Genomic DNA, 55,919 nt, shown 5'->3' on the forward strand with positions numbered 1-55,919 from the left:
GTGGCGTCCGTGCCGCCAGGCGCGCGGGGTGTCACATATCTGCCTTATCTGAGCGACAGCATATTCTCTGATCGCGTCCGCACCCGCGCGTCGCCCGGCAGCATGCAGGCTTCGCTTGGCTCGCTTATGGCGCGGCCGGTAAGCTGAAGCCGCAGAAAGTCTTTATAGGACAGCACATGCGCGGTGCGTGCCAGAGCGGCGGGCTCGTTGCGCTTGAGCCAGGCCAGAACCGGCAGCGTGCAACCCTGCTGCAGCACCGACCCGGAGGTGGAAAACACTTCGTTGAGAAAACCCGGGCTCTTTGAGATCAGCGCATCGATCAGGCCCTGGCTGCGGCTATCCTCCCAATTGATGCCCGGCCGAACCGCCTGTCCTTGCGCATCGACCAGCCAGGCGCCAACCATGGCGCCGGCAAGTCCGAGGCCGCGGATCGTGCCGGCAGCCGAACTTCGCGCGACGACATCGGACAACACCTCGAACAAGGCCGCCACACAGCGCTCGGGATCGGCCTCGACCCATCCTGGCCCGGGCCGGCTGAGTGGCGTCGGACGGCTGGCAAGCGCGACCTGGGTGCCATCGGCGGCAAAGACAGCGGCCTTGCACACGGACGAACCCGCATCGACACCTACGAACAGGTCAGGCATGGAACACCGGGACAACGGCGGCAAAGGAGGGTGATTGAACGGCAATCACGCCGGTCGCTCAGCAGCGCGGCCAGCTCCCACGGGCCCGGACGTCGCCCGGACAACGAGCTGCGCGGGAATATGCAGCTCCTGCCGGCCAAGATCAAACTCATTGATGCGGTTCAGCAAAAGACGGCCTGCAGATTCGCCGAGAAGCGGCAGGTCAACGCGTACTGTGGTAAGCGGCGGGTAGGTATAGCGCGCTTCTTCGGTGTCATCGAAGCCGACAATGGAGATGTCATGGCCTGGCACCAGACCCCGTTCCCGCAGCGCCGTCATGGCGCCGATCGCCAACTGGTCGCTAAAGCACATGACAGCAGTCACCTCTTGCGCCCGTTGCAGCAGACTGTTCATGGCCGCATGGCCGCCCGCGCGATCGGGCGGACAGAGCATGTGCCAGCTTTCGCGGTCGATAATTCCACGGCACTTGAGCGCCGCCCTGTAGCTGGCGAAACCCATACGTGCGGTCGCGGTATCCGCACCACCGCCAATCCAGCCAATCGCACGGTGCCCCAACTCGGCCAAATGTGCCACGGCCAATTCGACACCACGGCCGTAATCAATGCGGATCCGGTCGATCACATCGGTGTCAATCTCGCGCGCGGCCAATACAATCGGCGCACGGCGGGCGAAGGGTTCCAGATCCTCGGTTCGGGTCCCGGAGGCAGGGCTGACGACCAAACCCGCCACATTGTTCTCGATCGACCGTGCAATGATGGCCGACTGCTTCTCAATGTCGTTCTCGCAATCGCCGAACATGACCATCCAGCCCTGCGTCCAGAAAAACCGCTCGATGGCGGTCAAGACAGACGAGAAGACGGGATTGGTGATCGTATGCAGGCACACGGCCACGGTTCGGGAAGTCTGCTTGCGAAGATCCGCGGCCTGACGGTTATAGAAGTAACCATGCTCGGCGGCTAATGCGACAATACGCTCGCGCGTTTCCCTGGAAATCTTGGGACTGTTGCGCAGCGCGAGCGAGATCGCCGACGGTGAAACATTGGCAAGCCGCGCCAGATCGGCCATCGTCACGTTACGCATCACCGCTCCCGCATGTCCGCAAGAAGAAAACGCGATCGTCCGACATCGTCAGTTTCCATCCTGCCGTATTCAATCGACCCTGCAGGTCAACCCTGATCTTGATTAGCATATACTATTCGGCTATGGAACAGCCAAGGTCAATCCTTTGACTTATGCGATACCGACCTTCACCACTCCGACAGGAGGCAAGCCATGCCAATCGATGCACAGCCGCGCGATGGCCGCAATTTCATTGCCGGCGAATGGTGTCCCGCAAACGAGACTATGGACGCACTGGCGCCGGCGACCGGAAAAATCATCGGCACCGTGCCGCTCAGCGACCGGGCCATCGCCCGGCAAGCGATCACCGCAGCGCGCGCCGCACAACCGGCATGGGGCGAAACACCGCCCTGGGCGCGCGCCGAGATGTGCATGAAAATCGCCGCCAGGATCAACGAGCATGCTGAACGGCTAACCAACATCTTGAGCCTCGAACAGGGAAAGCCCCTTGCAGAAGCGATGGGCGAGGTCGATGCGGCGGCAGCCGGTTTTCGGCTGGCTGCCGAGGAGATCAGACAATTGGGCGGCGAGACCATTCCGACCGAGGACCCTGCCAAGCTGGCCTTGACGATCCGGCAGCCGCGTGGCGTCTTCGCTGTCATCACGCCCTGGAATTTCCCGATCAACATTCCGGTTGAGTATCTCGCTCCGGCGATCGCCACCGGCAATACGGTGGTCTGGAGCCCCGCGCCAACGACGGCGTTATGCGCGGTAGAACTCATGGACGCCATTGCCAATGCGGGCCTTCCCGCGGGCGTCGTCAATCTTGTTGTCGGTGAGGGACCGGTTGTCGGCGACGAAATCGCCTCCAATCCGGATACCGACGGCATCGGCTTCACCGGCAGTTCGGCGACTGGCCAGATAATTGCCGGACGCGGCGCCGGCAAGCCGATGCTGTTGGAGATGGGAGGCAATGGGCCCGTGATCGTGTTCGAGGATGCCGATCTGGACCGCGCCGCACAGGCCGCCGCGGGCGGATCGTTCCTCAACGCCGGTCAGGTCTGTTCCGCGTCCGAACGCATTTTGGTGCACGAGAACGTTGCGGAGGCCTTCGCTGGGAAGGTCGCGGCCATCGCTGCCGATCAGAAACTGGGCGATCCGTTCAATGCCGACACGACCGTGGGGCCGTTGAACAATCCCAAGGTAGCGCAGAAAACGCGCGAGCATGTCGAGGAAGCCCTCGCCGGCGGCGCCACACTGGTATTTGGTGGAAAGACGCGCCCCGATCTCGGCAGCAACCTGTTCTACGAACCGACGGTGCTGGTCGGCGTGAAGCCGGATATGCGCATCAATCTGGAGGAAACATTTGGGCCGGTGGCGCCAATCCTGACCTTTTCAAGCGACAGCGAAGCGCTCGAACTGGCGCTGGGAAATGAATACGGGCTGACCGCCTCGGTCTTTACCCGCGACATCGGCCGGGCACTTGAGTTCGGAAAGAAAATTCGCGCCGGCATCGTCAATGTCAACGAGGGGTCCACCTATTGGGAGTTGCACATCCCCTTTGGCGGCGGCGCCGGCACCAAGAGCGGGCTTGGCCGGCTCGGAGGCCGTCACACGATGGAAGCAATGACCGTCCTCAAGACGATCGTGCTGCAGAGCTAAAGGAGCACGTCACCGCAGCGGCATCACGGCATGCGCCGCATTCAGTCGGTGGTGCGGGCAATCACCTGGCCGGGGTGTGCCCCCGTGTGCGCGCCGTCGCGCCAGACCGTGACACCGTTGACCAGCACCATGGCGATGCCGCGCGCGACGGCAGTCGGCTTGTTCCAATCGGCAACGTCAGCAATCTCTTCTCTGTCGAACAATGTGAGATCCGCTTTGCAGCCCACACGAATCAAACCACGGTCGGTGAGACCGAAAGAGCGCGCCGTCAGACCCGTCATGCGATGCACTGCATCGGTCAGTTCAATCAGGCCCAGATCGCGGCTATAGTGGCCCAGTACACGCGGGAAGGTTCCCCACAGCCGCGGATGCGGATGCTTGTCGTTGGGCAGTCCGTCAGAGCCGATCATTGTGCCTTCATAGGCGAGGATTCGGCGCACATCCTCCTCGGCCATCATGAAGAAAATGCCACCCGCAGGCGACAGATATTCGACCGCCGCCTCGACCGATTTGCCCAGTTCGTTGGCAATATCGTCAAGATCGCGCCCGGCATACTCGGGATGAGGTTCAGACCAACTGACGACAACGCGTTCGGTATTGGCGACCGTCTTGGGGTCAAGCACGGACGAGCCTGCTGTGTAGGGGTAGGCGTCGAGACCCACGGGCTGCTCGATGCGGCGGCCATGGATCAGCGCCAGCGTTTCCGCCGACCGGCCAAAGTTCTGCACGCCGATCAGCTTGTGATGAGAAATAACCACCCTTGCCCCTAGCCGCCGGCCAATATCGAACGCCTCATTGAGTGCCGCGATGATAAAGTCGCTCTCGTCGCGAAGATGCGTCGCATAGACAAAATTCCGGCCCGCCGCACTGGCGGCGACGTCCACCACTTCCTGAGGTGTGGCAGCGGCGGCGTTGGGATAGAACAGGCCACTCGAAAAGCCGACGGCGCCGGCGGCAATGGCTTCGTTGAACAGTTCAGCCATGGCCTTGATCTCAGTGGCCGTCGCAGCACGGTCGAGTACCTCCATCACGCATTGGCGCAGCGTCGTCAGCCCGACCAGCGGAATCGTGTTTACAGCCGGTGGCCGGCTGCGCAACGTGTCCAGATAGTCGGCGAAGGAGCGAAAGCGGAACAGTTCCTCCGTCCCCAGAAGATTCATCGGCGGAACCAGCGGCCGGCCAAAGGCCGGCGCAAGCGAAATACCGCAATTGCCGATCACCACCGAGGTAACGCCCTGGCTGACCTTGGCGGTCATGTCCGGGTCAATCAGCACATAGCCGTCGTCATGGGTGTGGCTGTCGATGAAGCCCGGCGCTACAATCAATCCGCTCGCGTCGATGACAGCGGCCGCACGCTCGGGTTCGATGGTGCCGATGGCAGCGATGCGGTCGCCATCGACGGCGACATCGGCTTTGAATGATGCGCCGCGCGTGCCATCCACCACCGTGCCGCCACAGATCACAAGATCATGAAACCCGGACCCCCGGTCAGCTTCGGTCATGTATGGCTCCGTGTCTTCCGGTATCCGGACATGCATCTGGCGAAATCACGCGCTCCAGGCGCCAAATCGGCCGGGCAGAAGTCACCAGGCTGTGAATCCGTAGTGTTCACAACGCCTTCCCGGTGCGAGTATCGAAAAGGCGGGCATTTTCGAGCGCAAGCGCAAGCGTTATCGCGTCACCGGATCGCGGCAACGCATCGACGACAGCGCGCGCGATCACCTCATGGCCGGCGATGTTGAAATGCAATAAGGTTTCGGTACCCAGCGGCTCTATCAGAGTGACATCGGCCGTTATCGGCACCGAATTGCCTCTTCGAAACTCCCCGGGCGGCGCCAGATGCTCGGGGCGCACGCCGAAGGTGACCTGCTGGCCCTTGTGCGGACCGAAACGGTCCGCCAGCGGATCGGGGACCGGCAAGCGCTGTTTATCGGGAAGCTGAACCGCCAGTCCGCCATCGTCAACGATATGGACATCAAGGAAATTCATGCCAGGGCTACCGATAAAGCCGGCAACGAAGCGCGACGCCGGATTACGGTGGATTTCCTGTGGCGCCGCGACCTGTTCGATACGCCCGTCCTTCATGACCACAACCCGATCGGCAAGCGTCATTGCTTCGACCTGATCGTGGGTGACATATATGGTTGTGGTATTGACGGTCTGATGGATGCGCTTGATCTCGCCTCGCATCTGCATGCGCAGTTCGGCATCAAGGTTCGACAACGGTTCATCGAAAAGATAGGCGCTGGGATGTCGCACGATTGCCCTGCCCATGGCGACGCGCTGGCGTTGCCCGCCTGAAAGCTGCTTCGGCTTCCTCTCCAGATAAGGCTCAAGATCGAGTATGCGCGCCACCTCATGAACGCGCTTTTTGACCTCGTCGCTCGGCGTTTTCCTCAGCCGCAGGCCAAAGGCCATATTCTCGAACACTGTCAGGTGCGGATAAAGCGCGTAGTTTTGAAACACCATGGAAATGTCGCGCTGGCGTGCCTGCAAGTTGTTGACCACCTGATCGCCGATGTCGATCGTTCCCGAGGTCACTTCCTCAAGCCCTGCGATCATGCGCAGTGTTGTCGATTTGCCGCAGCCGGACGGACCGACCAGCACAACGAATTCGCGGTCGGCGATCGAAAGATCGATGCCGCGCACCGCGAGCTGACCCTTGGCATATGATTTGACAACCTGATTGAGCTGCACTTTGGCCATGAATGTATCTCGTAGTGGCTGCTGAAGGCGGGGCTGGTCTTGGCTGTCAGACACACCCCAATGCCCACAAAAAATGGATATAAAAAGGGAATTTATCGGAAAAAAACCTCTAGTCAATCGATAAAGCTTGCATATTTTGCCCGATTGATCTAACCATCATCAGGATACGAGGGGCGGACCGCGGGCAAGGCAAAGCCCGCGGAAATCCGGCGCTGGGAGCAGGAGGAGCCCCAGCACATTGCCGGAACCGTTGCTGAACGCACCGTCGCCGGCCAATCCGCAACACCCCGATACTGAGGAGGAACTTGATGTCTTTACGGGTTATTTCACTTTCGCTTGCAGCGAGCGCTGCCTTTCTTGCCGCCGGTGCCATGGCTGGTGCCGCGGTCGCCCAGGACCGCATCCAGGTCACCGTTTGGCACCAGGAACAAGTTCAGCCGAGGATCGAGCAATTTCAGGCGGTCATAGACGCTTTTAACGCCTCTCAGGACCAATTTGAGGTTATCCAGCAGGTCCAGAGTTGGGGCAGTATCTACCAGAAGCTGCCGCCGGCGGTGGCCGCGGGTATTCAGCCAGACATCCAGTTCACGATTCCCGACTTCACCATCACCATGCGCGACACCGGCGTCGTCCAGCCCGTAACCGATTTCGTCGACGAGCTGAATGCCGCGCATGATTTCATTGATCAGGCCGTTGTTCCCTACACGGACGACGGCGAAGTTTGGGCCGTACCGCTCTACGGCATGATCCAGGTCCTGTGGTATCGCAAGGATATGTTCGAGGCTGCCGGCCTTGACCCCGAAAACCCACCCGCGACCTGGGAAGAACTGATCGAGGCGGCCAAGGCGGTCGGCGGTGACGACGTTCACGGTATCGGCGTACCGGCCTCGCGGAGCCTGGCGACAGACCAGGTGCTCTATTCGTTCATGGCAACCAATAACGGCGCGGAGATTTTCGGCGAGGACGGAAGTGTGACGTTCAACACCCCCGAAAACGTCGAGACGCTTGAGTTCTACAAGCAACTCGCCCAGTTGTCGCCACGCGGCATTGCCTCCTGGACCTGGGCTGAACCGCAAGATGCGCTTAACGCCGGGTCGGTCGCCATGGCAATTGAGAAGGGTCAGTATCTTGCCACCTTCGAAACAGCGTCAGGACGGCCGGCTTCCGATCTGGGCTGTGCGCCGGTGCCTATGTCCTCGGACGGCGGTCGCGCCTCGATCTACTATTCCAACGGCGCCATGATCATGACCGACGATCCGAATCGACGCGCCGGTGCCGAGGCGTTTCTTCGCTTCGTTCTGGAACCTGAGAACTATGCGCCGTTCCTGCTGGCCGAGCCTGGCCTTTTCCTGCCCTTGACGGAGACCGGCTTCACCGATGAATGGCGTAATGACGAGGTTCTGCAGCCCTATTCCGAGTGTGTCGACCTGATGATCGAGCAGTCGGGATACGGCGTGCTGCCCGGCTTCAACACCGGCACGGTTCAGGACGCCATCGGGCCGATCATGGCATCCAACATCATGAGCCAGGTTGTGCAGCAGCTTGTCGTCGGGGACGAGAGCGCTGAAAGAGCCGCCGCCTGGGGCCAGAAGCAGATGGAAAGCGCACTGTCTCAATGACGACAGGCGACCTCGCCGCAACGCAGCCGAATTCGGCAGAGGTAACGGCCGGCTCCCGGGAGCCGGCCGAATTGCCGGTACGCGCCGGTATTGGACGACTGTTCATCGCGCCGCTGCTGATCTGGCTTGGCTTTACCCTGGCGATGCCTCTGGCCTATTGCATCTGGATCAGCCTGACGAACGCCAATACGATCGGCGGCGTGCCGCGCTTCGTGGGCCTTGCCAATTATATCACCGTGCTCCGCGACGGCACCATGTCCGGACCATTTCCGCTGAGCCTGGCGTGGGCGTTCGGCGGCGCTGTCCTGCAGACACTGATGGCCGCGGGTGCAGCGATGCTCCTCCACCAGAAAATCAGGGGCCAACACATCGCCCGCACCTGGATCATGGCCTCCTGGGTGGTGCCAACCATCGTGACCGCATTTCTGTGGCGCTGGATGCTCAACGCCGACTTCGGTGTGGTCAATCACATCCTGCTCTCGATCAATATCATCGCCGAGCCGATCGACTTTCTGGGTGATCCCGATTACGCCTTTGCCACCGTCACCTGGGTGAATGCCTGGCGCTGGTTCCCGCTGATGACGCTTCTTATTCTCGCTGCCCTGACGCGCGTTGCGCCCGAGTATTATGAGGCGGCCAGGGTGGAAGGGGCGAACAACTGGCAGCTTTTCACCAAGGTAACGCTGCCGTTCATCCAACCTGTCCTTTATGTCGTCGGCTTGCTTGGCACACTTTGGTCAATCAACGTTTTTGACATTATCTGGCTGACCACCAAGGGCGGACCGCTGGCCGCCACAAAGACCATGCCGGTGGCGATCTATGAGCGCGCGTTCCAGCAGTTCTCGCTCGGCGAAGCGGCGGCGATGAGCATGCTATTGGCACTGTTCCTGCTTGTCTTTGCGGTCCTGTTCATCAAATTCGTGCCACGGGGCGCGTCAGAGCAGGAGGTGTTGTGAGCATGTCGGCACATCGAGTTGGTTTGACGATACGCTACGGACTGACCATCGTGCTTTTGGCGATTATCGGCGCGCCATTCATCTGGATGGTGATGTCTTCCTTCCAGCCGACATCGGTGCTCATCCAACCGGATATCCTGTTCTCAGCGGAGGCGTTTACGCTCGATAATTATCGCAGACTGCCCACACAGGCCAATTTCCTGCTCTTTCTGAGCAATTCGCTGATTGTCGCGCTGGCGAGTACGCTGATCGCTGTCCCGCTGGCCTTGCTGGCCGCCTACAGCGTCTACCGCACACGCTATCGCGGCCGCCGCACTATCTATATTCTGCTGATCGTCGTCTATGTCTTTCCCGGTATCTTGCTGCTTGCGCCTTTGTTCAGGCTGTTCGCCCTCGCCGGCGTACTCAACACCCTGGCCAGCCTGATCATAATCAACGTCACGTTCGCGGTGCCGTTCAGCGTCTGGCTGATGCGCGGGTTCTTCAATTCGATCCCCGAGGGCATCGAGGAGGCTGCCGCCATTGACGGGGCCAACGATCTGCAGATCCTGTGGAAGATGATCGTACCGCTGACCGCGCCGGGCATCATTGTCACCGGCACTTACACATTTGTCTTCTGTTGGACCGAATTTCTGTTTGCCTCGGTGTTTCTTATCGACGACGACCTGAAAACCCTGACGATCGGGCTCGAGGGGCTGGTCTCGCAATACTCCATAGACTGGGGTCTGTTATCGGCAGCGGCCGTCATGACAGCCGTGCCGGTCGTCGCGCTTTTCGCTTTCGCGGGCCGCTTTTTTGTCGAAGGGGTCACGTCGGGCGCAAGCAAGTAATCCATGCCGGTGCTTGTGCTGAGCACGGCATTTGCGCGATCGCCGTGGCAATGTCATGCGGAGGCGTTTGCGTACGCCTCACCCTTCAACGAGCGCTCATGCCACCGTCAACCGGGATGATCGCACCGGTCAGATAGCTGGCTTCGTCGGACGCAAGGAACACCGCAACATTGGCGACTTCCCGCGCCAACCCTATGCGCCCGAGCGGAATCATGCTTTCAAAATGTGCGCTGAAGCCTTCTTGCCGCATCGCACCGGCAATCATGGGCGTATCGATCGGACCCGGACAAATGCAATTGACCCGGATACCGGATCTCGCCCAATCGACTGCAAGGGCGCGGGTCAGTGCTATCAGCCCACCCTTTGACGCAGTATATGCGTCGGCGCCGCTGACGCCGACAATTCCGTTGATCGATGAATTGTTGATGATCGAGCCGCCGCCGCTTTCGACCATCAGCGGAATGGCATGCCTGCAAACAAGGCCCGGCCCCTTGAGGTTGATGGCTAATATGCCATCCCAGGCCTCTTCGGGCGTATCGACGACACTGGCCATTTTGTACCGGCTGTTCGCGCTGAAACCAATGCCGGCGTTGTTGAATAGAATATCGAGCCGGCCAAACCGGGCCCTGACCTGTTCCATCATCTCGACGACCGAGGCTTCGGAAGAGATATCAACCGTGCATGCGAAGGCGCCGATGGATTGCGCCAGCGCCTCGCCTTTCTCACCGTCGACGTCCGCAATCACAACCTTGGCGCCCTTTTGAGCAAACAGCGTGCAGGCTTCCAGGCCCTGGCCTGACGCGCCGCCGGTCACGAGAGCCACCTTTCCGGAAAACATTGGCATTCACCTCATGAAGTCGAGTGTCAGACAATCGAACGCGGACAGCGCAGGTTTGCGATGGCGTCAAGCGCCGGTTCAAGGTGCCCGCGTCCGCCTTTCAACGCAAAACGCAAATGGCCCGGGAGAAGAAGATCGAATTCGTATTGTGCTAACTTGCGTATCGAGTCGCACACCTGCGATACGTTGCAATCGTAAACGTCCTGAAGCGCAACGCAGCCGTCGCAGAACACCGCGTCTCCGGAGATAAGCGCGTTTTCGCCGCCGATCTCGACCAGGAACGAGAAGTGGTCATGCGAATGTCCGGGCGTTGCGATCGGCGTGATTTGCGCCCATCCCAACGGCAAGACGTGCCGGTCTTGCACAATCCTGTCGACCGGACACTTGTGGAAGCGATAGTCCGCTGGATAGACGCCGGCATTTCGAGCGCGATCAAGACTGATGGCGGCCTCATCCCCAGATCCGACCATCCGCGCCGTCTCCTCGCCGGCGAAAACCTCGACGTCGAATTCGTCGCGAAGCCACGCCGCTCCGCCCGCGTGATCGGCGTGGCCATGGGTCAGAAACAGCCATTTCACGTCGCGCGGAGCGATGCCGCACTTGTCCAGAACGCGCCGGAACGCATCCGGCGCGCGCCCGGCTCCGGAATCAAACAGGGCAAAACCCTCGCCGACATGCATCAAATAGGCATTGCAGTCCAGATCGTCGGTGAGGCCAATACCGGAGGCGCCACTGAAAGCAAGATGAATATGCGGGTGTATTTGCATGGTGTCAGTGCCTGAATGCGTTCGAGACCGTTTCCAGCATCCCTGCCAGGTCCCGGTCCGATGGATCGACGTCAATCGTCAGAGCGCGGTCGTACCCGGTCTCGGTCATGCCGCCGGCATCCTTGAGGATATGCGCGGTCAGGATGAGCACATACGGTCCCGGAGGCAAAAGCGATTTCTTCGATTCGAGTTCACGCAGCGCCGCGACGGTGCTGGCCGAGCCGGGTTCGCAGCCTATTCCTTCAACCCGGCCCAGCTCCTTTATCGCCGACAGGATGGCCTCGTCGCTGACCGCCCAGGCCAGTCCCCCGGTCGCGCGTATTCTCCTGAGGGTTCGGGTCCCGTCCGACGCATAGCCGCGCAGCGGATCGTTGATCGAACCGGCAATCGTCCTGGCGGGTTCGGACCATTCCTCGACCTCCTGCCGGTCTTCGGCAAAGGCTCGGGCGATCGGCGCGCATCCCTCGGCCTGCACGCCCACCATTGCAGGCATCTTGCTGATCTTTCCTTCAGAAAGCATCCCGCTAAAGCCTTCATACACGCCTTCCAGCATCGGCCCGGCGCCGATCGGAACGAAAACACTGCCGGGTGCCTGTCCCATATGATCGACGATCTCCTTGGCGATCCGGTCGTAGGCCGAGGTCATATAGGGATTGATGAAAGTGGAAGTCAGATTGGCCCAGGCCGGGTTGCTCCGGTTGACGCGCACCGCCACCTGCTGTGCATCCGAGAAACTGCCTTCCACCTGAACAAGGAACGCACCGTGGGTCCGCACCTGGAGGAGCTTTCCTGCCGCGGTCCCCAAAGGCAGTACAACGATACAGGGAAGCCCCGCGCGCGCCGCGTAGGCGCTGACCGCGCCGGCGTTGTTGCCGGTCGACGCGCAGACAATGCCCCTGGCGCCGATGGCGCGGGCGATCGAAACCGCGAATGCGGCGCCACGATCCTTGAAGGAACCGGTCGGGTTCAGCCACTCTGCCTTGCCGTGCACGTCCAGGTCCGGGAACAACCGCCTCAACGGCAGCAGCGGCGTATCACCTTCCCCCAGTGTCACCGCATTTTTCCCCAGATCGGGCGCATCCGGACGGTTCAGCTTCAGCGTGCCGCCGCAGTTTGTGCATAATGGCCGCAAGTCCGCCGGCCGAGTAGCGCCACAGAACACACATTCAAGCGACATGTCGGATATTGCGGTCGATCCGTTCATTTGGCTGCCCACATTTCCACCTCGACGCGAAAGCCCTCAAGCAAGCCGCATTGGATAGCGGTACGAACCGGGAGAGGGCTGGGCATGGCATCCCGATACACCGAGTTGAACGCATCCCAGTCCGCAAGGTCGGCCAAGTATACATTCACTTTGAAAACGTCTTCCATACCATAGCCGGCAGTGGCTAGCTGCCGCTTGCAGTTTTCAAGTGTAGCGGCTGTTTGCTCTACGACCGTATCGCCTATGACTTCACCGTGGGGATCCACCGAGACCTGGCCGGAAATGACCGCAATGCGTTGTGCGACGATCTCCATGACAGGAGAGTAGGGGCCAGCGGTGATGTGCTGGCGAGCATTTGCAGGAACACGTTTTGCGATGTTTGATGACATTTCTAACCCCTTTTCCTCGTAAACGGCCGGGACCCTTCAGGTCCCCCAGTGCTTGACCATCGCGATCAGCATCTTTGCGGCCTGGACGATCTGCCCGGCAGCCACATGCTCATCGGAACTGTGCGCCTGCTCGATATGGCCGGGCCCGAATATCAGCGTCGGTACGCCGAAGTGACACATCTTGCTGGAATCCGAGCCGAAGGAGGCCCCTTTCAGCGCTGGATCGACACCGAATTCCCGGCAGACCCGCTGCATGACGCGAGCGACAGGCTCGTTCGGGCTAACGTCCTGGGCGGCCGAATCGATAAATGGCCGGCACATCTCCATTTGCAGCTCTTCAGGACCTTCCGTCTCCAATTCCTTAGCGATGCTCAGAAACCTCTCCCAAGCCCCTTCGCCGGTGTCGGTGGGCAAATAGCGATACTCGAAACGCAGGTCCGCACGCGCCGGAACCGTATTCGGACCTTCGCCCGCATGTAGTGCGGTACAAACAAGTGTCGGGTCGCCAAGTGTTGGATGGGCTGGCGCATCCGCGGCCACAGCCCGGAAGCGCTTTGTCAGTTCCATGGCATAGGTCAACGCATCGACGCCGCTTTGCGGTGTGGAGCTGTGTGCCGCTCGCCCAAGCACGTGAACATTCCAGCGAATGACCCCCTTGCAGGCGGAAAACAACCTCAACCCGGTCGGTTCACCCGCAATGCCGGCATCATATCCGTTAAATTGTTCCAAATGATGCAGGATGCCGCGGAAGTCTGCTTCCTCATCAGCCGCGGCGAGCAGCGTAACGGAGCATTTCGGCGCATCGTCGCGCAACGCCGCCAACGCGAGCATGAAGGCCGCCAGACAGCCCTTGTCGTCAACCGCTCCGCGCCCGAAGATGTTGCCGTTTCGACAGGTCGCCTCGAAGGGTGGAACCGACATGCCCGCGACCTGCACCGTGTCGGTGTGCGCTTCCCACAGCAGGTGCCCGGCGCCACTGCCTTTCAGGGTGGCAACGACATTGGGACGTCCGGGCATCACGCCCTGGATTTTAGCGTCGAACCCGAGTTCTGTGAGCCATTGATGGACAAATTCGGCTATCGCCTGTTCGCCGTACCAGTGCCTGGGCGTTTCCGGCAGTTCGAAAGCCGGATTGATGCTTGGAATGGCGATGAGCGCGCTAAGCAACTCGGTTGCCGCAGCCAAGCTCAGCGGGTTGCGGTAAGCAGCAGGGCCGACAGGCCGTCCGGCGATCATTCGTGATGCTCCGATCTTTTGTAGGCCTGGTTCAGAAGAGAATCGAGGATCAGCGCGGCCGCGATTATCAGCCCCTTGTACAATTGGATGCTGGATGGATCGACGCCGAGGACCCGCAGGGCGTTGGTCAGCAGGCTGACAATCAGTGCACCGACGATCACCCCTGGCACGCTTCCTTTTCCACCATAGATGCTGGTTCCGCCAATGACCGCAGCGGCAATTCCATCCAAAAGAATGCCGGTTCCGCCGACATTGGGCGTGATGACCGGAATCCGCGATACGATGAAGACGGCCGCCAGAAAGTAGAATGCGGCGGCAAAGACATAGGTCACGAACAGCTGCTTTCTCAATTTGAGGCCGGCGAGCACCGCGCTTTCAGCGTTCGAACCGATCGCATAGGTGTACAAACCAAGCCGCGTGCTCCGCATGGCGGTGTTCAGGGCGACAGCGACAACGGCCGTCGCGGCGACCAATATCGGGATCCCCACGATCGTCCCCAAGCCGAACTCCCGCAGCCAGTCGTTGCTGACCAGCAGAACGCCACGCGTCGCGGCTATGAGCGTAAACCCCTGTGCAATGATCATGGTCGCCAGCGTCGCCACAAAGGGCGGAACGCCGATATAGCCGACCAGAACACCGTTGATGGCGCCAAACGCGATTGCCACCGTAAATCCTGCCAGCAATGCGAGCGGAAGCGACGCGTCTTCCAGGAGAACCACACCGGTCACAACGGCACACAACGTCACGACGGCGCCGGCCGACAGATCGATCCCCGCCGTGACAAGAACGAGGAAAGCCCCCAGAGCCAGAACGGCGATGGGGGTTGCCTGCACAATGACAATGAGCAGGTTCGAGAACGCGATGATGCGGCTGTCGATCAGGCTCAGGATCGTCAGCAGGGTGACAAGTATGATCGCGGGCGAATAGCGAAATGCCAAATCTTGCAAGGGACCGCGCTCCATCGCTTCTCTCACTTCCCGGCCAGCCGCTCAGATGGCCCAGTCTTCCACGTCCTCAGGTTCGCCGCTCTTCACGCTGCGCAAGATCGCGTCGTTCACCGCAACGGCGCGAAGCGCGTCCGAAACGGGGATAATGAACTCCCCGTTCGATTGCAGCGCCGTGGTGAAGTGAAGGATCTCTTCGGCCAGGTCGCCGACAAGGCGGCCGTTTACCGTTGGCCAATGCGAGCCGTCGGGCAGGCTCCACGAGCCCTTCGAGAGGACTCTCAAACCATGATCGCGCACATCGAGATCGATGACGCCCTCCGTTCCGACGATCTCCGTCCTTGCCCAGATGCCGGTCGGAGCGCTGTCGGGGAGGCTCCAGCCGAAGTAAAGCTGACCGGCCATGCCGTTTGTCAGTTCGCATGTGCTGAGAATGGCGTCCTCGGACGACACGCCCGCCTTGGGCATGGCCTTGGAAACCGAACGCGAATAGACGCGTTTGATGTCGGAGCCGGAAATCCACTGGAGAGCGTCGACGTCATGAACGCCCAGATAGAAACAGACGCTGGATGTGCCGTTCATTCGCGCGCCTATCATGTTGAGGGAGAAGCGGCCGCTCGAACCGTGGATAGGCTCACCGATCGCGCCATCCCTTACCAGATCGGCGGCTTGCGCATAGCGGGGATCGAACCGCAGGACGTGACCGATCAGCAGTGGTGCGCCGGACTTGCGCGCAGCCGCGGCGATGGTCTTCGCCGCGTCCAGCGTATGCGCCATGGGCTTTTCCAGAAGGACCGGCGCGCCGTTCTCAAGCAACCGGCAGGTGGCGTCCTGGTGAAGGGTGTCGGGAAGCGCGACGACATAGGCATCGAACTGCTTGGCGTCGAGCGCATCTCCGACATCCTTGAACCAGGGAACCTCAAACGCCGTCGCGGCTTCTTCTCCGACTTCTCTGGATGTGTCGACGATTCCGGCGAGCTCGGCCGTCGGGCAGTCGACGATGGCCTGTGCATGAAATCGTCCCATGAAGCCGCCGCCGACAACGCCAACGCGGATTTTTGCATTCGTCATGTCGTAATCTCCTCCTGTTTGTTCGAGCCGGTCTGATCGGCTGTCTGCGCCTTGGACGGCCTTCGCCCGAATGCCAGCGCCATGACTTCTTCTTCGCTCGCCCCGCGGGGCAGTTCACCCATCAGCCTGCCCTCGTGCATGACCAATATGCGATCGGACACGCCCAACACCTCGGGAAGCTCGCTGGACACCAGAAGAACCGCCGCGCCGGCGGTTTTGAACTCTGCGATCAATCGATGGAGCTCGGCCTTGGCGCCCACATCGACGCCGCGGGTCGGCTCGTCCAACAGCAGTATGCTCGGATTCGTGGCGAGCCACTTACCGATGACCACCTTCTGCTGATTGCCGCCCGACAGCTCCCCGGTCGGCTTTGCCTGATTGGGAGGGCGCACATCCAGGCGTTCGATCATCCGTGAGACCAAGGCGCGGCCGCGCCTCTGGCGCAGAACGCCCATGACGCTGTTGCGGCGCATCCAGGCAAGGATCAGATTGTCGCGAACCGACATCTTGGGAACCACGCCCTCCAGATGGCGGTCTTCGGGAACGTAGATGATGCCGGCGTCCACACCTTTCATCATGTCGCCGCGCGGCAGGCGCCGGCCGAACACCTGAATGTCTCCGGAAATGTAGCGGTCCAGGCCGGCGATGCACCGCATCACTTCCGAGCGGCCGCTGCCGAGCAATCCGGCGAGCGCCACCACCTCGCCTTTGCGCAATGAGAAGGATGCGTTCTTGAGAAGATGGCCGTCCGACAGGTGCGATACCGACAGGCAGACTTCGCCGGGGGTCGTTGGCGCATGCGGGAACACGTTGCTCAATGACCGCCCGACGGTCATTTCGATCAGCTTGTTTTCGTCCAGGTCGCTGGTCCTGCCGGTGCCGCTCAGCTTGCCGTCACGCAGAACGACGATACGGTCGGAGAGTTCGAAAATTTCCTCGAGCTTGTGGCTGATATAGAGGACCGCGCATCCCCTTTTCTTGAGGGCGTTTACAATCGCGTAAAGCTTGTCGCGTTCCTTATTGGTCAGTGCCGAGGTCGGCTCGTCCATAATGACAAGCCAGGCGTCCGAGGCGAGGCACTTGGCAATCTCGACCAACTGTCTTTGTCCCACCGTCAGCGTCGAAAGGCGCGCGTTCGGATCGATGTCCAGATCGATCTCCGACAATATGCGCCTGGCCCGTCGGCGCATGGCCCCGCGGTCAATCAGCGGGCCGCGAAGCGGCTCGGCGCCGAGAAAGATATTCTCGGCCACCGTCAGGGCGGATACCAGCGGAAAGTGCTGATGAATGACGGCAACGCCTGCGGCGCGGCCGCGCGAGACATTGGTCAGTTCAACAACGTTGCCGTCGAGAAGTATCTGTCCGCTGTCGGGCGTATGGACACCGGAAAGACACTTCACCAGGGTCGACTTGCCGGCGCCGTTCTCGCCTGCCAGCGCGACGACTTCGCCGGACCGCACGACCATATCGACGTGGCTCAGCGCGTTCACGCCGCCAAACGTCTTGGTGATGTCGCGCAGCTCGATTTTCCGGGTGGAAGTCTTTTCCGCGGCCGCTTCCACCGGACCGCTTTCAGATTGTGCCGCCGGACGAGAGCCGCTCCGGCCGGCCAGCTTGAACAGCCGGCCCTCGACGCGGCTCAATGCAACCGCAAACAGGATCAGCAGCCCGGTTACGAAATAGATGATCTGTTGCGGCACCTGCTGAAAGGCCAGCCCGACATTGATGCAGCCGACAAGCAGGCAGCCGAGCGCGGTTCCGAGGATGCGGCCCTCGCCGCCGGAGAGTTTTGTGCCGCCTATGACGGCTGCGGTGATCGCGGCGAACTCAAGCCCGACTCCGGCCAGCGGCTGCGCCGACCCGAGGCGTCCGATCACGATCACCGAACCGAGCCCGGCCGACGCGCCGGCCAAAACATAGACCATGACCTCAACGAAGCGGACGGGCACCAGGCTGGCCCTCGCCGCGGCACGGTTCCCGCCGACCGCGAATATCCACCGGCCGAACACCGTGCGGGAGAAAATCCAGGCCCAGACCAGGCAAGCCAGGAGCGCGATGAAAAACGGCACCGGCACGCCGAACATCTGTGCCGAGCCGGCCCAGATCAAAACGGGGTCGGTGACCTGGATGCTGCTTGCCGACGATATCGAAAGTGCGCCGCCCCTGGCGGCCGCCATCGTGGCCAGCGTGGCCAGGAAAGGCGAAATGCCGAGAAAACTGATCATCAGGCCATTGACGAGCCCGACCGAGGCACCGACCGCGATGGCGGCGATGATCGCGGCGACCGCCGAACCGCCGGTAAATGCCAGCGCTTGCGCCGCGACAATACCGCTGACGGCCAGAACCGCGCCGACGGAAAGATCGATGCCCCGGGCCACGATGACCGCCGACATCGCAAGCGCGACGAGGGCCACGACGGACGTTTGCTGCAGGATATTCAGCAAGGATTGCAGAGATAAGAATAACGGCGCCATCCCGCCAAAGAACAGGATCGACGCCAGAATCAGAAATATCAGTGCGAACTCTCCAGCGTGTATCTTGTTCGTAAGATGATTCATGACAGCTTAGCCTCGGAGAATCTGCCCGGCCTGGAGGGCTCCGGGCAGATTCTCACCCAGGCCAAACGCCTCGGGAGGTCGTCTAATTGGCGGCCGTTCCGGCCAGGATGGCATCAGGCTGTGACGGCCCCATCTGCTCGGAGTAATTTGTGGCTTCGACGACCGCCGTGTCGGGCGAAATATATTCGAAGCTGAGCCCGCGCGACTTGAGCTTCTCGGCATTGCCGTCGCTGGTGACGAAGTAGGTGGGCATTTTGAGTTCCTTGGTTTCGAACTCGGCACCGCGCGCAAGACGCGCGCCGACAGCGACGTTCCAATAGCCGACGCGATACGCGCCGGTAAGCACGTTGATCACCATGTCGCCGCGCTTGAGCATCGGCAGCAGTTCCGCGTCGGCGTCGTGGCTGGCATAGATGACCTCGCCGCCCGCCGCCGCGACACCCGCCTGCGCCGGCAGGCAGAGCATGTCCGCGATGCAGGCGATGGCCGCCAGATCGGGATTCGCGGTGACCACGGTCTGGGCAATGTCAGTCGCCTTCGAAGAATCCCAGTCGGTCGGCTGAACGCTGACGATCTCGATGTTCGGGAATTCCGACTCGATCACGCTTACAAAGCCTTTTTCCCTTGTGTCGGAAACGAAGTTGCCGCGCTGGCCGACCAGCAGGGCCACTTTTCCTTCCCCGCCAAGCCAATTGCCCAGGGCGCGGGCGACCATGCCCATGTTCTCGATGTCGGGATAAAGCGTCGCATAGTTCCAGCCCGCCTCGACCCTGTTGCCCATGGTTACGACAGGGATGCCAGCTTCCTCGGCCTTCTTGATCACAGGGATCAGCGCGTTCTTGTCCATGGGATCGATGAGGATCACATCCACGCCTTGCGCGATGTAGTTCTCGATGATGGCGATTTGCCGCTCGAGGCTGGCTTCGGCGCTCTGCCAGACCGTTTTCACATCGTAGTCCTGTGCCGCAACGTCACCGGCCTCTTTCATGCGCACGAAGAAAGAATTCTGAAGATCGATAGCCGCGATGCCAAGGACCGGCCGCTCATCAGCGGCAGCCACGCCGCCGATGAACGTGGCGACAACCATGCCTATCACCGTCAGTGCGTGAGCGAGGTATCTCATTGTGCTGTCCTCCCAGTCAGGGTCATAAAGTTTCTATCAGGTATTCCATAATAGGGTAATATATTCTATAATTGCGTTTCCCTAATGTCAACTGATGAAACGGAAGATTCTGGACAGCGGCTGCACGCGGACGCAAAGCGAAGCGATGGCCGGGGAGAGAGATTATATATTTTTTTCAGATTATTATATCTATACCTGTGTCCAGGTTTAGCGCCGAAAGGCATGGCGATTAACACCGGGCCCGGCACCACGCCGACAGCCAAACCTTGACCACGCCGAATGTCGGCACTTGAAGATTTCTGATTTTATTCCCTAATAATGTAATTATGATAGGAGTCTTTTAAGCGATCTGATTCCGTTGGGGATAATCTGGAGGGCAGAGCATGAATTCGGACGCAGCCGACAACCCGGCGTTCAACCCGAAGCGGAAACGCACCGGCGCTCTGGAGCGGTGCAAGCAGATTTGCGAGCATCTGATGGAGGCTAGCGACGGGCAGTCGCCGTATGAGATCGCCAAGTCCGTCAACGCGCCGCTTTCGACTGTCTATTCGGTCTCCGAGACGATGGTCGAGATCGGGTTTCTGGAGCGTGGTCCCGACGGGACACTTTGGCTCGGCTCTCGTCTTTTTCATTACGGGCTGGCATTCAGCGCGCGGATATCTCTGTTATCGATTGCCCGCGAGGAGATGCGATCGCTTTCCAACCTTCTGGGCGAGACAGTTCAACTGTGCGGACGGGATGGCGGATGGATGGTCGTGGTCGACATGTTTGAACCCAATCGTCAGGTGCGCGTCTCCAGCCGCGTTGGATCGAGAATGCCACTGAACTGGACGGCCTCCGGCCGCCTGCTGGTTTCCCATCTGCCATACGCGGAACGTCGCGAGATCTTTGAATCAACGTGCCGGCCTTCCCCGACCCGTCGTGCCGAGTTGGATCTCGACACGCTCTGCAAGCAGGCGCAAAGCGCGGTCGAAAGCCGGCTTTCCGTTCAAATGAGCGAGTCGGACGAGCAGGTGGCCTGCATTGCCGCGCCTATTTTGGACATGGACAGGCGCTGCGACCTGACCATCAGCGTCGTGCTGCCAAGCCAAAGAGCTGAGGAAAGGCTGGAAACATATTCAGCGGCCGTCAAGGAAGCCGCCAGCAGAATCGAAAAAAGTTCAGGAGGTCAACCCTTCTCGCAGCACTCGTCGGCGTGATAGGGTGCCGCGGTCAGCGCCTCGAACCTAAAGATGTTCAGTCCCAGGTGACGCTGCCCGGCGTAGTGAGATGCGTCCCATTGTCCGTGAGGACGGTACGGATCTTATCGAGCACGCCCTCAATCAAGCGGTGTAGGAAGTTGCCGGCAGCATACTTGGTGCCTCGCTCATGCAACTCCGCACATGTACATTTGGATGTGCGATCAACGGCCATGAACATGCGCAGCGACGCAGCATCGGCCGTGGGCCCTCGCGCACGGCAATCGCCTCGCCATACAGTTCGAATGATCCGAACCGCAGAGATGATGCCGTCGGCCGGCTTGTCGGTCTCTTTGTCGTCTATCTGTTTGCCTTGGGCACCCTGGGGTATCACCTGTCAACCCCGCCCATGCTCGTCGCCCTTCTCTGGCTCGGCGGATATCGCAGGCCTGTGCCCGCCTTGATCTATGGGCTCGGCATTTCCTTCGGGGCGGCATTTCTGTTTGAAGTATTCCTGAAAATCGTACTGCCAGGTGGATTTTGGCGTCTGAATATTCCTTGGTGAGATGATGCTGGCAGAGTCTCTTGGTCTCGGGTTTGCCCTTTTCTTCACACCGCTCACGCTCGGATTGACCAGCAAGCCCGATATTCCCATGGTGCGGGCGAGTTTTTCATCCATAGCCCTGACCCTCGGACATTGGGTCAATCTTTTGAGATCGTCCGCCATCGGTGCGTTCTTCGGCTCGCTTCCCGGAGCGGGGGGCGTGATCAGTTCATTTACCGCCTATGCCGCGGCGAAAGCTGCCGCAAGACCGGAGGAAAAATACGGCGAGGGAGCTGAGGGCGGTATCGTGGCAACAGAAAGCGCCAACAACGCCACTGTCGGTGGAACGCTGGTTCCGTCTCTTGCATTGGGCATACCCGGAGACGCAGCGTCGGCCGTTCTCATCGGTGCGCTCCTCATTCTCGGTTTCTTTCCGGGGCCGACATTGTTCGAACAGCAACCGGAGATCGCGGGCGGCGTCTTCCTGGTCTATCTGACTTCAAATGTTTTTCTGCTCTTTGCCGGTATTTTGACAACGCCGGTATTCGTCTACGTGCTGCGGTTAAGAAAATCACATCTCATTCCGATTGTGCTTCTTCTGTGCGCCATCGGTACATTTGCGCTTCAAGCGTCAATATTCGATCTTTGGGTCATGCTCGCTTTTGGATTGATCGGCATATTGTTCAGGGCAGCCGACTATCCATTGGCTCCGGTCGTGATCGGGACAATTCTCGGTCCGCTTCTTGAAAACAACTATCGGCGGTCTTTGCTGATTTCCCAGGACGGACATTGGATTTTCCTGGAGCGTCCCGTCTCCGCCGTACTGATTGCAATCAACATTCTTCTGATCTTGGGCGCAATCTGGTTTGCCCTTCGACAGAGAAACCGCGACGGACACTCACCTCTGGCCTCCAGCATGTAAGCGAGCGGTTTCACCCGACTTGCTCGCCGAGCGTGGCGTGACCGTGGCGGACGGTTTGCCGATCCCGGTGGCCACGCCCGCCCATGTTGGCGCCACTCGGCAAGCCTTTGATCCATTGGTGCGGATGGCCGAGATCCACCGCGCGGAACAGGTGGCAGTGCCACACAAAGGTCTCCCCAACTCACGGAAATCTATGCAGATGCAAGACTTCCGGCCGACCCGTCAGTGTCCCCTTCCTGAGCGATCTCTGTCAGAGTGGCCAGCAATCTGGCCACCTCGCGCTCCGTGTTGTAATGGCAAAAGGAAATCCGAATGCAGTCTGTCATGCCGAGCGGGGACAGTACATTCCCGCTGTAATGATCCGCTTTGCGCGTATGCGTGCGGATGCCTTGGGCATTGAGCGCGCTGACCACCTCTTCCGACGACATCCCATCGACAACAATGGACACCAGGCCTTCACGCGCCGGATTGTCGGCACCGCCCAGAATGGTGACATTTTCCAGATCGCGCAGTCCTCGAAGATTGCCGATGCCGTTGATCATGGCATTGCTCAGGTGGGTTTCATAGGCGTGAATGGCACGGCCTGCCGCTTCGATCCGCCTGCGCGGGTCGGTTTCCTGCGAAACCTCTCCGCCGAGCCAGTCGAAATAGGCCACGACGTCGGACAGAGTGGCGTAAGAACCGGTGTCTCGTGTCCCGAATTCCCAACCTGTCGCCGGTGCGTCGATCAGCATGTCATGCGGAAGCGCGCCCAGCCTGTCGGAAATCCAGGCGATGCCGTAACCGTGGCGCGAGAACATCTTGTAGGGCGAAATCGCATAGCCATCGACATTATAGGCGTCCAGATCCAACTGCCCATGCGCGGCATGCTGGATTCCATCGACGATGATCAGACAGTCCGGTGAAACCGCGCGGATCGCCGCCGAAATCGCGGTAACATCCATGCCCATCCCCGTCACCGGAGAGGCGTGCAGGATCGTGGCCACCGCCACATCGGGCGTCATCAAGGCGCTGTAATCCTCGGCGGTGACAAGACCCGTGGCGTCATCATGGGGCACATTCACATACTCCAGCTCCGCAATTGCGGCCCAGCGGCGGGCGGCGCTGCGAGAAGCAGGATGTTCGATGGATGAGCCAATCACCCTGGCGCCCTTCGGCGCGCTCAGACAAGCCGTGCGGATCATGCGGAAAAGCAGTTCCGTGCCGCTTTCACCGGCAAAAAACTGTCCCGAGGTCGCGTTCATGAAAACGGCCAAGTCCGCCTTGGCCTTGTTGATCACATCCTGTGCGGCCTTGCCTGCCGGGTTGATGCGGCCCGGGTTGTCCGGGATCGCCGCATAAAATCCGGACGTCTCGACAACCGACTTCAGCGTCAGCGCACCTCCTGCGTTTTCAAAGAAGATGCGATCGCCCTGAAACGGACAACTGTCTACATGCGCGAAACGGTCGCGTATCTCGGCCAAAAGGTCTGGATTGTCCTGGATCATGGTCGGGGGTCCTGTCGAGGCCATGGACGCTGTCTAAGAAACCGGGGTTTGCGGGGCCGTGATCGTTTCAAGGAAACGTTCAAGCACTGAAAACCCGAGATCGGCGGTAAAGCACTGCGCAAGATAATCCTCCACATCATGACCGTTGTTTTCAAACCTGAGACGGTTCTGTGAAAACCAGGCACGCAAGTCGGGCTCTGCCATTTCCGGATGCGGTTGAACACCCCAAACCGGACCATCGGACCAGCGCCAGAGGTGATTGCCGCAGCCCGCGCCGTCCGCCAGAACGATGATCTCCTCGCGCTTTGCCACAACTTCATCGCCGTGCCAGTGATAGACATCAAAGCGTTCCGGCAGCTTGTGACACAGCGGATCGTTCCGCGCCGCCGCGCTCAGCACAATCGTGCCACGCCCGCCTTCATGGGTCGCGCGTTTGAACACCGTTTCGCGCCCGACCAGAGCAGAGGCCAATATCTGGCAGCCAAAGCACAGCCCGATCATGGGGGTTTGCCGCGCGGCAAGCTCGGGCAGCAACTTGTGCAAGCGATGGACCCAGGGCAGATCGTCATAGGCCGCATCGAAACTCGGACTGACATAGACGCCGCAATAATCATGATCGGACGGGAATTCGCCCAGATTGGTTCTACAGGTTTCAACCGTTAAACCGCTGGCGGCAATGGCCCGGTCAAACCGGGTCTCGGGCTGCGGCGCGTGCCAATTGTCCAGGTAAAGAAACGGTTTCACCGTCATGCCAACCGATCCGTCTGCATGCGCTGCGCCTGAGTTGCGACCGGATCGACGCGCAGATCCGCCGTCAGCACCACGCCATAGTCGTCACGCGCCGCCTGGACCGTGATCAGATCGTCAAGCACATCTTGCCGCACCAACTCCGCATCACGCGTCATCGGGTCTCCATAGCCGCCGCCGCCGGGCATCTCCAGCACAAGCTTCCGGCCATAGGGCACCGTCTGGCGCCCTTTGCTTTTCAGCGGCGCATTTGTGTCGGTGCGCACAACGCCTGCCGCACCGTCGAGCCCCCCATGACGGCCCTTGGGCGCCTGCCATGTGCGATCAAACATTGCGGCTATGCTGAACGGCGCGCCGCCTTCACAGCCGAATTCCAGAACCTGACCCAGCCCGCCGCGAAATGCTCCGGCTCCGCCGGAGCCTTCGCGAAACTCCTTGCGCCATATGATCAGCGGGTACTGCGCCTCGATTGCCTCTACCGGTGGCGTGCGCACGCCGGAGGGAAAGGCGGTCGTCGACATGCCATCCAGCGTCGGACGCCCGCCCGTGCCGCCGGTGTTGAAGGTGATCACATCGAAATCCTCGGTCAGAACGGGCGCGCTTGCCGCCACCTCCGGATCGACCGCCGTCCTGCCGCCGCGGAACATCGGGTTCCACATGGCCCCGGCCCCCTCGGCCGGGACCTTGTCCGGAGCGGCCTGCGCCAGGCAGCCAAACACCAGATCCGGCAGCATCTGCCCAATAACATGACGGGCCGAAACGGGCATGGGTCGCTCCACATTCAGGATCGAACCCAGCGGCGCATGCACATCCACCACATTGATGGAGCCCGCATTGCAGGGCACTTCCGGACCGACGATGCAGTTCACACCGAAGACCGTATAGGCAATACAGAAATTCATGACGACGTTGATGCCGAACAGGCTTGCCTCCGACGTGCCGTCATAATCAATGCTCAGCTGATCGCCTGAGATGGTCAGCTTCGCCTTCAGGCGGATCGGGTCGGTGAACCCGTCGAGCTCCGTTTCGTTTTCATAGACCCCATCGGGCAGTTGACGGATCGCGTCGCGGATCGACTCCCGGGACTGGGCAATAATGTAGTCGCCCACCTCCTCGATATCGTTGAGTTCGAATTCTTCCAGGATCGACACAAGCCGCCGCGCGCCCTCGTCATTGCAGGTCATCATGGCGTAAAAATCGCCTTCCATGTCCCGCGCGTTGCGCACATTGGTGCGCAAGAGGCCCATCAGGTCTTCGTTCACCACGCCTTCGCGCGCCAGATGCATGATCGGGATATTGATCCCTTCCTCATAAACCTGCCGGCTGTCCGGACCGAAACCGCGTCCGCCCATGTCCACGATATGACAGGTATTGGCCAGCAGCCCAACCATCCGACCTTTGTGAAACGCCGGGGTCACCACGGTCACATCATGATAATGCCCGACCGACAGCCAGGGATCGTTGGTACAAAAGACGTCGCCGGGTTTCATCTCATCCACGGGGAATTTCTCGATGAAGTGTTTGACGCAGATGGCCATGGCGTTCACATGACCCGGCGTTCCGGTCACCGCTTGCGCCACCATATCGCCGCGGCGGTTGAACACCCCCGCCGAGAGGTCACCGCATTCGCGGACCGATTGGCTGAAGGCCGTCCGAATGACGGTCTGGGCTTGTTCTTCAATGGCCGAAATCAACCGGCTCCAGATCAGCTGTTTACGAAGAAGTTCAAGCTCTTTCATGTCGGTCGCAAACCTCCCTGGCCAGAGCGCGCCTTGCGGTACGCAACAATTCAATGTCTCCGCCCTTCAGCGCGCGGGCCTCAAAAACCGAGGAGACCACGATAGAGGTTTCCTTTTCGGTGATGATGGCCGGGCCGGCGATGGGCCCCACCGTCGGCAGGCTGTCCCGCGGCACGACGGCAAATTCGAGCTCGGTCTCGCTTGCGCTGTCGAACGCCTTGCGCGATCCGCCGGCTATGCCATCGGCGGATGCCGAGGCGTTGGCGGTCACGTCCGCGTAAGGATCGGTCGTCACGGTCACTGCGAGGCTGACGATCTCGCCTTTCGCGATGTTGCCGATGTTGCGGCCGAAGACGGCGTTATATTCGGCGTCGAAAAGGTCCTGCAGCGTATCGGCCGCGTCTGGCCCAAGCGTCCCTTGGGGCAGAACGACGGAGATCTCATGTCCTTGCCCGTGATAGCGCATGTAAGCCACGCGGTGGATCGTCAACCTGGCACCGGCCTGCGCTCCCAGTTTCACATTGGCTTCGGCCTGCGCCTCCATCTGGTCCAGCGCGGCGTTGGCGGCCCCGACATCGAATTGATCGAGCTGCTGATAGTGGGTCTGGACGACCTCGTAGGAGACCGGCGCGCGCAGGAATCCCACAGCGGACCCAACCCCGGCGTTGGCAGGAATGATGATCCGGTCAATGCCCAGCTTGTCGGCCATCTGGCAGACATGGAGCGGCGCGGCGCCGCCAAAGGCAATCAACGCGCGATCGTCGGCATTCTTTCCACTTTCGATCGCATGCACCCGCGCCGCACTGGCCATGTTCTCGCAGACCATTTCGGTTATGCCATAGGCCGCCGCTAAAGGCCGCATGCCCAAGGGTCTGGCCACAGATTCCGCCAAAGCGATCCCGGCGGCCTGGCTATCAAGTTCCATCGATCCGCCCGCGAACCCGACGGGATCGATGCGGCCAAGCGCGAGATTGGCATCGGTCACGGTCGGCTCCTCACCACCCGTGCCATAGCAGGCCGGACCGGGCATCGAGCCAGCACTTTCAGGACCGACCGCCAGACGTCCCAAGGCGTCAATATGGGCGATGGACCCGCCGCCGGCTCCAATCTCCACCATGTCGATGACGGGGATGCGCAACGGCAGTCCGCTGTCCTTTCGGAATCGATAAACCCGTGCGACCTCGAAGCGGCGGCTCGATTGCGCCTTGTGGTCATCGATCAGGCAGATCTTGGCGGTGGTGCCGCCCATGTCGAAGGAGATCGCCTTATCAACGTCCAGGCGCCGCGCCACGTCGCAGGCGAAAATCGCCCCTCCCGCCGGACCGGATTCGATCAGCCGCACCGGGACCTCCCGTGCCGTCTGAACGGTGGTCAGGCCGCCACTGGAGAGCATCATCAGCATCTCACAGCCATAGCCCGCAGCCTTCAGCCGTTCCTGGAACTCGGCGAGATATTTCGAAACCTGCGGCTGCACATAGGCATTCGTGCAGGTGGTGGAGAACCGCTCGAACTCGCGAAACTCCGGCGATATGTCGGATGAAATCGAGATCAGCCAAGCGGGCCGTCTGGCCGCGAAGAAATCCCGGGCCGCTTTCTCATGGGCCGGATTCACATAAGCGTGGAGAAAACAGATCGCCAGCGCCTCGGTCCCGGCTTTGTCGAGTTCCGGCAGAAGCGCTTCAAGTTCTGCTTCATTGAGCGGCCGCAGCGCGTCACCGGCGCTGTTCAGGCGTTCCGAGACGGTAAACCGGCGGCGGCGGGGCACCAGCGGTTCGGGCTTCAGGATGTTGACATCATATTGTTCCGGGCGGCCCTCGGTTCCGATTTCGATGACATCGCGGAACCCTTGTGTGGTGACCATCGAGGTCACCGCACCTTTGCGTTCGATCACCGCATTCGTGGCCAGGGTCGTGCCATGAACGATAACGTCGATATCGCCTGGCGTAATCCCGGCCTCCGGGACCACCTGACCCAGACCATCCATACAGGCATCCACCGGATTATCGAGCGTCGTCAGGAGCTTCGCCGTAAACCGGGTGCCTTTGGTTTCCAGTGCAACATCCGTAAAGGTTCCGCCGATATCAATTCCAACGCGAACCTGCGTTCCTGCGCTATGCATGTGTCTCGCTCCCTGAACCGCTTCCGGTGAAATTATCGCGTGCCCTCGGTCATTTGTGATCTTTTTTGCGAGTCGGGGTGACGAAATCGGTCACCACCCGTAACCGTCCGTGGCCATGATGAGATCACTGTACCGGTCGAAGAGCCTCGCGCGCCAATCCGTGACGGGATCATCCGCGCACAGCGGCTGAAACGGCGAGGTTCCCCGGATCCATAAAAAGAGCGCGCCGAGGATGTAGTCGCTGTATCCGGGCACGTCGCCGTTGAGAAACGGCGAGCGGGCGAGAACGGCACGTATCGGCTCCAGATGCGCGCTCAGGTCCCGGGCAAGGTCCGCGCGGTTGAGTGCGGCCTCCTCCAGGCTGCATCCCAGCAGCGCTTCGCGCGTCTTGCGATAATGGGCTTGCTCCTCCGGCAGGACCTTGGTGATAACGTCGACGGCGATCATCGGCAAAATGACCGGGTAGAGAACCCGAGGCACCCAGGCGTTGAGATATGCCGCAAAGGCCATCTGCCCGTCATCTGCAAAAAGTGGAACCTGCGCCGGAAACGTGGCGTGCATATAAAGCGCGATGTCCCAACTGTCGGTCACCACATCCCCGCCCGCGACCAGCACCGGCGCCTGGGCATGTTCAATCACTCCTGCCAGCGCTGATTTGTCCAAGAACGTGATCTCGCTCGTCTCGTGGTCCAGCCCAAGGTGAGCCAATGCCAGCTTGGTGCGCCAGGCATAGGGGCTGAATCGGTGGCGGCCCTTGCCGCCAAAATCCACAAGCCGCATCATTCTTCCCGCCGCTCCTCGGTGAACTGGCGGCTTTTTCGTCTGTCATCGGTGGGCGAACAGGCGAATTCCTTTCGGTAGCTGCGAAAGAAATGCTCGGGCGAGCGAAACCCGCTGGCCAGCGCCACTTGTGTGGCGGGCATATCCGTTTGCTGCATCAGCCGCCGCCCATGCTGTAACCTGAGGCGCCGATAGTATTGCACCGGTGTTACCTGAAAATACTCCTTGAACAGCCGTGTGAGCGATCTGTGCGAGATGTTGGCCCGCGCGGCAAGGTCCACAATGCTGAGCGGATCTTCGATATGGGCCTCCATTTCGTCGGCGACAAAGCGCAACGAGTTCTGGGCCACCCCGACCCGAGCCCGCCGCATGCGGGGCAATTTCGTGTCCGATCGGCCGATTTCTCCGGCGATGAACAGGTCTGCGACCTCCGAGGCGAGATCCCGTCCGAAATGGACAGCGATGGCGTGCAGCATCAGGTTCATGGTCGCAGTCCCGCCCGCGCAGGTGAAGCGGTTGCGGTCAATCTCGAACGTATTGCGTGACAGGCGGATCCTGGGAAAACTCTCCAGAAAGCTGTCGCGATAATTCCAGTGGATCGTCGCGGAATACCCGTCCAGCAAACCAGCCTGGGCCAGAAACAGCGCCCCGGCGCCCGCCGCGCCAAGGTGCGCGCCCTGCACGACCAGTCGGCGCAGCCAGTTGGCGAGTGCGGGGGGCACCTCCATCAACGGATCGAACCCGATGAACATAAAAATGTTGTCAGCGCGCTGAACGTCACCGGTGGCGGCGTCGACCTCGAACCGCATCCCGTTGATCGCGGTGACAGGTTGACCGTCGTCGGAAATGATGCGGGTTTCGAAAAGAGTCTTGCCGCTGGCCAGGTTGGCCATGCGCAGCGGGTCCAGCGCGTTGATGAAAGGCAGGACCGTGAAACGATCGCCAATGTAGAAATCAACCCGTATCGGCTCCTCCTGGGATCTGCGCCGAAACACATGCGCCATGACAGCATCAGCCGTCCATCGTGGAGGGCAGCCACAGGGCGACCTGCGGGAAAACCGTAATGATGGCCGCACCCGCGATCAGCAGGAAGAAAAACGGCAGGGCCGCGCGCGCTACACGGAAAATGCTGTGGCCCGTGAGGCCCTGGATCACAAAGAGGTTGAACCCAAGGGGCGGTGTGATCTGTGCGGCCTCCACCACGACGATCACGAAGATGCCGAACCAAAGCAGGTCAAAGCCCGCTTGCGCCACCAGTGGCAGCACCACAGCCGTGGTCAAGACAATCATGGAGATCCCTTCGATGAAGCAGCCCAGGATCACATACAAGACGCAGAGCGCGATCATCAGCGTGTAGGGATGCAGGTCCATTGCGCCAACCCAACCGGCCACGGCAGCCGGGATGCCCAGATAGGCAAAAGAGGTGGTCAGGAAGGCCGCCCCCGACAGGATCAGGAAGATCATGCAAGACAGCTGCGTCGCGCTCATCAGGCTGGCGGCCAGCATCCTGAGGTTCAGGGTGCGGGACCAGGCTGAGAGGATCAGGGAGCCGAGAACGCCACCCGCCGCGGCCTCGGTCGCGGTGGCGATGCCGCCATAAATCGATGCGATCACGCCCAGGATCAGCAGCATGATCGGGAACAATCCCTTGGAGCGGCGCAGTTTTTCGGAGAGCGAGACGCGTTCCATCACCCCGGGCGCGACATCTTTCGAGAGCCACGCGCGTACCACGATATAGCCCGAGAACAGGGCCATGATCATGAGGCCGGGAAAGACGCCGGCCAGAAACAGCCGCACAATCGAGACATCCGCCGCAACGCCGTAAACGATCATGATGATCGATGGCGGGATCAACAGCCCCAGGGTGGCCGAGCCGGCAAGACTGCCGACCGCCAGAGTCCGGTCATAGCCGAGACGCTGAAGTTCAGGCAGCGACATACGCCCCACGGTCGCACAGGTCGCCGCGGAAGAGCCGCAGACGGCGGCAAAAAAACCGCTGCCCACCACGTTCACATGAAGCAGCCGCCCCGGCAGCCAGCCAAGCCAGGGCGTAAGCCCCCGAAACAAGGTCTCCGAGAGCTTGGCCCGAAACAGGATTTCGCCCATCCAGATAAAGAGCGGCAGAGCCGCCAGCGACCAACTGGCATTGGTTTGCCAGATCGAGGTGGCAAGGGATTTCTCGACCGGAACGGAGGTAAATAACGTCAAACCGACCCATCCGACACCCAAAAGGGACAGTGCAATCCACATCCCCGATCCCAGAAAAAGGAACAGGAAAAAGACTATGGTCAGCGCAATTTGGGCGGTTTCCGGGGACAAGGCTGCTACCTCAGTCTGGATGAACGTCCGAAGGGTCTTCGTTTTCCGCGGCCAGGACGTAGCTTGGGGACTTCCCGAAGGTCAGGCTCAAGAGATCGTCGAGAATGGCGATGGTCAGAACGGTGGCACCGATGGGGATGGAGATTTGCGGAATCCAGAGCGGGATATTGATCAGGCCCTGGGTCAGATCGTTGAAGCGGATCGAGTCCCTTACCATATCCATTGAGGAGTAGGTGAGATAGCCGGTAAAGAACAGGCCGACGACCAGCACGGTGAATTCCATCGCCCTTTTGAAACGGCCCGCCTTTTCGATGATCAGCGTGACCCGGATGTGGCGGCCGTTCCGAAAGGTGTAGGCAAGTGGCAGAAAGCCTGCGGCGACCACACTCCAGGCGGTCAGATCATCCGCGCCTTTGACGTGTACGCCCAGCTGGCGCCCGGCCACCTGGATGCAGATCAGAAGTCCAATGGCGACGATGAACAGGGCTCCCAGCAGAGCTGCGCCAAAATAGAGAACATCCAGAATTCTGCGCATGGGACTCGAACACCGCCGCTAGAGCTCATTCAAGCGCCTGATAGGCCTCATAGAATTCGACCCCTTTATCGCCGGCTTTGGCCAGCCATTCCTGAACCATCTTGGCGCCGATGTCCTCCAATTCCGCCATCAGGGCATCATTGGGGGTATCGACGATCATGCCATTGGCGATGAGGTTCGCGGTGAGTTCCGTTTGCACGTCGTTCGACAGGATCCAGCCCCGGGTCTCCGCCTTGGCCGCCGCGGCCAAGATCGCGTCTTGATGCGCTTCCGGCAATCCGTTGAACGCATCGACATTCATGATGACCATGTTTTTGTTGTTCATCGCGTTGACGTCATAGTAGTGCGTTGTGAAATCCCAGGCCTTTGTGTAGTTGCCCGTCGCAGCCGATGTGATCATCGCACTGACGACTCCTGTCGCAAAGGCTTGCGGGACTTCCGCCGATTGCACGGTGGTCGGCACAGCTCCCATCAGTTCGGCAAACCGCGCGGTCAGCGCGTTGTAAGCGCGGAATTTGATGCCTTCGTAGTCCGATGTGGAGTTGATTTCCTTCTGCGCATAGAGCCCTTGCCCAGGCCACGGCACGGAGAACAGCGGCATCAGGCCCTTCTCTTCAAGGCGCGCGGAAATATGCGGCAGCGTGAGTTCATAGACCTGCCAGGCCGTTTTCTGGCCCTGTGACAGGAACGGAATGCCATCAACCTCGAAAAACGGGCTTTCCTGGCCATAGGCCGAAAGCAGGATTTCGCCCGCTTGGACCTGGCCGGTCTGAACGCCGCGCATGATCTCGGGCATCTTCAAAAGCGACGCGCCCGTATGCAGCGTGAAGGTCACTTCTCCATTGGTCATTTCCTCGACATCGGCTGCAAACAGCGCGATGTTCTGAGTATGGAAATTGCTGTCCTGATAGGCCGTGGCAATCGTGATATTCGTCTGCGCCAGACCTGCCGTCGCGACCAGAGAAAACCCGATGGCGGCGGCAATACGCGTCAGTTTTGTCATGGTGTAGTTCCCGTCCAAGTGACCTTATTTTTGTGTGACTTTGCGGCGGTGCAGCGATCTATTGGCTCCCTCGCGGCACCCTATGCCGCCAGTTGGAAGTGAATCCAAAATCAATTTATGATCATTTTGGCCAATTTGATGACATATTTCGCACTCATGCCACGCGTCAATCGCGCTGCCCTGGTCTGAAAACCAGGCGAATCCAACGCTGCGTTCCAGTCCGGGAAAACGCTTGATCGGTAACCGGAGCGACACGCCTGTCGGACCCCTTCGCCTCTTTTTAACAACGGTGGTGCAAATTCGACCACGGCAGCGAGGGACAGCCCCGCCGCGAGCGGAGTAACCTCTGCTCACCTATGTGGAACTTCATCGAAGGCGCGACTGGCAGTATCAGAAGGGATGAGCCGGTTGGCGGCGGGCGAAACCATTTCGACCAGCTTTGGCGGCGACAAGATCATCGGTTCGACGAACAAAGCAGGATTGCAGCAGGCTGATTTTCCGCCTCAATTTGCGGCGCCAGCCATTCCCGGACTCTCGGGCTGTTCATGCTGCGTTCCAGAAGTTTGCCGCCTTCCTGCTTATCCACAGAAAGACATTGGAAACGGGGCGCTGACGGGCTGAGTTATGCCATAATCGCACGTTCAGGACTCGCCGTGCCCGATACCAGTCTGAAGGACATTCAACCATGCGGTTTCACGCCGACGTCCAGATACACTCCAAATACTCGCGCGCCACATCAAGGAACGCCGATCTGGAGAACCTGGCACTGTGGGGCCGCAAGAAGGGCGTGACGGTGGTCGGCACCGGCGACTTCACCCACCCCGCCTGGCTTGCCGATATCAAGGAAAAGCTCGTGCCGGCCGAACCGGGCCTCTTTCGCCTTCGGCCCGATCTCGAACGGGAAGTCGAGAGGCAAACCCCCGGCGCTTGCGCCGCACTCCAGCGCTTCATGCTCGAGGTGGAGATTTCCACCATCTACAAGAAATCTGGCAAAGTGCGGAAAGTCCATCATCTGATCTTCGTGCCCGATATCGACACGGCCGATCGCCTGGTGGCGCGCCTCTCGCGTATCGGCAATCTCGCCTCCGACGGCCGTCCGATCCTGGGCCTCGATTCGCGCGACCTGCTCGAAATCACCCTCGAAACCGGGCCTCATTCCTATCTCGTTCCCGCGCATATCTGGACACCTTGGTTCGCCGCCCTCGGCTCCAAGTCGGGCTTTGATTCGATCGACGACTGTTATGGCGATCTCGCCGGGCATATCTTCGCCGTCGAGACGGGGCTTTCCTCCGATCCGGCGATGAACTGGCGCATCGCCTCACTCGACCGCTTCCGGCTGGTGTCCAATTCGGACGCGCACTCGCCGCCCAAGATCGGCCGCGAGGCGACCACATACGACACCGATCTCGACTATTTCGCCATGCTCGAGGCGCTGAAGACGGGCGAGGGATTTATCGGCACGACCGAGTTCTTTCCAGAGGAGGGCAAGTACCATATGGACGGGCACCGCAAGTGCGGAGTCCGCTTTACGCCCGAGGAGACCAGGGCCCACGACGGTATTTGTCCCGTTTGCGGCGAGGGGCTGACCGTGGGCGTCTCCCATCGCATCGACTCACTTGCCGACAGAACCGAGGCGGAGGCCCGCGCCGCGCCGCCGCCCAAGGCCGCCGACGTCCTGAGCCTGGTGCCGCTTGCCGAAATTCTATCGGAGATCAAGGGCGTAGGCCCCACAAGCAAGGCCGTCGTCCAAGGCTATGAACGGCTGCTCGCCACGCTGGGCTCCGAGTTCGCCATCCTCGAAACGATCCCGATCGAGGACATCGCGCGGGCCGGGGACCCTTTGCTCGGCGAGGCCATCGATCGCTTGCGCCGTGGCGAGGTGATTCGCCAGGCCGGCTATGACGGCGAATATGGCGTGATCCGGCTGTTTACGGACGACGAACTGCGCGAGGCGACCTCCGGCGGCCTGTTGTTCGACCTGCCCGCGCAGGCCAAACCGGCCGCGGCGCAGGCTGGCGGGCCGAGGCGTGAAAGCACACGCGCCGATCCACCTGAACCGGCGTCACCGCCGGTCAGCGGGCCGGTGCGGAATGGGACCGGGTTACTCGCCGGCCTCGATCCGAACCAGAGGGCGGCTGCCGAGATTGTCAGTGGCCCGATTTTGATTGAAGCCGGGCCCGGCTCCGGCAAGACGCGCACGCTGACTCACCGCATCGCTCACCTGGTCGCCGAGCACCGGGCGCCGATCGAGGCCAGTCTGGCCATCACCTTCACCCGCCGCGCGGCGCAGGAGATGCAGGAGCGGCTCGCCCGGTTGCTTCCCGACGATTGGCAAAGGATGCCTATTCATACCCTGCATTCCCTCGGGCTTGCGCTTTTGAGGGAGAATCCGGGCGCTGCCGGCCTTGAGCAAGGGTTTCATATCGTCGATGACGCGGAACGGCTTGCCATCATTGGCGAAAGCCTCGACCTGTCAAAGCGCCAGGCGCGTGGGGTTGTGAACGCCATTTCGCGGGCGAAACGCACCGGTACCCCAGACAGCGACGAGACGGCAACAGCGCTGGGCCGCTATGAGGCGGCGCTTTCCAGACGCAACCGGGTCGACTTCGACGACCTCGTCGCACGGACGCTGCGCCTGTTGGAGACACATCCCGATATCGCCGAGCGGACCCGTGACCGCTTCCGCTGGATATCGGTCGACGAGTTTCAGGACGTGGACAAACAGCAGTATTCGCTCCTGAAGCTGCTTGCCGGCGCCGACGGCAATCTGTGCGTGATCGGCGATGCCAACCAGGCGATCTACGGCTTTCGCGGCGCCGATGCCGCCTCGATGGCCCGGTTCCGTGAAGATTATCCAGACGCGCCCGTTGTCCGGCTCCGCCGCAACTACCGGTCGACCGGCGCGATCGTCAAAGCCTCCGCCCAGGTGATCTCGCCGTCCGCCACGCCGGACGGCATCGCCGAAGCCGTGCGCGACACGGCGGCACCGGTCGAGGTCCACAGCGCCAGGAGCGCACGCACGGAAGCCGAGTTCGTGGTGCACACGATCGAGCAGCTTCTTGGCGGCCACAGCTTCTTCTCCATCGACAGCGGGCGGACCAGGCCCGGAAAAGAGGCGCAGCTGTCGTTTTCCGACATTGCCGTGCTCTACCGCGTGGAGGCGCAGGCCGAGGCTGTCGGGGAAGCGCTCAACCGGTCCGGCATGCCGTTTCAGAAGCAGGCCAATCGTCCGCTGAGCGATCATGCCGGTGTCGCGGCGTTTCTCCGCGAGCTCAGCAGTCAGGCACAGGACGGAATGCCGCTGCGGGAGCGTCTCGAGGCCGTGGCCGATGCGCTTGCAGGCAGCGGACAGGACTGGACCGGTGACCTCGAGACGGCGCGGCATCACCTCCATCATCTGGCGGCGGCGTGTGACGGCGATGCCGCCCGCTTCGCGGAGGCGGTCGCGCTCGCAGACGAGACGGATCTGTGGGACCCGCGCGCCGATCGGATTTCGCTCATGACCCTGCATGCGGCCAAGGGGCTCGAGTTCCCGATCGTCTTCATCATCGGCGCCGAGGAGGGCATTCTGCCGCTCTATTGGGGCACGCCGGACAAGGCTTCGCTCGAAGAGGAGCGGCGCCTGTTCTATGTCGGCATGACGCGGGCCGAGGACCGGCTCTTTCTCAGCCACGCGCAAAAGCGCATGTGGCGCGGCAAGGTGCGGGAAATGGCCCCCTCCCGCTATCTGGCTGACATCGAGCCAGTGCTCACCGAAAAGAGCGAGACGAGCGTGCGCAGGTCAAAGCCGGCCGACCGCCAGCACGACCTTTTCCTGTGACCGCGGCGGCGTGTGCGGCGTCTCATGCCGTGGATGCCTGAAGGCGCCAGCGACGATTGCGTGCCCCCCGCAACCATGTCTTCAAAATTCATGGAAGTGACCTGTGGATGCGACCGGGCGATCCTGTCAAACTCGCCTTGATGATCTTGTGATTCGTGAGAGGGAAAAGGGCTATGGCACGCGGGCAGTGGGTTCATAATCGGTATACGGAGCAGGAGTTTTCCTCGCCCTTTGCACGGCTTGAATATGTCGGTCGTGACCGATTTGATCTGGCTTTTTTTCGTCATACCGAAAAATGGTGGCCGGTCGATCTCGGCGTCACGCTCGATGAAGCGCTTGAACTGCTCGAGAAGAATGGAATCTATCATCCTCATGTTTGACAGACAGGAGGCCGTCCGGTGGGCGAATACCAGTACTATGAATTCCAGGCCATCGATCGGCCACTTGACGCGGAAGATCAGGCGGCGCTTCGGGCACTGTCGACACGCGCGCGGATCACGGCGGCCAGTTTCACCAACCATTACGAATGGGGCGACTTCAAGGGCGATCCGCGACGGATGGTGGAGCGCTGGTTCGATCTGCATCTTTATCTGACGAATTGGGGCACGCGGCGGCTGATGATACGCTTGCCGAAACGGCGGATCGAGCGGTCATCGTTGAATGCCTTCCTCACCGATGTGGATTGGGTCCAGGTCTGGGAAAAGCGCGACCATCTGATCGTCGACATATGGCGTGACGAGGTCGAACAAGGCTATGACGATTGGGATGACGGTTCAGGCTGGCTCGGCGCGCTGGCGCCGCTGCGCGGCGATGTGCTTTCCGGCGACATGCGGCTTTTCTATCTGCTTTGGCTCACGGCGCTGGACGACGGTCTTTTGGAGGCGGACGAGACCGAGCCGCTCGCCGGCATCGCTCCGTTGACGGGCACGCTCGAGGCGGCGGCTGAATTCTTCGGTATCGACCGGGATCTCGTCGTCGCGGCGGCGGAACGGACCGACGGCGCGGAGCGGGCGGTCTCCGACGATCGCCTGCGCGATGCGGCCGCCAGGCCGCGTACGGTTGCGGAACTCGAGCGCTGCGCCGCGAACATCCGTCGGGATCGTGAGCGCGCCCAGGCCAGGCGACTGGCTGAAGAAAAACAGCGCCGGGAAGAGGAAGCCGAACGGGCGCGCCGCAGGCGGCTCGATGCCTTGCGGCAGTGGGGCGAAGCGGCCTGGAGTGAGGTCGAGACCGAAATTGCCCGCCGCAATGCGGCCGGCTATGACCGCGCCGCCGCGCTGCTCTTCGACCTTGAAGCGCTCGCGGCGGAGGATGGGACCGAGATCCTTTTCGCGCGCCGCCTTGACACGATCCGGGACCGCCATCAGCGCAAGGAAAGGTTCCTGGAACGCCTGAAAGGTTTGAAGACGGCTTGACCGGCGAGCGATTCCGGCAGCAATCTCGCTAGCTTCCATGTCCGGGCACGCCCTGGCGCCAGTACGCGGTACTCAATTGTGAAGTCTTGTCGAGATGCAGCCGGGTCTTGAACATTCTGCGCAAATCCTGGGCGTTCTGAAATTCCCCGGCAAAGAATGCGTAACGCGTCTCGCCAGGTGTCGTAAGGCGCGTCGCTTTGGCGACAATCTCGTGTGCGAAGCGCGCAGGGTCGATCGCGTGAATGTCAAACTGTGTTTTCGGGAAGTATTCCTTTACATCGTAGTCAGAAGGCACAGCCACCACTGCATATCCGGTTGCGCCTTCCGATGCGGTTTCCAGGAGGCGGGCGACAGCAGCCAACCCCGTTCCGTCGGCTGCAAGAAACAGATTTTCCGAGTGCTTTAAAACAGCCATAATCACTTGAGCAAGGAAGCCGGCAGGACGTGCTCAAAGCACCGTTCGAAAGGACGAACCGATGATGCAGTATGAAGACACAACCGCAGTCGTGCGCGAGACCAAGAGCGCCCGCAAGGAGTTGCGGATGAAGCCGGCGGTGGCATCCAAGATCAAGGATGTCGCTGCCATGGTCGGTATGGACGAAAGCACGTTCATCACATCGGCGGCCTACCAGAAGGCCCAGGAGATCGAGCAGGCACAGTTCGTCACAGTGCTTGATGCGGCTCAGTTCGAGGCGTTTGCCGCTGCGGTCGCAGGGGACGGCGAACGCAATGACGCGCTAAGCGATGTGATCCGGCACAGTCACGACCTTCTGGTCGATGGCAGACGCCAGATATGATATCCGACATTTTGACAAGGCGCTGCATGATCGCAGCGCCTTTTCTTGCGGCGTCGATCAGATCGACACCTGGCTGAAAAACTCCATCAGTGACCAGATCAGATACAATCGCCTCGTTGTGTGGTGCGTAAACGACGGGGAGGGGCGGCTTTGCGGATTTTACGCCTTGAACACCCATTCGGTCCGACCGGACGATGTACCTGCACTGCTGGAAGCCCTTGATTGAGCAAACCGGACCTGCATTATCCGCCTCCAGATTCTAGTCGGGGGCTTTGTCCTTCAGCCTGATATAGTTGGCCTCGCCGGCCACGACGAAATTCAGCATCGCGTCATGCACCCTGATCGCTTCACGGGTGACGAATGCGTCCAGCAGCTCTTTGAGGCCGGACACGATGACCTCGTGTGACACCCTGTCCGTCATGGTCACCATCCGGACCGCCTGGACCTGGCCCTGGTAGCGATTGATCGCGCTGCGCAGATGCCCGTTCGGGACGGATGCCAGCCATCCGTTGCGAAACACTTCACTGGCGCGATAAAAGGCCGGCGTGTCGCTGGTCTCCAGCGTGTGCCCTGCATCGGTTACCGCGGCTTTCATTCGCTCCAGGGCGGCATTGTCCAGATGATGAGTTGCCGTCGCCGCTGCCCTGGGGTCGAGCATCCGCCGGATCTCGAACACCTCCAGCACATCCTTGCGGTCCCAAACCGGGATGACGAAGCCACGGGTGCTCGTGGCGAGATAGCCTTCATGGACCAGACGCATCAGCGCATCGCGCACGGGCATCCGCGAGACGCCCTCGGTTTCGGCGATGGTGACATCGACAAGCCGGTCGGCGGTGGTGATCTCGCCGCGCTGGATGCGGGCCAGGTACGTTTCGTATATCCGGTCCCGGTGGCTTTGACGTGACGTTTTCGGATGTGCGGTCATGATGCATCTCTTGAAACTGTATACTGTTATTGGGCAATTTTGGCCAATTTATCGCCTAAATACCCAAAAAAGGCTTGATTTGGATGAAAACCGTATTCTATTGTTGCCGTACAGCATCGTGCGGTCATGTGAGTCAACACCCATGAAATTATGTCACACCGTTTCTGCGCATGTCGATGTGCCGGTTGATTTTGCATTTGGACGGTGCTGCGATCCGAAAGCGTTGGGGATGTGGACGCTGGGCAGCATGGGCTTTGCCGAGACCGGTGTAAAAGGGGTCTACCGCGGCAAGTCACTGTTCGACAATTCCGAAACCTATATGGAAATGGACATCCATCCCGACCTGTGGCTGGTGGATTTTGCTGTCGGCACCCAGGAGCAGCGCGAGCCGCGCGTGTCGATACGCCTGACCCCGGGGCAGCTTTGGGGTTTTGACAGCGCCTCGTGCCTTTTCGCCATGTCCACATGGCGTGCGGCCTGGATGGACGAGGACCGCTGGCAGCGCACCTGCCGGACCCACGAGACCGAGGCGCAGCTGTTCAAGTCGCAGACCGAGATTGCCTGGGCCGGGAGCGGAACATGACGCCCAAAGCGTTGCGACAGGCCTTCCGCCGAGGACATGAAGCGACGCTGACCGCCGGGCTGGCGCCACACAGTATGCAGGCAAACATTGCGATCGTTCACAAAGATCATGCGGACACCTTTGAGGGCTTCCTGCACGCCAACCCGCGCGCCTGCCCCTTGCTGGCGCGCGGCGAGCCGGGCGATCCCGGCCTGCCGTCGCTGGGCGATGATATCGATGTCAGAACCGATCTGCCGCTTTACCGGGTGCTGCGCCACGGCAAGCCGGCGGGGAATGTGACCGATATTGCCGATCTGTGGTGTGACGATCTTGTTGCCTTTGCCGTCGGCTGCTCGCTCAGCTTCGAGGCGGATCTGGTCGCGGGCGGCGTAACGCTGCGCTGTTACAGCCCGCATCGTTCCTGTTCGGCCTTCGACACTGCCCTGCCCAACGTGCAGGTGGGGCCTTTCGGCGGCACGATGGCGGTCAGCATGCGTGCGGTTCGTGCCGATCAGGTCGCGCTTGCAACGGCGCTGACCCGCGATCATCCCGACGCACACGGGGCGCCGGTCCATGTCGGCGATCCGGCCGAAATCGGTGTTGATCTGGATGCCCCGATCGACGGAATCGGAATGACCGACATCGGCGCCGGCGAGGTGGCGATGTTCTGGGCCTGCGGCGTGACCATGGAGCGTGCTCTCGCAGCAGCGGCGCTGCCGTTGGCGATTACCCATGCGCCGGGTCACATGCTGATCACCGACCGGGTGGCGGACGGTGCATTTGCTTCATACCGGATCAATCGGATGAGCGGGGCCTCATAACAAACCTTCACCTTGAAACAGAAACAGGGATACTGACATGAAACACCTTGCCAAAGCGCTTGCTATTGCCGCCGGCCTGGCCTTCGGGGCCGGCGCCACAGCCAACGCACAGCAAATCACCGTCGGTCTGTCATTGCCCGAAACCCTCGATGGGTTCGATTTTGTCAATGGCATGTATCGGACGTTCAAGGAGGAGGTCGAAGCCAATTCCGACATGACCGTGAATTTGGTCTATGGCGGAGCGCTCGGCAAACCCAATGACCGCTTGACGCAAATGCGCCGCGGCGTGATCCAGATGACGGATGCCGCCGATGGCAATTATGCCTCGATCTATCCGGACATCCAGGTTCTGAATATGCCCTACCTGTTTCCGACCGAGCAGACCGCCTGGGCGGTTCTTGATGGTCCGTTCGGGGACAAGATGGCCGAGGATATCCTGGCCAAGACCAATGTCCGGGTCCTGGGCTGGTGGGAATCCGGTGGCTTCAAGCACTTCAGCGCCAGCAAGGCCATCGAAACACCGCAGGACATGCAGGGATTGAAAATGCGTGTGCTGGGGCCTTTGTCCGTCATCCCGGTTGAAGGGGTGGGGGCCTCCGCCTCACCGGTATCGTTCGGTGAGCTCTATACCGCCCTTAGCACCGGCGTCGTGGACGGCCAGGACAATTCCATCTCGGTTTTCAATCTGATCAAGCTCTATGAGGTCCAAAGCCACCTGAACCTGACCGGACACACCTATGCATTCGGTCCGCTGGGAATGTCCGAGGTGTTCTTTGCCGGATTGAGCGCAGACCAGCAGGACGTGATCCGGGCCGCGGCGGAAAAGGCGATTGCGTATAATCGCGAAACCTCGCGCGCGACCGAAGCGTCCGGCATCACGAAAGCCGGAGACAACGGCGTGACCGTCGTGCGGCTGGATGAGGCGCAGCGGGCGGCTTTTCGCGATGCCATGCAGCCACTGGCGATAGGCTGGCTGCGTGAAAACATCGACACGCCTGACCTGGTTGACGAGGCGATCGCCGCCGTGCAGGATGCCCGCTAGGTGCACCTGATTATCGGCATAGCGCGATTTCTGGAAAGGGGGCTGCGCGTCGCCGCGGCCCTTGCTCTGGTCGTCATGTCGATACTGGTCGTGGCGCAGGTCGTGCTGCGCTATGGCGTCGGTGGCGTTCCCGCCTTCACCGAGGAGGTCGCGCGCTATGCCATGATCTGGATGACGCTGCTGGCGACATCTGTCGCGGTCTGGGAAGGCAGCCATATTCGCATCGATTTCGTTCCCGGCCTGGCGGCCCACCACACGCCCTGGCTGAGCGCGGCGCTGGAGTGGGTGCTGAGCTTCATCTCTGTGGCGGTGTTCCTGGTGCTTTTATGGCAGAGCTTCGATGTCGTCGCATTTGCCTATCAGCAGCGAAGCGAAGGCTTGCAGATACGTCTGGCCTATCCCTATGCGGTGCTGCCGCTTGCCTTCGGCACGGCGGCCTTCTTCGCCACCTTGCGTGTTTTCGTGACAGATCCGCGCCATGACTGACACCCTTATGGTGTTGCTGATCAGCTTTCTCGGGCTGATGGTCGTTGGCCTGCCGGTGGCATGGTCGATGATCGCGGCGATGCTGATCTGGATCGTCTATGGCGGCAAGTGGATGTTCCTGCCCATCGTGGCCGAACGCATCTATCAGGGCATGGATGTGTTCGTGCTGATGGCGATTCCGCTTTTCATCCTGGCGGGCGAACTGGTGAACGCCGGCAGGATCACCGACCGGCTGGTGCATTTCGCCAATGTCCTTTTCGGCGGCATGCGCGGCGGTCTGGCACAGGTCAATATCGGTTCTTCGATCCTGTTCTCAGGCATCACCGGGGTGGCGCTGGGCGATATTGCGGCGCTTGGCCGCGTGTTCATCCCGGCAATGGTCCGGCAGGGTTACAGCGCCGCCTATGCCGCGGCCGTCACGGCGTCATCCTCGATTATCGGGCCAATGGTGCCGCCTTCGCTGGTCGCGGTGATCTACGGGTCGATGACGGGCCTGTCCATAGGGGCGCTGATGGCGGCGACACTGATCCCCGGTCTGCTGGTGGGGGCCGCGCAGATGGTGCTGGTGGCGGTGCAGGCGCGGATGCACGGCTATCCCCGGGTCGACATGGAACGCAACCCGACCGTGATTGCCCGCGCGACCGGGCATGCCGCGGTGCCGCTGATGATCCCGGTGATCATTCTGGCCGGGCTGCTGGGCGGCTTCATGACGCCGACCGAGGCGGGCGGCGTCGCGGCGGCCTATGCGCTGGCCGTATCGGTGCTGCTGTACCGCTCGATCGATCTCAGGGCACTCGGGACGGTGTTTTCCCACTCTGCCATGTTCTCGGGCCAGTTGCTGATCATCGTCGGTTGCGGAGCCGCGTTTTCCTGGGTCATGGGTATCGAAAACGTCCCGAACATGCTCGGCGATGCCGTTACGGGCTGGCAAATGGGGCCGATCCAGACCCTGCTGGTTTTCAACCTCGTGCTGCTCATCCTCGGCATGTTCATCGACCCGACGACCGTGATCATCCTGTTTGGCCCGATCCTGTCGGCGGTCGCGGTCAAGGCAGGGATCGATCCGCTGCATTTCGCGGTGGTTGCGATCCTCAACCTCAATATCGGCCTGCTGACGCCGCCCCTGGGCGTGTGTCTTTTCGCTGCCGAGCGGATCGCCGGCTGCGGCTTGCGCCGGCTGCTGCTTGCCAGCCTGCCGTTCTTTCTCGTCAACCTGCTGGCGTTGGCGATTATTGTCGCCTTTCCGGGCCTCAGCCTCTGGCTGCCGGGTTACTTCGGATTCTAGGGCAAATCTGGTATCCATCTATTTGGGGAGCTTTCGTGCACAACACCACTCCGCAGCCCGACGGTTCGGGCTATTTCCTCTATCATTCGATCGGGCAGTATCCCGGCAAGGCCGAGGATATGCGCCGTGCGGCCGCGGATTATGCCGGGATCTGGGGGCGTCTGGACGATGCGCAATGGCCGATGGCGCTGCCTTTGCGGCAGCAATTCATCGACGGCTGGAGACGGCTGATCAATGCGCCCGACGGAACGCTGACGACGGCAGACAACGTGACCAGCGCGCTTTATTCGCTGATCGGCGCGCTGCCCGCCCGGCATCTGAAAGGCAAGCGCGTGCTGGTCGCACAGGACTGTTTTCCATCCCTGCATTTCTTGCTGGCCGGAGTGGCGGAAAGGTTCGGCTTCACGCTCAGCACCGTGCCTGTGCGGCAGGGTGGCAACTGGGTCGAGGATGAGGACATGATCGCCGCGTGGGGTGATGATGTGGGCTTGGCGCTGTTGACCTGGGTTTCCTCCACCGCCTCGCACCGTTGCGATCTTGACGCGCTGGTGGGCCATGCCCGCGCGAAAGGCAGCCTGGTCGGTGTGGACATCACACAGGGGATTGGCCTGTTGCCGTTCGACGTGACGGCGCCCGCCGTGGACTTCACCATCTCAACCAGTTTGAAATGGCTTTGCGGGGCGTCCGGTGCAGGCATATTGCACGTCGCCGAACCGCTGTTGCGGGAATGCAGGCCTGAGCTGCGCGGGTGGTTCTCGCAGCCGGATCCTTTTTCCTGGGCTCTGGACACATTCAGCTATGCCCCGGATGCCCGCCGTTTCGACCATGGCACCCCTGCCGTGCTGGCATTCGCGGCTTCGGTGCCGGCGCTGGAGTGGAATCTGGCCCAGGACAAGGCGGCGCTCGTCGCGCATAATCAGGCGCTGACTGCCCGGATCGTCTCCCTGGCGGATGAGTTATCCCTACCTTTGGCGTCTCCGCGCCCGCAAACCGAACGGGGCGGCAGCCTCATGATCGGCCTGGAGAGCGCGGAGACAGCGGTGGCGATGGTGCACATGTTGCGCGAGACCGACGTGTTTGCCGACGCGCGCGGGCCGGTCCTTCGGTTGTCTCCGGGCGTGTGTACCAGCGATGTCGGTCTGGGTCGGCTGGAGACATGTTTTAGAGACAGGTTCGAGGGGAAAACATATGGATCATGAAGCGCGGTTTCGAAGCTGAGCATGGGCTTGCCGCCGCGCCCGAAGCTTCAAACAGAAATAAGGAGCGTGAGCAGGAAGACGAGGCCGCTTGCGATGACGAAGGCGCCGTCGCGCCGCGTCAATGAAGGCGCGTTGGTGACGGTGCGTCTGGCTCCGGGGGCAAGCCCGCGCGCCTCCATGGCGAGCGCCGACCGGCCGGCGCGGCGGATCGCGTAGGCCAGAAGCGGCACGATCAGAGAGAGCAGTTCGGCCGGCCCCGGCACGCGGCGCGGCGGCCGGCCCCGGCGCATCGCTCGGGCCAGCCGGATCTGCTGCATCTCGCGGCCCAGATCCGGCACGAGATTGAGCGCCTGGAACAGTGCGAATCCGACGGAGGGCGGCAAGCGCCAATGCGCCATCAACGCCTTGATCAACGCGCCGGGATCGGTGGTCAGTGCGAACAGCGCCGAGACCATGCCGCAGGCGATCGCCCGGAAGAACAGGATCAGCCCCGCCGAGACCGCGGGCGCGCCGAACGGGGTTTCGGCCGCCATTTGCAGCGCGAACCCGCTGTCCTGCCGGAACAGCACGCTGGTCGTCAGGAAACCGAAGCCGAACAGGGCAAAGGGCACCATCAGCGCGATGACGAGGAACGGCGAGCGGCGTTCCAGCACGATCAGGGCGCCCGCCGCCAGTCCTATCGTTGCCAGTTGGAACCCGAGATCGAAGACCAGGATCGAGCCGAAGATCCAGACAAGGCAGACGACCAGTTTGGGCAAGGGGTGCAGCCCGTTCAGCACGGCACGCGCTCCAGCCAGTCGAGCACGGGCAGCGCCGCTGGCGGGGCCAGGTCGGCCCGGGCGAGCAGCCCTGCATCGCGCAGGATGTCCGCCGGCGCGCCCTCGGCAAGCAGGCCGCCGTCGGCGAGCACAACCAGCCTGTCACATACGGCGAGCGCGAAATCCATGTCATGGGTGATGACGGCGATGGCGCGACCGTCGCCGGCGAGCTCGCAGATTGTATCGGTGACGGTGCGGACGCCGCTTGCGTCCAGGCCGCAGGTCGGCTCGTCCAGAACCAGAAGCGGCCAGCGATCGGTCGCGGTCAGGCAGGCAAGCGCCAGCCGCCGTTTCTGGCCCTGTGACAGTTCATAGGGGTGCTGCCGGGAGACGCCTTCAAGGCGCCACCGGGCGAGGATGCGCGAGATCCGGTCGCCGCGCGCCGCTTTCGGCAGGGATGCGGCAAGCTCGTCGCGAACGCTTGCTTCCAGAAACTGGTTTTCCGGGTTCTGGAACGCGATGGCGCCGGGGGCTCCGTCGCGCCGGCCCGCCTTGAGCCGCAACAGACCGGCGAGGCTTGCGCCCAGCGTCGATTTGCCGGCGCCGTTCGAGCCGACGATGCCGACCACTTCGCCCGCCCGGACCTGCAGCGAGATGTCGCCCAGAACCGTCGGGCCGAACAGCGGCGCGCAAGCGGCCCGGTGCAAAGCCGCGACGACCGGGCCGACCGTGCGGTTCTGGCGCGGCAGCATCGGCGCGGCCGTCTCCGCGACCGCCGCGCGTGCCTTCATCCGTGCTTCGGCCGGCAGGCCTTCGAGATGCCGTGCCAGGGCGTCCATCGTCAGCGGCGGCTCGCTAGGTGACAATTCGATCCGCCCGAGCGCCCGGTCGAAGCGGCTGACGAGCGGCGTCCAGATGCCGTGGCTGTCCAGCCGGTCGCTATGCGCGCGAAACACCGATGCCGGTGCACCCTCGAGGATCAGCGCCCCGTGATCATCCAGAATGGCGATGCGGTCGATCGCGCCGATCATGGTGTCGAGCCGGTGATCGACGATCAGCACCGCGTTCTGCCCCGGCGAACACAGGACAAGATCATAGACCCGTCGCGCGACAGCCGGCGCGAGGCTTGCAGTGGGCTCATCGGCGACGAAGACCGGCGCATCGGCGACCAGCGTCGCGGCCAGCGCCACCAACTGCTTCTCGCCGCCGGAAAGCGTCGATGTGCGGCGATCGCGCCAGTCCTCAGGCAAACCGGTGCGCGCCATCGCCTCACGAACGCGCCGCTCGATCACGGTTTCCGGCAAGCCGCGGTTCTCGAGCGCAAAGGCGATTTCGTCTGCGGCGCGCAAACCGGTCAGCGTCTGGTCGGCATCCTGGAAAAACTGGGCCACCGTATCGGCCCAGGCCGATGGCGGCCGGTCGGCGGCATTTGCGGCGCCGATCCGCACTTTGCCCGTCACCGTTGCGGGCGTGGTCCTGGGGATCGTGCCGGTGAGCGTTTGAAGGAGCGTCGACTTGCCGGAACCGGAGGGTCCGAGCAGCAGCACCCGCTCGCCGGGCCTGATCGCCAGCGATACCGGGCCGACCGCGTCGCGCCGCGCATGGGGATAGCGCACGGTGACGCCATCCCATTGCGCAAGCGGTGCGTCAGGCGGGCGCGGCGGCGCGGCGGTCATGATCGATCCTGAGGCCTGAAAGGACGCCGGTCTTGTAGAGCGCGTTGACGATGACCCAGGCCAGCAGCCCGCCGAGCAGGGCGCCCGACAGGCAGCGCAGGGTGAACATGACCACCAGCAGCGTCGGCGCCAGTTCGCCATAGTCGAACCGGATCCAGGTGTAGATGAACGAGAAGACGGCGGCACCGACGCCGGCCGCCATCAGCACCGGCAGCGAATAGCGCTTCCAGCGTGTTGCCGCGAAGACGGCCTCGGCGCCGGCGCCCTGGACCAGACCGGTCAAAAGCAGGAGCAGTCCGGCCGGCGAGCCGAGCAGGATCTGCGTGCCGGCCGCCAGCACTTCGGAGACGAGCGCCACACCCGGCTTGCGGATGATGGCGGCGGCGATCATCGACACGATGAACCAGAAGCCCATGACGACATCCATCGTCACCGGTCCGAAAACGGCCTGTGCGATCAGCCAGACCTGCACCCATCCCAGATAAAGAACGCCGAACACCGCGCCGAGCACGGCGATGATCAGGGTTTCGCGCAAAGTCCATAGATTGCTGTCGGTCATGGTGTGACCCTTTCGTGCTGGAGTGGAAGAGGACGAAGGCCGCGCGCTCTAGACGCGGGTGGGGCTGTTGGCCGATACCGTTATGTCTAGCGTCAGATGACCGTCGATCGCGCCGAAGCGGGTGAAGGCCTGCGCCAGCGCCGCGAACACCGCGCCCGCGTCGCCCGAGAGCCTGGTGCAGAAGTTCTTCGGGCGGTCGAACACGCCGGACGCTTTCAGGAAGTCGATGCAGCCATAGATCTCGTCCATATGGTGGCCCGCGCCGAGCGGGTAGAGCGAGAACTGGCAGGCGACCGGCTGACCTGTCCTGGACGCAGTCTTGACGGCAGCGGCAGCGGCCGCGATGCGCGCTTCGAGCGGTTCATCCGGCGCCCGGCCCTCGGACGGCGTGCAGATCGGGTCGTCCGGTTCGCCCGGACAACCGCGCGACACCGCGGCCGACAGGACGCAGTGCGTGCCCGTCCCGGCGGCGGCGACGAACAGATCGCGCATCGCCGGAAACAGCGTCTCCGGCGGCCCGACGATCAGCGTGGAGATGTCATCGGTCTCGATACGCAGGTGTTCGCGATAAGGATCGAGCGCCGACAGCGCGCCGGTGATGATGCCGACGAAATCGTCGGACATGGGATATAAAGAGATTTGTGCGCCGGAAAACATGTTTCGCCTCGCTCCGCTGGCATTATCCAGATCAGCTTGAGGGTTCGCGGGCTTAATCGTCCCGCATCTCAGCCCCGGTCATGGGGCACCCCTGTCGATGTGTCATTGTTAGCGGCTGTTGATCGCAATGTAAATCCGATCGCGGTGACATCGGCTGAGCGGTATCGAGGATTACGGCACCGCCCTGCCACAGGGCAGTTTGTCCTTGTCGGGGGGAGCCGTGAGCACGGACCTGGTTTCGAGAAAGTTTGCAAAGCCTTCACTCACGGCCCTCACTCACGGATTGCAGAACGGGCAGTTTTGCGCAGGTGCTTCCTGCAGACCGTCGCGACGTGGCTTCTCCTCGATATGATCGCACACCGCACACCCGAAGACGTCATGGCGCACCATGTCCGTTGGCGTGCGGCACAGCTCGCATGGCAGTCCCTTGACCGTGCCCGTCCGTCCCCAACCCGGCGCTTCGCACGACGGACATTGCGTCGCCAGCCGCCGCGCAAGCTTGAAGGCCAGTCGGCGGATGGAGCGCATGCGAGTCGGATTGAAATGGGCGCGCATATCGGGCTCGATCCAGGCAGCGCCGTTATCGGAACGCGTGACCGCCTTCGCCATCGCCGTCTTCAAGTCGCCGGCGGTGGTGACGCCTTTGGAAATTGGCTTGCCGGGACCGTTCTCGTTTGTTCGCACGATCAGCCCATGGCTGGGAAAACCCGTGCGGGAGAGCCAGTCCGTGAGGTCGTCAATGTCGCGGGCCTCGCAGTGGCCGTAATTGGTGTTTTCGCACAGGAGGCTCTCGGTCAGGATGAAGCCCCGTTCGTCATCGACGAAGGTCATGAACTCCACACCGGCCGGGATGAAGGGTATGAGCGGATGCGCGCCGAAACTGCCCTCGCTGGCAAGTCCGAACGGCAGTCCGGTCATCTTCATGCCCAGCCGGGCCTTGCGTTCGCAGACCTGCGGGGGTGTGCCGCTGCGCGGAACCTCGCCTGTGAATGTACCCAGGATATCCGTGTCGAGACCTGCCGGCGTCAACACGTCCATGCCGAGCGCGAAGCGGAACGGCCGGGCGATCGCCCGTTCCTTCATGTGTTTGGTCGCCAGGCTGACCGCTCGCTCACAATAGGCCGGCATCGTCCGCGGTCTGATTCGTTCTGTCGTTAAAGTGTGAGGCGGTGCGGGCAATCGCCGGGACTAATCGCCTAAGCGTCGGGCGCATCCAGGAACACGCTATCCGGCGGGTCGGCCTCTTGTGGACCAAGGCGTCCGTCGTAACGGAACAGCGTCGCGCAGTAGGGACAGAGGATCGTGTCGTCCGCTCCCATGTCAAGGTAGATGTGCGGATGGTCGTGTGGCTCGGCGGCACCGGCGCATTTGAATTCCCTGACGCCGATCCTGATTTCCGCAACGCCCCGGTCGTTCTTGAATTTCGCATAATTCTTACCCGCCATCACGCCTCGAAAGCTCATTCTCGATGATGCCGACTTCGGTCAGCTGATGCTCCATCGAGCGGTCCGTGAGCATGCCGCTGTCGATCAGTTTGCGAAGCTCGTGGAGCTTTGCCTCGAGTTCGGCGCAGGTGAACTTCGCCCAGGGGTTCGCGTCTTTCGGCGACAGACCTGTTTCCCGGTGCGGGCCCGACCGCGGCGTCAGACCGGCCGCACTCCAGAAGTCGACGGCCGCGGCGAACATCGCCCCATGAGACGCCGCCGCGTGCGGGCCCGACGGCTCGCCGTCATGGCGCCCGAGTTCTTTGGCAATGTCGAAAAAGCCGGGCGCCGGCAGCCCGTCGCGCACGCGACTGATCACGAGCGCGGCGATGAAGGGATGTCCATTGGCCGCATCCTCCCGCATTGACCATTCAAGCGCTTGCGCGACCTGATGAATCGTGTTCGGCGGCTGAAGCTCCAGGGCCTCGGCAAGCGCCTTGTATGTGATCGGTTCTCCCCGCACCGCGATGCGTTGAAGATGAACCCGGACACGGCCGGCCAGGGCTTGTGCCGTCGACACGGTGTTTCCGGGCATGACCGTCATGACATGCCCTTCGCGAGATCGAACAGGCTGAACGGTGCATTTGCGGGCCTGGTTTCGACAACCGGCAACGGTTCCTCGAACAGGCTGCCGTCGGCCTCGATCACGACGCGCCAGACGCGTGACCGATAGCGGAAAGTGAGGCGGGTGCGGCCGGCGTCCTCGTTTTCACCGGTTTCGGTGACGCCCGTGACCAGGCCCTTGGCCATGTTATGCCTCAGAGCCTCAGTGGTAAGACCCAGCTTGGGCGCCAATGCCTCGGCCTCGATGGTGATCTCGCCGTCATCGACGCAAATCGCTGTTGATGAAAGCGCAGTCATCGCCCGGCCGTCCCAACGCGTGGCGGCCCGGCTTTGCCGGAGTTGAAGTTGATGCAAAGCTGTTCCAGTTCGTCGGCCGTAAGAGCCTCCTTCACGAAACCGCATGCATATGCGTTCATGCCTTCCCTGCAACAGCCGTCGCCTTCGAAATGCATGCATGTCGCGCACGTGCCGAAGAGCGGTCTACCCGTCTGCAAGGCAACGCTACCGAGCAAACGCTGAAGCACGGAGGAAAAATTGCCGCGGACGCCCGAGGGGAGGGCGTCCGCGGCCTGGACCAGGGCTTCGATGGGGTCATCTTTCAGGAGCGCCCTGGCTTTTTTCGTCAGATCCAGTCTCACGCTTCGGCCGTCGGTTTCGGAGCGGGTCTGTTTCAGATAACCCCCGGCGACCAGGCCCTTGACGGTCTGTGAGGCGGTGCCCCGCGTCGTGCCATGAAAGGCGGCAAATGCCGACGGCGTGCGCGAAAAGCGGTTGGCACGCGCAAAGTACCTCAATCCGGTCCACTGCACAGGCGTCAAACCAACAACGGGACCGTCACCCGACGCGATTCGTCCGAGATGAAGGATCAGTTCGGCGATCACGCGACTGTCCATGTCATGCTCCTTGTTCATGGGCATTCGGTTGTATATATGATAGCGTTTTCAAACTATCCCGACAAGATAATGATTTCGATTTGATATTAAAATAATTCTGTTCAAACCTGTTCTCCTGATGAGCGCCGGCCGGTCACCTGCCGATTCCCCAAAACCTCCCCCAAAAATCTCCAAGGCGTGCTGATCACCGACGTTTGCGTCCGACGGCGCTGCATCGAAAGCCGACGGCGCAGGTCTGTATTCCTCGGTCATTATTGATGAGATGGTGCGACTGTATCGCCGCGGGGATCAACGGGATCAATCGGATGTCGCGGCGTTTTGGATGCCCCGTGCCGATTGAGGTGGTCAGGTGTCACCCACGCGCTTGTGCGCAGACGCGAAGCGCGCGTTCAACCGCGATGTTGTCGCCGGTCAAGATAGCGGCCACCGCCTGACCGGTGATGCTGTCGGCCCGGGTCAGCAGATGCGCCACGCCCGCGGCCGCGCCACCTTCCACGACGCACTTTTCGTGGCGCAGAATGTAAGCCATGGCGTCTTCAATCGCCGCATCGCTCACCTGGACGAAATCATCGACCAGGCGGCGGCACAGGTCGAACGTATAGGCGTTGTCCTGCGGGACCGGTCCTGGAAGGGCATCGGCAATGGAGGGCTTCTCCTCGACCTGAACGATGTGGCCGGCCCTGACGCTTTCATGCATCGCGGCGCCGTGCAGCGAGGAGACCGCGACAAGACGAACCTGCGGCTTCAGAGCCTTCATGGCGAGTGCGACCCCGCTCATCAATCCGCCGCCGGACAGCTGGACCAGCAAGGTTTCCAAAGGCGGGCACTGCTCGGCGAGTTCGAGCCCCAAAGTACCTTGTCCGGCGATGACGAACGGATCGTCGAAGGGCGAGACGAACACCAGGCCGTCCCGTTCGGCCAGTTCCCGGGCCTTCGCATCGGCCTCATCCTGATTGGCGCCATGTATGACGACGTCGGCGCCATAGGCGCGAAGCCCGGCGATCTTGTCCGGCGGCACCAGGTGCGTCAGGCAAACCACGGCGCGCAAGCCGAGCCGCTCGGCCATATAGGCGACGGATTTGCCGTGATTGCCGCTGGAAACGGTGATCACCCCGCGCCGGCGCTCCGCCTCGCTGAGCGACAGCAGCTTGTTGGCCGCGCCGCGGATCTTGAATGCTCCCGTGTCGTGCATCGTCTCCATCTTCAGCCACACGGACCGGTTCAGACGATCGCTCAGGGCCTTCGAACGGCGCAGCGGTGTTGGCCGGACATAGGGCGCGATACGGGCCTGAGCGCGATAAAGGTCGTCTAGCTGGATCGTCATTCGGCTTTCCGTTTCATTCCCACGCGATTTCGATGTCGCGTGTCCGGCAACTGGCTTGTTGACTATATCGTCCAAATTAGACAAATTGTCTACAAGCTATGCGCGCCGCTTCCTGACCGGGGCGCAAGCAACAAGTCGCTACTATGAGGATGAGTGATCGGCCGATGCGCATTGTGACCAAAGATGAAATTCTGGCCAATCTTGACACGAAGATTGCCCTCAACGCCATAGAGAGCGGCTTCAAGGCCTTCGCGGCGGGCCGGGTCCAGGTGGCGCCGGTGGTGCATCTGGCTTTTCCCGACGCGCGCGGCGAATGCCACGTCAAGTCGGCGCATATTGACGGGGACGCGGTTTTCACCGTCAAGCTCGCCACCGGCTTCTATGACAATCCCTCCAAGGGGTTGCCGTCAAGCAACGGCTTCATGGCGGTGATTTCCGCCCGCACCGGCGCGCCGGTCGCCATCCTGCAGGATGAAGGCGTGTTGACCGATGTGCGCACGGCCCTGGCCGGCGTTATCGCCGCGCGCATCGGCGCACAGGCAAACGCACAGGTTCTCGGCATTGTCGGGTCGGGCATTCAGGCGCGCCTGCAGGCTGAGATGATCGCCTCGTTTTTGGGCTACGCACGTATTCTTGTCTGGGCCCGCAGCGCCGACAAGGCTGATCATGTCGTACAGGATTTGCGCGGCAAGCTGCCCGGTCTTTCGATCGAAGCGGCTGAAAGCGCCGAGCGGATCGCCGCGCAGGCCGATACGATCGTGACGACCACGTCCTCCGATGCGCCGCTGCTTCAGTCCTACTGGGTCACGCCCGGAAGCCATATCGTTGCCGTTGGCGCCGATTCACCCGGCAAGCAGGAACTGGACACCGCGCTGTTCGAACGGGCGCGTCATGTGATCGTGGATTCGCTGCCGCAGTGCGTCGAGCATGGCGAGACGGCCAATGCGATCGCCGCCGGCACCATCACGGCCGAGAGGCTCACGACACTTGGCGACGCCCTGGACGGGCCGGGTCTTGTGCGCTATGACGAGGACATCACCATCGCCGATCTGACCGGTGTCGCGTTGCAGGATGCAGCCATTGCAGGATGTGTCTGGCAGCAGATCAATTCACCGTCTCCGGCTGCCTGAAATTCGAGCACGGCGCATTGTTGACACCTAAAACCGGACAAAATAGTCTAATTTCGATCATATTATATCATATAGTATTCGAACTGAATGGAAGCTGCCTTGAGCGCGACCGAAACCCCGATGCAACTTGAAGGTCGGCGCATTGGCGTCGACCTTCGTGCCGCTCATGCTCACCGTATCCGACCGCAGCAGGCACAGTTCCTTGGTCAAAATCAGGATAGGTGCAAACGCGGCCTGAAACGCCGGCCCGTTCTTGCGCCGGAATTTGGTGATCGTATCGTGATCGGGGTGGCTGCCGGTGGCAATGGAGCGCACCGACACATTACACCAGATCGCCTGTCCGATGTACCGCTTAATAAGGCGCGCCGCCCCAAGCCACAAACACAAATACCGCGAGAGCGGTTTCGTCCTCGTGCGCAAGACGGTCATCGGCAACCCGATCGCGCGCATTAGCCGACGAACAAGAAGTCGCAGCGAACGGCCATAATCACGGAAACTCTTCATCGTTCAACCGCAAAGGACAGGATCACCAGCAAAAACCGTACAAGAAATCCGAGAGACAGCTCGGACAAAAGAAACCAACATTAAAAGGGAAGGGAATGTAATGATGAACAGAATGACGATGGGTATTGCCCTCACTTTCTTGCTGGCAAGTACCGCGCTTGCAGGGGCAGAGACATTGCACTGGGCGCGTGCCGGGGACACGCTGACACTGGATCCGAATGCCCAGAACGAAGGTCCGACCCATACCGTGCTTCAGCAGATGTATGAGTCGCTGATCATCCGTGATGTCTCTGGCGCATTGGAGCCAGCGCTCGCAACCGAATGGGCGCCAAGCTCTGAGGATCCGAGCGTCTGGGTTTTCAAACTGCGTGAAGGGGTCAAATTCCACGGTGGTGAAGATTTCACTGCCGAAGACGTGGTGTTCTCACTGGAACGCGCGAAACAGCCGAACTCTGACATGAAAGAGCTGATCGGCTCGATCAAAGAGGTCCGCGCGGTAGATGATCATACCGTTGAGATTGTAACCGACGGTCCAAACCCGATCCTGCCCAACAACCTGACCAATCTCTATATGATGGACAAAGGCTGGACCGAGGCGAACAACACAGTCAATGTGCAGGATTTTGCAGGCGGGGAGATCACCTATGCCACCACCCATGCGAACGGTACCGGCCCATACACTCTGGTCAGCCGCGAGCCTGACGTGAAGACTGTGATGAAGCGCAACGAAAACTATTGGGGTCGCGATCAGTTCCCAATGGAAGTGTCCGAAATCATCTACACCCCTATCCAGAACGCGGCGACCCGTGTTGCGGCGCTGTTGTCCGGTGAGGTGAATTTCCTCCAGGACATGCCGGTTCAGGATATCTCGCGCGTCGATGCGGCACCGGGGTTGGTGGTGAAACAAGCCCCACAGAACCGCGTGATTTTCTTTGGTATGAACCAGAGCGCGGAGGATATCGAAGCGGACAACATCGACAGTGCAAACCCACTGGCCGATGTGCGGGTACGTAAAGCGATGTCGATGGCTATCGACCGC

55 protein-coding genes and 1 riboswitch (1 of these 56 running past the window's edge) are annotated in these 55,919 nt (G+C 61.4%); of the genes, 20 read left to right on the forward strand and 35 right to left on the reverse strand.

Features of this window, described 5'->3' with window-relative positions:
- Window positions 1–44: 44 nt before the first annotated feature.
- Both AC5E6N_RS02895 and AC5E6N_RS02900 read right to left on the reverse strand, forming a co-directional pair.
- Window positions 45–644, reverse strand: coding sequence for an FGGY family carbohydrate kinase (locus tag AC5E6N_RS02895; protein WP_491746403.1), 600 nt, complete (start codon window positions 642–644; stop codon window positions 45–47).
- 45 nt (window positions 645–689) lie between these two features.
- Window positions 690–1,724 (reverse strand): LacI family DNA-binding transcriptional regulator, encoded by a 1,035-nt coding sequence (locus AC5E6N_RS02900; protein ID WP_491746404.1) that lies wholly within the window; start codon window positions 1,722–1,724, stop codon window positions 690–692.
- 192 nt (window positions 1,725–1,916) lie between these two features.
- On the opposite strand from AC5E6N_RS02900, the gene AC5E6N_RS02905 reads away from it, so the two are divergent.
- Window positions 1,917–3,365: an aldehyde dehydrogenase family protein gene (locus tag AC5E6N_RS02905; protein WP_491746405.1), complete on the forward strand. Its 1,449-nt coding sequence runs from the start codon at window positions 1,917–1,919 to the stop codon at window positions 3,363–3,365.
- A 41-nt stretch (window positions 3,366–3,406) separates the two neighbouring features.
- Here AC5E6N_RS02905 and AC5E6N_RS02910 read toward each other — a convergent pair whose 3' ends face one another.
- Together AC5E6N_RS02910 and AC5E6N_RS02915 are read right to left on the reverse strand one after the other, a co-directional pair.
- The gene (locus AC5E6N_RS02910) at window positions 3,407–4,867 is read right to left on the reverse strand and encodes an N-acyl-D-amino-acid deacylase family protein (RefSeq protein ID WP_491746406.1); all 1,461 of its coding nucleotides are present in this window, start codon (window positions 4,865–4,867) and stop codon (window positions 3,407–3,409) included.
- Between the two features lie 106 nt (window positions 4,868–4,973).
- A complete protein-coding gene (locus AC5E6N_RS02915) occupies window positions 4,974–6,071 on the reverse strand; it encodes an ABC transporter ATP-binding protein (protein WP_491746407.1) in 1,098 nt (365 codons plus the stop codon).
- A gap of 308 nt (window positions 6,072–6,379) precedes the next feature.
- Between AC5E6N_RS02915 and AC5E6N_RS02920 the strand changes: the two genes are divergently transcribed.
- From AC5E6N_RS02920 to AC5E6N_RS02930, 3 genes are read left to right on the forward strand one after another with little or no spacing between them, the layout of a single operon-like run.
- Window positions 6,380–7,690, forward strand: a complete 1,311-nt coding sequence (locus AC5E6N_RS02920; RefSeq protein ID WP_491746408.1) for an ABC transporter substrate-binding protein — start codon at window positions 6,380–6,382, stop codon at window positions 7,688–7,690.
- On the forward strand, window positions 7,687–8,646 hold the full coding sequence (locus AC5E6N_RS02925) for a carbohydrate ABC transporter permease (RefSeq protein WP_491746409.1): 960 nt from the start codon (window positions 7,687–7,689) through the stop codon (window positions 8,644–8,646). Before AC5E6N_RS02920 ends, AC5E6N_RS02925 begins: the two co-directional genes overlap by 4 nt.
- Before the next feature lie 2 nt (window positions 8,647–8,648).
- A complete protein-coding gene (locus AC5E6N_RS02930) occupies window positions 8,649–9,476 on the forward strand; it encodes a carbohydrate ABC transporter permease (RefSeq protein WP_491690451.1) in 828 nt (275 codons plus the stop codon).
- Window positions 9,477–9,561: 85 nt separating this feature from the next.
- On the opposite strand, the gene AC5E6N_RS02935 is transcribed toward AC5E6N_RS02930, so the two are convergent.
- From AC5E6N_RS02935 to AC5E6N_RS02975, 9 genes are all read right to left on the reverse strand, one after another.
- Window positions 9,562–10,314: an SDR family NAD(P)-dependent oxidoreductase gene (locus AC5E6N_RS02935; RefSeq protein WP_491746410.1), complete on the reverse strand. Its 753-nt coding sequence runs from the start codon at window positions 10,312–10,314 to the stop codon at window positions 9,562–9,564.
- A 26-nt stretch (window positions 10,315–10,340) separates the two neighbouring features.
- Window positions 10,341–11,081 carry an MBL fold metallo-hydrolase gene (locus AC5E6N_RS02940; protein WP_491746411.1) on the reverse strand — a complete coding sequence of 247 codons (741 nt, stop codon included), beginning with the start codon at window positions 11,079–11,081 and terminating at the stop codon, window positions 10,341–10,343.
- A gap of 4 nt (window positions 11,082–11,085) precedes the next feature.
- The gene (thrC, locus tag AC5E6N_RS02945; RefSeq protein ID WP_491746412.1) at window positions 11,086–12,135 is read right to left on the reverse strand and encodes a threonine synthase; all 1,050 of its coding nucleotides are present in this window, start codon (window positions 12,133–12,135) and stop codon (window positions 11,086–11,088) included.
- A gap of 146 nt (window positions 12,136–12,281) precedes the next feature.
- A complete protein-coding gene (locus AC5E6N_RS02950) occupies window positions 12,282–12,674 on the reverse strand; it encodes a RidA family protein (RefSeq protein WP_491746413.1) in 393 nt (130 codons plus the stop codon).
- A 36-nt stretch (window positions 12,675–12,710) separates the two neighbouring features.
- The gene (locus tag AC5E6N_RS02955) at window positions 12,711–13,910 is read right to left on the reverse strand and encodes a M20 family metallopeptidase (protein ID WP_491746414.1); all 1,200 of its coding nucleotides are present in this window, start codon (window positions 13,908–13,910) and stop codon (window positions 12,711–12,713) included.
- Window positions 13,907–14,857 (reverse strand): ABC transporter permease, encoded by a 951-nt coding sequence (locus AC5E6N_RS02960; protein ID WP_491746415.1) that lies wholly within the window; start codon window positions 14,855–14,857, stop codon window positions 13,907–13,909. Before AC5E6N_RS02960 ends, AC5E6N_RS02955 begins: the two co-directional genes overlap by 4 nt.
- A 42-nt stretch (window positions 14,858–14,899) precedes the next feature.
- A complete protein-coding gene (locus AC5E6N_RS02965) occupies window positions 14,900–15,925 on the reverse strand; it encodes a Gfo/Idh/MocA family protein (protein WP_491746416.1) in 1,026 nt (341 codons plus the stop codon).
- Window positions 15,922–18,483 (reverse strand): ATP-binding cassette domain-containing protein, encoded by a 2,562-nt coding sequence (locus tag AC5E6N_RS02970; protein WP_491746417.1) that lies wholly within the window; start codon window positions 18,481–18,483, stop codon window positions 15,922–15,924. The genes AC5E6N_RS02965 and AC5E6N_RS02970 overlap by 4 nt, the downstream gene beginning before the upstream one ends.
- 82 nt (window positions 18,484–18,565) lie before the next feature.
- On the reverse strand, window positions 18,566–19,606 hold the full coding sequence (locus tag AC5E6N_RS02975) for a sugar ABC transporter substrate-binding protein (protein WP_491746418.1): 1,041 nt from the start codon (window positions 19,604–19,606) through the stop codon (window positions 18,566–18,568).
- A gap of 383 nt (window positions 19,607–19,989) precedes the next feature.
- Here AC5E6N_RS02975 and AC5E6N_RS02980 point away from each other — a divergent pair, with 383 nt between their 5' ends.
- The 3 genes from AC5E6N_RS02980 (at window position 19,990) to AC5E6N_RS02990 (ending at window position 22,250) form a co-directional block, all read left to right on the forward strand.
- Complete coding sequence (locus AC5E6N_RS02980) at window positions 19,990–20,805, forward strand: IclR family transcriptional regulator (protein WP_491746419.1); 816 nt, start codon at window positions 19,990–19,992, stop codon at window positions 20,803–20,805.
- Between the two features lie 169 nt (window positions 20,806–20,974).
- Window positions 20,975–21,349 (forward strand): tripartite tricarboxylate transporter TctB family protein, encoded by a 375-nt coding sequence (locus tag AC5E6N_RS02985; protein WP_491746420.1) that lies wholly within the window; start codon window positions 20,975–20,977, stop codon window positions 21,347–21,349.
- Between the two features lie 4 nt (window positions 21,350–21,353).
- The gene (locus tag AC5E6N_RS02990; protein WP_491746421.1) at window positions 21,354–22,250 is read left to right on the forward strand and encodes a tripartite tricarboxylate transporter permease; all 897 of its coding nucleotides are present in this window, start codon (window positions 21,354–21,356) and stop codon (window positions 22,248–22,250) included.
- Window positions 22,251–22,441: 191 nt separating this feature from the next.
- Here the strand turns inward: AC5E6N_RS02990 and AC5E6N_RS02995 are convergent, their stop codons facing one another.
- The 9 genes from AC5E6N_RS02995 to AC5E6N_RS03035 all read right to left on the reverse strand — a co-directional run bounded on the left by AC5E6N_RS02995 (window position 22,442) and on the right by AC5E6N_RS03035 (window position 32,979).
- Window positions 22,442–23,761: an aminotransferase class V-fold PLP-dependent enzyme gene (locus AC5E6N_RS02995; protein WP_491746422.1), complete on the reverse strand. Its 1,320-nt coding sequence runs from the start codon at window positions 23,759–23,761 to the stop codon at window positions 22,442–22,444.
- A gap of 9 nt (window positions 23,762–23,770) precedes the next feature.
- Window positions 23,771–24,487 (reverse strand): type 1 glutamine amidotransferase, encoded by a 717-nt coding sequence (locus AC5E6N_RS03000; protein WP_491746423.1) that lies wholly within the window; start codon window positions 24,485–24,487, stop codon window positions 23,771–23,773.
- Window positions 24,484–26,223, reverse strand: a complete 1,740-nt coding sequence (locus tag AC5E6N_RS03005) for a hydantoinase B/oxoprolinase family protein (protein WP_491746424.1) — start codon at window positions 26,221–26,223, stop codon at window positions 24,484–24,486. The genes AC5E6N_RS03000 and AC5E6N_RS03005 overlap by 4 nt, the downstream gene beginning before the upstream one ends.
- Window positions 26,210–28,342 (reverse strand): hydantoinase/oxoprolinase family protein, encoded by a 2,133-nt coding sequence (locus AC5E6N_RS03010; RefSeq protein WP_491746425.1) that lies wholly within the window; start codon window positions 28,340–28,342, stop codon window positions 26,210–26,212. The genes AC5E6N_RS03005 and AC5E6N_RS03010 overlap by 14 nt, the downstream gene beginning before the upstream one ends.
- 90 nt (window positions 28,343–28,432) lie before the next feature.
- A complete protein-coding gene (locus tag AC5E6N_RS03015) occupies window positions 28,433–29,125 on the reverse strand; it encodes a glutathione S-transferase N-terminal domain-containing protein (protein WP_491746426.1) in 693 nt (230 codons plus the stop codon).
- A complete protein-coding gene (locus AC5E6N_RS03020; RefSeq protein WP_491746427.1) occupies window positions 29,122–30,126 on the reverse strand; it encodes a GlxA family transcriptional regulator in 1,005 nt (334 codons plus the stop codon). The genes AC5E6N_RS03015 and AC5E6N_RS03020 overlap by 4 nt, the downstream gene beginning before the upstream one ends.
- Before the next feature lie 7 nt (window positions 30,127–30,133).
- Window positions 30,134–31,441: a TRAP transporter large permease gene (locus AC5E6N_RS03025; protein ID WP_491746428.1), complete on the reverse strand. Its 1,308-nt coding sequence runs from the start codon at window positions 31,439–31,441 to the stop codon at window positions 30,134–30,136.
- Between the two features lie 10 nt (window positions 31,442–31,451).
- Entirely contained in the window at window positions 31,452–31,976 is a 525-nt protein-coding gene (locus AC5E6N_RS03030) for a TRAP transporter small permease (protein ID WP_491746429.1), read from the reverse strand.
- Window positions 31,977–32,001: 25 nt separating this feature from the next.
- Window positions 32,002–32,979: a TRAP transporter substrate-binding protein gene (locus AC5E6N_RS03035; protein ID WP_491746430.1), complete on the reverse strand. Its 978-nt coding sequence runs from the start codon at window positions 32,977–32,979 to the stop codon at window positions 32,002–32,004.
- A gap of 408 nt (window positions 32,980–33,387) precedes the next feature.
- On the opposite strand from AC5E6N_RS03035, the gene AC5E6N_RS03040 reads away from it, so the two are divergent.
- The 4 genes from AC5E6N_RS03040 to AC5E6N_RS03055 all read left to right on the forward strand — a co-directional run bounded on the left by AC5E6N_RS03040 (window position 33,388) and on the right by AC5E6N_RS03055 (window position 38,214).
- Complete coding sequence (locus tag AC5E6N_RS03040; RefSeq protein ID WP_491746431.1) at window positions 33,388–33,600, forward strand: hypothetical protein; 213 nt, start codon at window positions 33,388–33,390, stop codon at window positions 33,598–33,600.
- Window positions 33,601–33,664: 64 nt separating this feature from the next.
- Entirely contained in the window at window positions 33,665–36,799 is a 3,135-nt protein-coding gene (locus tag AC5E6N_RS03045) for a UvrD-helicase domain-containing protein (protein WP_491746432.1), read from the forward strand.
- Window positions 36,800–36,972: 173 nt separating this feature from the next.
- A complete protein-coding gene (locus AC5E6N_RS03050) occupies window positions 36,973–37,179 on the forward strand; it encodes a DUF3024 domain-containing protein (RefSeq protein WP_491746433.1) in 207 nt (68 codons plus the stop codon).
- Between the two features lie 18 nt (window positions 37,180–37,197).
- Window positions 37,198–38,214, forward strand: coding sequence for a hypothetical protein (locus tag AC5E6N_RS03055; RefSeq protein WP_491746434.1), 1,017 nt, complete (start codon window positions 37,198–37,200; stop codon window positions 38,212–38,214).
- Window positions 38,215–38,242: 28 nt separating this feature from the next.
- Here the strand turns inward: AC5E6N_RS03055 and AC5E6N_RS03060 are convergent, their stop codons facing one another.
- Window positions 38,243–38,629, reverse strand: a complete 387-nt coding sequence (locus AC5E6N_RS03060) for a siderophore-interacting protein (protein WP_491746435.1) — start codon at window positions 38,627–38,629, stop codon at window positions 38,243–38,245.
- 61 nt (window positions 38,630–38,690) lie between these two features.
- On the opposite strand from AC5E6N_RS03060, the gene AC5E6N_RS03065 reads away from it, so the two are divergent.
- Window positions 38,691–39,011 (forward strand): type II toxin -antitoxin system TacA 1-like antitoxin, encoded by a 321-nt coding sequence (locus AC5E6N_RS03065; protein WP_491746436.1) that lies wholly within the window; start codon window positions 38,691–38,693, stop codon window positions 39,009–39,011.
- Between the two features lie 259 nt (window positions 39,012–39,270).
- Here AC5E6N_RS03065 and AC5E6N_RS03070 read toward each other — a convergent pair whose 3' ends face one another.
- Complete coding sequence (locus AC5E6N_RS03070) at window positions 39,271–39,936, reverse strand: GntR family transcriptional regulator (RefSeq protein WP_491746437.1); 666 nt, start codon at window positions 39,934–39,936, stop codon at window positions 39,271–39,273.
- On the opposite strand from AC5E6N_RS03070, the gene AC5E6N_RS03075 reads away from it, so the two are divergent.
- From AC5E6N_RS03075 to AC5E6N_RS03100, 6 genes are all read left to right on the forward strand, one after another.
- On the forward strand, window positions 39,935–40,519 hold the full coding sequence (locus tag AC5E6N_RS03075) for a hypothetical protein (RefSeq protein ID WP_491746438.1): 585 nt from the start codon (window positions 39,935–39,937) through the stop codon (window positions 40,517–40,519). The genes AC5E6N_RS03070 and AC5E6N_RS03075 overlap by 2 nt on opposite strands.
- A complete protein-coding gene (locus tag AC5E6N_RS03080; RefSeq protein WP_491746439.1) occupies window positions 40,516–41,319 on the forward strand; it encodes a D-glutamate cyclase family protein in 804 nt (267 codons plus the stop codon). Before AC5E6N_RS03075 ends, AC5E6N_RS03080 begins: the two co-directional genes overlap by 4 nt.
- Window positions 41,320–41,356: 37 nt before the next feature.
- Window positions 41,357–42,361 carry a TRAP transporter substrate-binding protein gene (locus tag AC5E6N_RS03085; protein WP_491746440.1) on the forward strand — a complete coding sequence of 335 codons (1,005 nt, stop codon included), beginning with the start codon at window positions 41,357–41,359 and terminating at the stop codon, window positions 42,359–42,361.
- Window positions 42,362–42,847, forward strand: coding sequence for a TRAP transporter small permease (locus tag AC5E6N_RS03090; RefSeq protein ID WP_491746441.1), 486 nt, complete (start codon window positions 42,362–42,364; stop codon window positions 42,845–42,847).
- Window positions 42,840–44,132 carry a TRAP transporter large permease gene (locus AC5E6N_RS03095; RefSeq protein ID WP_491746442.1) on the forward strand — a complete coding sequence of 431 codons (1,293 nt, stop codon included), beginning with the start codon at window positions 42,840–42,842 and terminating at the stop codon, window positions 44,130–44,132. Before AC5E6N_RS03090 ends, AC5E6N_RS03095 begins: the two co-directional genes overlap by 8 nt.
- Before the next feature lie 119 nt (window positions 44,133–44,251).
- Window positions 44,252–45,331, forward strand: coding sequence for an aminotransferase class V-fold PLP-dependent enzyme (locus AC5E6N_RS03100; RefSeq protein ID WP_491746443.1), 1,080 nt, complete (start codon window positions 44,252–44,254; stop codon window positions 45,329–45,331).
- A gap of 47 nt (window positions 45,332–45,378) precedes the next feature.
- Here AC5E6N_RS03100 and AC5E6N_RS03105 read toward each other — a convergent pair whose 3' ends face one another.
- The 10 genes from AC5E6N_RS03105 to AC5E6N_RS03150 all read right to left on the reverse strand — a co-directional run bounded on the left by AC5E6N_RS03105 (window position 45,379) and on the right by AC5E6N_RS03150 (window position 53,246).
- Window positions 45,379–46,110 carry an energy-coupling factor transporter transmembrane component T family protein gene (locus tag AC5E6N_RS03105; RefSeq protein WP_491746444.1) on the reverse strand — a complete coding sequence of 244 codons (732 nt, stop codon included), beginning with the start codon at window positions 46,108–46,110 and terminating at the stop codon, window positions 45,379–45,381.
- On the reverse strand, window positions 46,104–47,765 hold the full coding sequence (locus AC5E6N_RS03110; protein ID WP_491746445.1) for an ABC transporter ATP-binding protein: 1,662 nt from the start codon (window positions 47,763–47,765) through the stop codon (window positions 46,104–46,106). The genes AC5E6N_RS03105 and AC5E6N_RS03110 overlap by 7 nt, the downstream gene beginning before the upstream one ends.
- The gene (locus tag AC5E6N_RS03115) at window positions 47,737–48,324 is read right to left on the reverse strand and encodes an ECF transporter S component (RefSeq protein ID WP_491691689.1); all 588 of its coding nucleotides are present in this window, start codon (window positions 48,322–48,324) and stop codon (window positions 47,737–47,739) included. Before AC5E6N_RS03115 ends, AC5E6N_RS03110 begins: the two co-directional genes overlap by 29 nt.
- Window positions 48,325–48,372: 48 nt before the next feature.
- Window positions 48,373–48,981, reverse strand: a complete 609-nt coding sequence (locus AC5E6N_RS03120) for a YkoF family thiamine/hydroxymethylpyrimidine-binding protein (RefSeq protein ID WP_491746446.1) — start codon at window positions 48,979–48,981, stop codon at window positions 48,373–48,375.
- Window positions 48,973–49,084, reverse strand: a riboswitch (TPP riboswitch). (Overlaps the previous gene by 9 nt.)
- Before the next feature lie 173 nt (window positions 49,085–49,257).
- On the reverse strand, window positions 49,258–50,064 hold the full coding sequence (locus tag AC5E6N_RS03125; protein ID WP_491746447.1) for a DUF6671 family protein: 807 nt from the start codon (window positions 50,062–50,064) through the stop codon (window positions 49,258–49,260).
- 113 nt (window positions 50,065–50,177) lie between these two features.
- Window positions 50,178–50,426: a zinc-finger domain-containing protein gene (locus AC5E6N_RS03130; RefSeq protein ID WP_491746448.1), complete on the reverse strand. Its 249-nt coding sequence runs from the start codon at window positions 50,424–50,426 to the stop codon at window positions 50,178–50,180.
- Window positions 50,416–51,009, reverse strand: a complete 594-nt coding sequence (locus AC5E6N_RS03135; RefSeq protein WP_491746449.1) for a hypothetical protein — start codon at window positions 51,007–51,009, stop codon at window positions 50,416–50,418. The genes AC5E6N_RS03130 and AC5E6N_RS03135 overlap by 11 nt, the downstream gene beginning before the upstream one ends.
- Window positions 51,006–51,326: a DUF6522 family protein gene (locus AC5E6N_RS03140; protein WP_491746450.1), complete on the reverse strand. Its 321-nt coding sequence runs from the start codon at window positions 51,324–51,326 to the stop codon at window positions 51,006–51,008. The genes AC5E6N_RS03135 and AC5E6N_RS03140 overlap by 4 nt, the downstream gene beginning before the upstream one ends.
- Window positions 51,323–51,922, reverse strand: coding sequence for a MarR family winged helix-turn-helix transcriptional regulator (locus AC5E6N_RS03145; protein ID WP_491746451.1), 600 nt, complete (start codon window positions 51,920–51,922; stop codon window positions 51,323–51,325). The genes AC5E6N_RS03140 and AC5E6N_RS03145 overlap by 4 nt, the downstream gene beginning before the upstream one ends.
- 352 nt (window positions 51,923–52,274) lie before the next feature.
- Entirely contained in the window at window positions 52,275–53,246 is a 972-nt protein-coding gene (locus AC5E6N_RS03150; RefSeq protein WP_491746452.1) for a threonine ammonia-lyase, read from the reverse strand.
- Between the two features lie 173 nt (window positions 53,247–53,419).
- Here AC5E6N_RS03150 and AC5E6N_RS03155 point away from each other — a divergent pair, with 173 nt between their 5' ends.
- Window positions 53,420–54,376 carry a Rossmann-fold NAD(P)-binding domain-containing protein gene (locus AC5E6N_RS03155; protein ID WP_491746453.1) on the forward strand — a complete coding sequence of 319 codons (957 nt, stop codon included), beginning with the start codon at window positions 53,420–53,422 and terminating at the stop codon, window positions 54,374–54,376.
- A gap of 57 nt (window positions 54,377–54,433) precedes the next feature.
- On the opposite strand, the gene AC5E6N_RS03160 is transcribed toward AC5E6N_RS03155, so the two are convergent.
- Window positions 54,434–54,880, reverse strand: a complete 447-nt coding sequence (locus AC5E6N_RS03160; RefSeq protein ID WP_491746454.1) for a hypothetical protein — start codon at window positions 54,878–54,880, stop codon at window positions 54,434–54,436.
- A 103-nt stretch (window positions 54,881–54,983) separates the two neighbouring features.
- On the opposite strand from AC5E6N_RS03160, the gene AC5E6N_RS03165 reads away from it, so the two are divergent.
- On the forward strand, window positions 54,984–55,919 hold the 5' portion of the coding sequence (locus AC5E6N_RS03165; protein ID WP_491746455.1) for an ABC transporter substrate-binding protein. The gene runs 645 nt beyond the window's last position; only the first 936 of its 1,581 coding nucleotides appear in the window; the start codon lies at window positions 54,984–54,986; its stop codon lies beyond the right edge, outside the window.

Source organism: Hoeflea sp. (assembly GCF_984452065.1).

What these genes read in the sequence shown, in the direction of transcription:
- AC5E6N_RS02895 (WP_491746403.1), bottom strand. Translation starts at nt 644, where the DNA reads ATGCCTGACCTGTTCGTAGGTGTCGATGCGGGTTCGTCCGTGTGCAAG.
- AC5E6N_RS02900 (WP_491746404.1), bottom strand. Translation starts at nt 1,724, where the DNA reads ATGCGTAACGTGACGATGGCCGATCTGGCGCGGCTTGCCAATGTTTCA.
- AC5E6N_RS02905 (WP_491746405.1), top strand. Translation starts at nt 1,917, where the DNA reads ATGCCAATCGATGCACAGCCGCGCGATGGCCGCAATTTCATTGCCGGC.
- AC5E6N_RS02910 (WP_491746406.1), bottom strand. Translation starts at nt 4,867, where the DNA reads ATGACCGAAGCTGACCGGGGGTCCGGGTTTCATGATCTTGTGATCTGT.
- AC5E6N_RS02915 (WP_491746407.1), bottom strand. Translation starts at nt 6,071, where the DNA reads ATGGCCAAAGTGCAGCTCAATCAGGTTGTCAAATCATATGCCAAGGGT.
- AC5E6N_RS02920 (WP_491746408.1), top strand. Translation starts at nt 6,380, where the DNA reads ATGTCTTTACGGGTTATTTCACTTTCGCTTGCAGCGAGCGCTGCCTTT.
- AC5E6N_RS02925 (WP_491746409.1), top strand. Translation starts at nt 7,687, where the DNA reads ATGACGACAGGCGACCTCGCCGCAACGCAGCCGAATTCGGCAGAGGTA.
- AC5E6N_RS02930 (WP_491690451.1), top strand. Translation starts at nt 8,649, where the DNA reads ATGTCGGCACATCGAGTTGGTTTGACGATACGCTACGGACTGACCATC.
- AC5E6N_RS02935 (WP_491746410.1), bottom strand. Translation starts at nt 10,314, where the DNA reads ATGTTTTCCGGAAAGGTGGCTCTCGTGACCGGCGGCGCGTCAGGCCAG.
- AC5E6N_RS02940 (WP_491746411.1), bottom strand. Translation starts at nt 11,081, where the DNA reads ATGCAAATACACCCGCATATTCATCTTGCTTTCAGTGGCGCCTCCGGT.
- AC5E6N_RS02950 (WP_491746413.1), bottom strand. Translation starts at nt 12,674, where the DNA reads ATGTCATCAAACATCGCAAAACGTGTTCCTGCAAATGCTCGCCAGCAC.
- AC5E6N_RS02955 (WP_491746414.1), bottom strand. Translation starts at nt 13,910, where the DNA reads ATGATCGCCGGACGGCCTGTCGGCCCTGCTGCTTACCGCAACCCGCTG.
- AC5E6N_RS02965 (WP_491746416.1), bottom strand. Translation starts at nt 15,925, where the DNA reads ATGACGAATGCAAAAATCCGCGTTGGCGTTGTCGGCGGCGGCTTCATG.
- AC5E6N_RS02970 (WP_491746417.1), bottom strand. Translation starts at nt 18,483, where the DNA reads ATGAATCATCTTACGAACAAGATACACGCTGGAGAGTTCGCACTGATA.
- AC5E6N_RS02975 (WP_491746418.1), bottom strand. Translation starts at nt 19,606, where the DNA reads ATGAGATACCTCGCTCACGCACTGACGGTGATAGGCATGGTTGTCGCC.
- AC5E6N_RS02980 (WP_491746419.1), top strand. Translation starts at nt 19,990, where the DNA reads ATGAATTCGGACGCAGCCGACAACCCGGCGTTCAACCCGAAGCGGAAA.
- AC5E6N_RS02985 (WP_491746420.1), top strand. Translation starts at nt 20,975, where the DNA reads ATGCAACTCCGCACATGTACATTTGGATGTGCGATCAACGGCCATGAA.
- AC5E6N_RS02990 (WP_491746421.1), top strand. Translation starts at nt 21,354, where the DNA reads ATGCTGGCAGAGTCTCTTGGTCTCGGGTTTGCCCTTTTCTTCACACCG.
- AC5E6N_RS02995 (WP_491746422.1), bottom strand. Translation starts at nt 23,761, where the DNA reads ATGGCCTCGACAGGACCCCCGACCATGATCCAGGACAATCCAGACCTT.
- AC5E6N_RS03000 (WP_491746423.1), bottom strand. Translation starts at nt 24,487, where the DNA reads ATGACGGTGAAACCGTTTCTTTACCTGGACAATTGGCACGCGCCGCAG.
- AC5E6N_RS03005 (WP_491746424.1), bottom strand. Translation starts at nt 26,223, where the DNA reads ATGAAAGAGCTTGAACTTCTTCGTAAACAGCTGATCTGGAGCCGGTTG.
- AC5E6N_RS03010 (WP_491746425.1), bottom strand. Translation starts at nt 28,342, where the DNA reads ATGCATAGCGCAGGAACGCAGGTTCGCGTTGGAATTGATATCGGCGGA.
- AC5E6N_RS03015 (WP_491746426.1), bottom strand. Translation starts at nt 29,125, where the DNA reads ATGATGCGGCTTGTGGATTTTGGCGGCAAGGGCCGCCACCGATTCAGC.
- AC5E6N_RS03020 (WP_491746427.1), bottom strand. Translation starts at nt 30,126, where the DNA reads ATGGCGCATGTGTTTCGGCGCAGATCCCAGGAGGAGCCGATACGGGTT.
- AC5E6N_RS03030 (WP_491746429.1), bottom strand. Translation starts at nt 31,976, where the DNA reads ATGCGCAGAATTCTGGATGTTCTCTATTTTGGCGCAGCTCTGCTGGGA.
- AC5E6N_RS03035 (WP_491746430.1), bottom strand. Translation starts at nt 32,979, where the DNA reads ATGACAAAACTGACGCGTATTGCCGCCGCCATCGGGTTTTCTCTGGTC.
- AC5E6N_RS03045 (WP_491746432.1), top strand. Translation starts at nt 33,665, where the DNA reads ATGCGGTTTCACGCCGACGTCCAGATACACTCCAAATACTCGCGCGCC.
- AC5E6N_RS03050 (WP_491746433.1), top strand. Translation starts at nt 36,973, where the DNA reads ATGGCACGCGGGCAGTGGGTTCATAATCGGTATACGGAGCAGGAGTTT.
- AC5E6N_RS03060 (WP_491746435.1), bottom strand. Translation starts at nt 38,629, where the DNA reads ATGGCTGTTTTAAAGCACTCGGAAAATCTGTTTCTTGCAGCCGACGGA.
- AC5E6N_RS03065 (WP_491746436.1), top strand. Translation starts at nt 38,691, where the DNA reads ATGATGCAGTATGAAGACACAACCGCAGTCGTGCGCGAGACCAAGAGC.
- AC5E6N_RS03075 (WP_491746438.1), top strand. Translation starts at nt 39,935, where the DNA reads ATGATGCATCTCTTGAAACTGTATACTGTTATTGGGCAATTTTGGCCA.
- AC5E6N_RS03070 (WP_491746437.1), bottom strand. Translation starts at nt 39,936, where the DNA reads ATGACCGCACATCCGAAAACGTCACGTCAAAGCCACCGGGACCGGATA.
- AC5E6N_RS03080 (WP_491746439.1), top strand. Translation starts at nt 40,516, where the DNA reads ATGACGCCCAAAGCGTTGCGACAGGCCTTCCGCCGAGGACATGAAGCG.
- AC5E6N_RS03085 (WP_491746440.1), top strand. Translation starts at nt 41,357, where the DNA reads ATGAAACACCTTGCCAAAGCGCTTGCTATTGCCGCCGGCCTGGCCTTC.
- AC5E6N_RS03095 (WP_491746442.1), top strand. Translation starts at nt 42,840, where the DNA reads ATGACTGACACCCTTATGGTGTTGCTGATCAGCTTTCTCGGGCTGATG.
- AC5E6N_RS03100 (WP_491746443.1), top strand. Translation starts at nt 44,252, where the DNA reads ATGCGCCGTGCGGCCGCGGATTATGCCGGGATCTGGGGGCGTCTGGAC.
- AC5E6N_RS03110 (WP_491746445.1), bottom strand. Translation starts at nt 47,765, where the DNA reads ATGACCGCCGCGCCGCCGCGCCCGCCTGACGCACCGCTTGCGCAATGG.
- AC5E6N_RS03115 (WP_491691689.1), bottom strand. Translation starts at nt 48,324, where the DNA reads ATGACCGACAGCAATCTATGGACTTTGCGCGAAACCCTGATCATCGCC.
- AC5E6N_RS03120 (WP_491746446.1), bottom strand. Translation starts at nt 48,981, where the DNA reads ATGTTTTCCGGCGCACAAATCTCTTTATATCCCATGTCCGACGATTTC.
- AC5E6N_RS03125 (WP_491746447.1), bottom strand. Translation starts at nt 50,064, where the DNA reads ATGAAGGAACGGGCGATCGCCCGGCCGTTCCGCTTCGCGCTCGGCATG.
- AC5E6N_RS03130 (WP_491746448.1), bottom strand. Translation starts at nt 50,426, where the DNA reads ATGGCGGGTAAGAATTATGCGAAATTCAAGAACGACCGGGGCGTTGCG.
- AC5E6N_RS03135 (WP_491746449.1), bottom strand. Translation starts at nt 51,009, where the DNA reads ATGACGGTCATGCCCGGAAACACCGTGTCGACGGCACAAGCCCTGGCC.
- AC5E6N_RS03140 (WP_491746450.1), bottom strand. Translation starts at nt 51,326, where the DNA reads ATGACTGCGCTTTCATCAACAGCGATTTGCGTCGATGACGGCGAGATC.
- AC5E6N_RS03145 (WP_491746451.1), bottom strand. Translation starts at nt 51,922, where the DNA reads ATGGACAGTCGCGTGATCGCCGAACTGATCCTTCATCTCGGACGAATC.
- AC5E6N_RS03150 (WP_491746452.1), bottom strand. Translation starts at nt 53,246, where the DNA reads ATGACGATCCAGCTAGACGACCTTTATCGCGCTCAGGCCCGTATCGCG.
- AC5E6N_RS03160 (WP_491746454.1), bottom strand. Translation starts at nt 54,880, where the DNA reads ATGAAGAGTTTCCGTGATTATGGCCGTTCGCTGCGACTTCTTGTTCGT.